The organism is Sulfuricaulis sp., from assembly GCF_040901545.1.
Lineage (GTDB): Bacteria > Pseudomonadota > Gammaproteobacteria > Acidiferrobacterales > Sulfurifustaceae > Sulfuricaulis.
In genome coordinates, this window is record NZ_JBBDYL010000045.1 from 56,006 (window position 1) to 113,676 (window position 57,671).

General features: G+C 59.1%; 54 protein-coding genes and 2 pseudogenes (2 of these 56 running past the window's edge). 35 read left to right on the forward strand and 21 right to left on the reverse strand.

Annotation, left to right across the window (positions count from 1 at the left end):
- Positions 1-184: the 5' end (the start) of a methylthioribulose 1-phosphate dehydratase gene (gene mtnB, locus WD823_RS08635; RefSeq protein WP_368429310.1), read on the reverse strand. 452 nt of this gene lie to the left of the window's left edge; the window shows 184 of its 636 coding nt (coding positions 1-184); the start codon lies at positions 182-184; its stop codon lies beyond the left edge, outside the window.
- Positions 185-287: 103 nt separating this feature from the next.
- Here mtnB and WD823_RS08640 point away from each other — a divergent pair, with 103 nt between their 5' ends.
- From WD823_RS08640 to WD823_RS08700, 13 genes are all read left to right on the forward strand, one after another.
- Positions 288-605, forward strand: a complete 318-nt coding sequence (locus tag WD823_RS08640) for a DUF6504 family protein (RefSeq protein WP_368429088.1) — start codon at positions 288-290, stop codon at positions 603-605.
- 194 nt (positions 606-799) lie between these two features.
- Positions 800-1,783, forward strand: coding sequence for an ABC transporter substrate-binding protein (locus tag WD823_RS08645; RefSeq protein ID WP_368429089.1), 984 nt, complete (start codon positions 800-802; stop codon positions 1,781-1,783).
- 127 nt (positions 1,784-1,910) lie between these two features.
- Positions 1,911-2,624, forward strand: coding sequence for an ABC transporter permease (locus WD823_RS08650; RefSeq protein WP_368429090.1), 714 nt, complete (start codon positions 1,911-1,913; stop codon positions 2,622-2,624).
- Positions 2,625-2,626: 2 nt separating this feature from the next.
- Complete coding sequence (locus WD823_RS08655; protein ID WP_368429091.1) at positions 2,627-3,388, forward strand: ABC transporter ATP-binding protein; 762 nt, start codon at positions 2,627-2,629, stop codon at positions 3,386-3,388.
- Positions 3,389-3,397: 9 nt separating this feature from the next.
- Positions 3,398-4,150, forward strand: a complete 753-nt coding sequence (locus tag WD823_RS08660) for an ABC transporter permease (RefSeq protein WP_368429092.1) — start codon at positions 3,398-3,400, stop codon at positions 4,148-4,150.
- 74 nt (positions 4,151-4,224) lie between these two features.
- The gene (locus WD823_RS08665; RefSeq protein ID WP_368429093.1) at positions 4,225-4,911 is read left to right on the forward strand and encodes a fumarylacetoacetate hydrolase family protein; all 687 of its coding nucleotides are present in this window, start codon (positions 4,225-4,227) and stop codon (positions 4,909-4,911) included.
- 200 nt (positions 4,912-5,111) lie between these two features.
- On the forward strand, positions 5,112-5,933 hold the full coding sequence (locus tag WD823_RS08670) for a formate/nitrite transporter family protein (protein ID WP_368429094.1): 822 nt from the start codon (positions 5,112-5,114) through the stop codon (positions 5,931-5,933).
- Between the two features lie 123 nt (positions 5,934-6,056).
- On the forward strand, positions 6,057-6,611 hold the full coding sequence (locus WD823_RS08675; protein WP_368429311.1) for a TMEM165/GDT1 family protein: 555 nt from the start codon (positions 6,057-6,059) through the stop codon (positions 6,609-6,611).
- A 214-nt stretch (positions 6,612-6,825) separates the two neighbouring features.
- Positions 6,826-7,542 (forward strand): haloacid dehalogenase type II, encoded by a 717-nt coding sequence (locus WD823_RS08680; protein WP_368429095.1) that lies wholly within the window; start codon positions 6,826-6,828, stop codon positions 7,540-7,542.
- 35 nt (positions 7,543-7,577) lie between these two features.
- Positions 7,578-7,871 (forward strand): hypothetical protein, encoded by a 294-nt coding sequence (locus tag WD823_RS08685; protein ID WP_368429096.1) that lies wholly within the window; start codon positions 7,578-7,580, stop codon positions 7,869-7,871.
- Positions 7,872-7,900: 29 nt separating this feature from the next.
- Positions 7,901-8,671, forward strand: a complete 771-nt coding sequence (locus WD823_RS08690; RefSeq protein ID WP_368429097.1) for a TerC family protein — start codon at positions 7,901-7,903, stop codon at positions 8,669-8,671.
- A gap of 248 nt (positions 8,672-8,919) precedes the next feature.
- Positions 8,920-9,303, forward strand: coding sequence for a tautomerase family protein (locus WD823_RS08695; protein WP_368429098.1), 384 nt, complete (start codon positions 8,920-8,922; stop codon positions 9,301-9,303).
- Positions 9,304-9,420: 117 nt separating this feature from the next.
- Complete coding sequence (locus WD823_RS08700) at positions 9,421-9,861, forward strand: phosphate-starvation-inducible protein PsiE (protein WP_368429099.1); 441 nt, start codon at positions 9,421-9,423, stop codon at positions 9,859-9,861.
- A gap of 56 nt (positions 9,862-9,917) precedes the next feature.
- Here WD823_RS08700 and WD823_RS08705 read toward each other — a convergent pair whose 3' ends face one another.
- Both WD823_RS08705 and rhlB read right to left on the reverse strand, forming a co-directional pair.
- The gene (locus WD823_RS08705; protein ID WP_368429100.1) at positions 9,918-10,457 is read right to left on the reverse strand and encodes an acireductone dioxygenase; all 540 of its coding nucleotides are present in this window, start codon (positions 10,455-10,457) and stop codon (positions 9,918-9,920) included.
- 35 nt (positions 10,458-10,492) lie between these two features.
- The gene (gene rhlB / locus WD823_RS08710; RefSeq protein WP_368429101.1) at positions 10,493-11,953 is read right to left on the reverse strand and encodes an ATP-dependent RNA helicase RhlB; all 1,461 of its coding nucleotides are present in this window, start codon (positions 11,951-11,953) and stop codon (positions 10,493-10,495) included.
- A 190-nt stretch (positions 11,954-12,143) separates the two neighbouring features.
- Here rhlB and trxA point away from each other — a divergent pair, with 190 nt between their 5' ends.
- The 10 genes and pseudogenes from trxA to WD823_RS08760 all read left to right on the forward strand — a co-directional run bounded on the left by trxA (position 12,144) and on the right by WD823_RS08760 (position 22,278).
- Complete coding sequence (trxA, locus tag WD823_RS08715; protein ID WP_368429102.1) at positions 12,144-12,470, forward strand: thioredoxin TrxA; 327 nt, start codon at positions 12,144-12,146, stop codon at positions 12,468-12,470.
- 194 nt (positions 12,471-12,664) lie between these two features.
- A complete protein-coding gene (gene rho / locus WD823_RS08720; RefSeq protein ID WP_368429312.1) occupies positions 12,665-13,921 on the forward strand; it encodes a transcription termination factor Rho in 1,257 nt (418 codons plus the stop codon).
- A 96-nt stretch (positions 13,922-14,017) separates the two neighbouring features.
- On the forward strand, positions 14,018-14,224 hold the full coding sequence (gene rpmE / locus WD823_RS08725; RefSeq protein ID WP_368429103.1) for a 50S ribosomal protein L31: 207 nt from the start codon (positions 14,018-14,020) through the stop codon (positions 14,222-14,224).
- A gap of 164 nt (positions 14,225-14,388) precedes the next feature.
- Positions 14,389-15,153: a thermonuclease family protein gene (locus tag WD823_RS08730; protein ID WP_368429104.1), complete on the forward strand. Its 765-nt coding sequence runs from the start codon at positions 14,389-14,391 to the stop codon at positions 15,151-15,153.
- Between the two features lie 4 nt (positions 15,154-15,157).
- Positions 15,158-16,633, forward strand: a complete 1,476-nt coding sequence (locus WD823_RS08735; RefSeq protein WP_368429105.1) for a M48 family metalloprotease — start codon at positions 15,158-15,160, stop codon at positions 16,631-16,633.
- A gap of 8 nt (positions 16,634-16,641) precedes the next feature.
- Positions 16,642-17,865, forward strand: a complete 1,224-nt coding sequence (locus WD823_RS08740) for a malic enzyme-like NAD(P)-binding protein (RefSeq protein WP_368429106.1) — start codon at positions 16,642-16,644, stop codon at positions 17,863-17,865.
- Positions 17,866-17,947: 82 nt separating this feature from the next.
- Positions 17,948-18,928: a malate dehydrogenase gene (locus tag WD823_RS08745; RefSeq protein WP_368429107.1), complete on the forward strand. Its 981-nt coding sequence runs from the start codon at positions 17,948-17,950 to the stop codon at positions 18,926-18,928.
- 73 nt (positions 18,929-19,001) lie between these two features.
- Complete coding sequence (gene prmB, locus WD823_RS08750; RefSeq protein WP_368429108.1) at positions 19,002-19,919, forward strand: 50S ribosomal protein L3 N(5)-glutamine methyltransferase; 918 nt, start codon at positions 19,002-19,004, stop codon at positions 19,917-19,919.
- Positions 19,920-19,968: 49 nt separating this feature from the next.
- Positions 19,969-21,289: pseudogene (locus tag WD823_RS08755) on the forward strand (cytochrome ubiquinol oxidase subunit I).
- Positions 21,286-22,278 (forward strand): cytochrome d ubiquinol oxidase subunit II, encoded by a 993-nt coding sequence (locus WD823_RS08760; RefSeq protein ID WP_368429109.1) that lies wholly within the window; start codon positions 21,286-21,288, stop codon positions 22,276-22,278. The pseudogene WD823_RS08755 and the gene WD823_RS08760 overlap by 4 nt, the downstream one beginning before the upstream one ends.
- Positions 22,279-22,425: 147 nt before the next feature.
- Here the strand turns inward: WD823_RS08760 and WD823_RS08765 are convergent, their stop codons facing one another.
- The 5 genes from WD823_RS08765 to WD823_RS08785 form a co-directional block, all read right to left on the reverse strand.
- Positions 22,426-24,126 carry a long-chain fatty acid--CoA ligase gene (locus WD823_RS08765; RefSeq protein ID WP_368429110.1) on the reverse strand — a complete coding sequence of 567 codons (1,701 nt, stop codon included), beginning with the start codon at positions 24,124-24,126 and terminating at the stop codon, positions 22,426-22,428.
- Positions 24,127-24,128: 2 nt separating this feature from the next.
- Positions 24,129-26,168: a 3-hydroxyacyl-CoA dehydrogenase NAD-binding domain-containing protein gene (locus tag WD823_RS08770; RefSeq protein WP_368429111.1), complete on the reverse strand. Its 2,040-nt coding sequence runs from the start codon at positions 26,166-26,168 to the stop codon at positions 24,129-24,131.
- A complete protein-coding gene (locus WD823_RS08775; protein WP_368429313.1) occupies positions 26,165-27,463 on the reverse strand; it encodes an acetyl-CoA C-acetyltransferase in 1,299 nt (432 codons plus the stop codon). Before WD823_RS08775 ends, WD823_RS08770 begins: the two co-directional genes overlap by 4 nt.
- 41 nt (positions 27,464-27,504) lie before the next feature.
- On the reverse strand, positions 27,505-29,931 hold the full coding sequence (locus WD823_RS08780) for an acyl-CoA dehydrogenase (protein ID WP_368429112.1): 2,427 nt from the start codon (positions 29,929-29,931) through the stop codon (positions 27,505-27,507).
- A gap of 126 nt (positions 29,932-30,057) precedes the next feature.
- A complete protein-coding gene (locus WD823_RS08785; protein WP_368429314.1) occupies positions 30,058-30,222 on the reverse strand; it encodes a rubredoxin in 165 nt (54 codons plus the stop codon).
- Between the two features lie 97 nt (positions 30,223-30,319).
- Between WD823_RS08785 and hemH the strand changes: the two genes are divergently transcribed.
- Both hemH and WD823_RS08795 read left to right on the forward strand, forming a co-directional pair.
- Complete coding sequence (hemH, locus tag WD823_RS08790; protein WP_368429113.1) at positions 30,320-31,288, forward strand: ferrochelatase; 969 nt, start codon at positions 30,320-30,322, stop codon at positions 31,286-31,288.
- Positions 31,285-32,106 (forward strand): hydroxymethylpyrimidine/phosphomethylpyrimidine kinase, encoded by an 822-nt coding sequence (locus tag WD823_RS08795; RefSeq protein ID WP_368429114.1) that lies wholly within the window; start codon positions 31,285-31,287, stop codon positions 32,104-32,106. Before hemH ends, WD823_RS08795 begins: the two co-directional genes overlap by 4 nt.
- Positions 32,107-32,176: 70 nt before the next feature.
- Here WD823_RS08795 and WD823_RS08800 read toward each other — a convergent pair whose 3' ends face one another.
- Both WD823_RS08800 and WD823_RS08805 read right to left on the reverse strand, forming a co-directional pair.
- A complete protein-coding gene (locus tag WD823_RS08800) occupies positions 32,177-32,863 on the reverse strand; it encodes a hypothetical protein (protein WP_368429115.1) in 687 nt (228 codons plus the stop codon).
- A 108-nt stretch (positions 32,864-32,971) separates the two neighbouring features.
- Entirely contained in the window at positions 32,972-33,175 is a 204-nt protein-coding gene (locus WD823_RS08805; protein WP_368429116.1) for a hypothetical protein, read from the reverse strand.
- Positions 33,176-33,291: 116 nt separating this feature from the next.
- On the opposite strand from WD823_RS08805, the gene thiE reads away from it, so the two are divergent.
- Positions 33,292-33,939 carry a thiamine phosphate synthase gene (thiE, locus tag WD823_RS08810; protein WP_368429117.1) on the forward strand — a complete coding sequence of 216 codons (648 nt, stop codon included), beginning with the start codon at positions 33,292-33,294 and terminating at the stop codon, positions 33,937-33,939.
- Positions 33,936-35,234 (forward strand): glutamate-1-semialdehyde 2,1-aminomutase, encoded by a 1,299-nt coding sequence (hemL, locus tag WD823_RS08815; protein ID WP_368429118.1) that lies wholly within the window; start codon positions 33,936-33,938, stop codon positions 35,232-35,234. Before thiE ends, hemL begins: the two co-directional genes overlap by 4 nt.
- A gap of 53 nt (positions 35,235-35,287) precedes the next feature.
- Here the strand turns inward: hemL and WD823_RS08820 are convergent, their stop codons facing one another.
- The 3 genes from WD823_RS08820 to polA all read right to left on the reverse strand — a co-directional run bounded on the left by WD823_RS08820 (position 35,288) and on the right by polA (position 39,570).
- On the reverse strand, positions 35,288-35,524 hold the full coding sequence (locus WD823_RS08820; protein WP_368429119.1) for a hypothetical protein: 237 nt from the start codon (positions 35,522-35,524) through the stop codon (positions 35,288-35,290).
- Positions 35,525-35,815: 291 nt separating this feature from the next.
- Entirely contained in the window at positions 35,816-36,430 is a 615-nt protein-coding gene (locus tag WD823_RS08825) for a cytochrome c (RefSeq protein WP_368429120.1), read from the reverse strand.
- A gap of 380 nt (positions 36,431-36,810) precedes the next feature.
- A complete protein-coding gene (gene polA / locus WD823_RS08830) occupies positions 36,811-39,570 on the reverse strand; it encodes a DNA polymerase I (protein WP_368429121.1) in 2,760 nt (919 codons plus the stop codon).
- A 187-nt stretch (positions 39,571-39,757) separates the two neighbouring features.
- On the opposite strand from polA, the gene WD823_RS08835 reads away from it, so the two are divergent.
- From WD823_RS08835 to WD823_RS08850, 4 genes are all read left to right on the forward strand, one after another.
- Positions 39,758-40,426 (forward strand): TIGR00730 family Rossman fold protein, encoded by a 669-nt coding sequence (locus WD823_RS08835; protein ID WP_368429315.1) that lies wholly within the window; start codon positions 39,758-39,760, stop codon positions 40,424-40,426.
- A 14-nt stretch (positions 40,427-40,440) separates the two neighbouring features.
- Positions 40,441-40,812 (forward strand): DUF2782 domain-containing protein, encoded by a 372-nt coding sequence (locus WD823_RS08840; protein ID WP_368429122.1) that lies wholly within the window; start codon positions 40,441-40,443, stop codon positions 40,810-40,812.
- Positions 40,813-40,957: 145 nt separating this feature from the next.
- Complete coding sequence (locus tag WD823_RS08845; RefSeq protein ID WP_368429123.1) at positions 40,958-41,743, forward strand: hypothetical protein; 786 nt, start codon at positions 40,958-40,960, stop codon at positions 41,741-41,743.
- Between the two features lie 53 nt (positions 41,744-41,796).
- A complete protein-coding gene (locus WD823_RS08850; protein ID WP_368429124.1) occupies positions 41,797-42,732 on the forward strand; it encodes an acetoin utilization protein AcuC in 936 nt (311 codons plus the stop codon).
- Positions 42,733-42,913: 181 nt separating this feature from the next.
- Here the strand turns inward: WD823_RS08850 and WD823_RS08855 are convergent, their stop codons facing one another.
- The 3 genes from WD823_RS08855 to WD823_RS08865 form a co-directional block, all read right to left on the reverse strand.
- Positions 42,914-43,666 (reverse strand): GGDEF domain-containing protein, encoded by a 753-nt coding sequence (locus WD823_RS08855; RefSeq protein WP_368429125.1) that lies wholly within the window; start codon positions 43,664-43,666, stop codon positions 42,914-42,916.
- 98 nt (positions 43,667-43,764) lie between these two features.
- A complete protein-coding gene (gene uvrD, locus WD823_RS08860) occupies positions 43,765-45,930 on the reverse strand; it encodes a DNA helicase II (RefSeq protein WP_368429126.1) in 2,166 nt (721 codons plus the stop codon).
- A 70-nt stretch (positions 45,931-46,000) separates the two neighbouring features.
- Positions 46,001-47,290 (reverse strand): cupin domain-containing protein, encoded by a 1,290-nt coding sequence (locus WD823_RS08865; protein ID WP_368429127.1) that lies wholly within the window; start codon positions 47,288-47,290, stop codon positions 46,001-46,003.
- A 221-nt stretch (positions 47,291-47,511) separates the two neighbouring features.
- On the opposite strand from WD823_RS08865, the gene WD823_RS08870 reads away from it, so the two are divergent.
- Entirely contained in the window at positions 47,512-49,260 is a 1,749-nt protein-coding gene (locus WD823_RS08870; protein ID WP_368429128.1) for an alpha/beta hydrolase, read from the forward strand.
- Positions 49,261-49,365: 105 nt separating this feature from the next.
- Here WD823_RS08870 and WD823_RS08875 read toward each other — a convergent pair whose 3' ends face one another.
- Positions 49,366-50,199: a hypothetical protein gene (locus tag WD823_RS08875; protein ID WP_368429129.1), complete on the reverse strand. Its 834-nt coding sequence runs from the start codon at positions 50,197-50,199 to the stop codon at positions 49,366-49,368.
- 320 nt (positions 50,200-50,519) lie between these two features.
- Here WD823_RS08875 and WD823_RS08880 point away from each other — a divergent pair, with 320 nt between their 5' ends.
- Positions 50,520-50,684: a hypothetical protein gene (locus WD823_RS08880; RefSeq protein ID WP_368429130.1), complete on the forward strand. Its 165-nt coding sequence runs from the start codon at positions 50,520-50,522 to the stop codon at positions 50,682-50,684.
- Positions 50,685-50,730: 46 nt separating this feature from the next.
- On the opposite strand, the gene WD823_RS08885 is transcribed toward WD823_RS08880, so the two are convergent.
- Both WD823_RS08885 and WD823_RS08890 read right to left on the reverse strand, forming a co-directional pair.
- The gene (locus tag WD823_RS08885) at positions 50,731-51,315 is read right to left on the reverse strand and encodes a tetratricopeptide repeat protein (RefSeq protein WP_368429131.1); all 585 of its coding nucleotides are present in this window, start codon (positions 51,313-51,315) and stop codon (positions 50,731-50,733) included.
- Positions 51,312-52,028 carry an RHS repeat domain-containing protein gene (locus WD823_RS08890; RefSeq protein ID WP_368429132.1) on the reverse strand — a complete coding sequence of 239 codons (717 nt, stop codon included), beginning with the start codon at positions 52,026-52,028 and terminating at the stop codon, positions 51,312-51,314. Before WD823_RS08890 ends, WD823_RS08885 begins: the two co-directional genes overlap by 4 nt.
- A gap of 242 nt (positions 52,029-52,270) precedes the next feature.
- On the opposite strand from WD823_RS08890, the gene WD823_RS08895 reads away from it, so the two are divergent.
- Together WD823_RS08895 and WD823_RS08900 are read left to right on the forward strand one after the other, a co-directional pair.
- Entirely contained in the window at positions 52,271-52,714 is a 444-nt protein-coding gene (locus WD823_RS08895; RefSeq protein ID WP_368429316.1) for an IS1595 family transposase, read from the forward strand.
- Between the two features lie 212 nt (positions 52,715-52,926).
- Positions 52,927-54,082, forward strand: a pseudogene (locus tag WD823_RS08900) (IS3 family transposase).
- Positions 54,083-54,181: 99 nt separating this feature from the next.
- On the opposite strand, the gene WD823_RS08905 reads toward WD823_RS08900, so the two are convergent.
- Positions 54,182-57,511: a hypothetical protein gene (locus WD823_RS08905; protein ID WP_368429133.1), complete on the reverse strand. Its 3,330-nt coding sequence runs from the start codon at positions 57,509-57,511 to the stop codon at positions 54,182-54,184.
- Positions 57,508-57,671 carry the end of a hypothetical protein gene (locus tag WD823_RS08910; RefSeq protein WP_368429134.1) on the reverse strand. 493 nt of this gene lie beyond the right edge of the window, so 164 of the gene's 657 nt are visible here — the last part of the coding sequence; its start codon lies beyond the right edge, outside the window; it ends in the stop codon at positions 57,508-57,510. Before WD823_RS08910 ends, WD823_RS08905 begins: the two co-directional genes overlap by 4 nt.

A 57,671-nucleotide genomic window follows, 5' to 3' on the forward strand; every position in this document is an offset into this window, starting at 1 on the left:
GCAGAAAATCATTTTCATCCAGCCGGCCCTTGGGCTTGCCGCTGGCCGTGATCCAGAAATGCGCGTCATCATCGCGCGCCGAGAGATTGCCCGCCGTGCCCGCCATCCAGCCACGCGCATGGAAGTCATGCGCGATTTCCACCAGTGCCGCACGGGGCGGAAGGTCATCGAGCGTTTGGGCCATTTTCAATCGGCGGCTTGCGCTGCCACGGGATCGAGCGCCATGATGGGCATGTTAAGAGGCGTCATTTTCAATGTCCACTTCTTGTCAGCCACCGGTAGCGAACATGACCGAGCGATTTGTCAGCGAAGCCATCAAGCCCGTGATTGCCACATTTGATACCTCGCGGATGGCGGCCGGGGAACCGGGCCTGCCGCGTGAGTTCATGTGGCGTGGCCGAACTATCAGAGTGGCTAGCGTTATGCGTCGCTGGCGTGAAACCGGAAAGTGCCGCCATGGCAGTCCCGAGTTATACGTTCGCAAGCACTGGTACGAAGTCGCCACATCGGACCGGGAAACCATGAAAATCTATTTCGAGCGCCAACCGAGCGCCGGAAAACGGCGTGAACGTTGGTGGCTGTTCAGCATTCGTGAATCAGAATAAGAAAAATTGGCTTGGATAATTTATATAACGGTGTGCTTACATCCGGAGTTTTTCGATGAGCAACACCGACAATACCTTAAATGGTCCGGGAGCATCGGGGTTTTCCGGAGGCATTACCGATAGCATGGCGTAATTCGGCGCTCCCTGTTAGGCTAGTTTCACAAAAATCCGATTACCCACATCAGGAGGAGACAATGCTTACCCTGGCCAGATTCGCCCTGGCGGTGACGCTTTCGCTGCTGCTTGGCTTATTCGTCGGCGTTGCGCCGGTACCCGCCGCAACCAAAATCAAGTATGCGTTAGGCGACGTGATTTCCATCGATGAGTTGCCGCTGCTTGTGGCGGTCGAGCGCGCGAAGCAGCGCGGCGTCGAGGTCGAGGTCACGGCGTTCAAGAACGAGGAGATCGCGACCCAAGCCGTGATCAACGGCCAGGCCGACATCGGCCAGGGCACGCCGTACGCCGCCGTTCAGAAAGTAAACATCCCGATCCGGTTTTTCTATCAGCTGAGCTCACTGCAATTTTTCCCGATTGTGAACCAGGAGAGCTACAAGAACTGGAAAGACCTTGACGATCAGGACATCGCGGTCCACGCCCGTGGCTCGGGAACCGAGGCAATCATGATGCTGATGGCCAAAGAATACGGAATCAAGTACAAGAGCGTGAGCTATGTCCCCGGTTCCAACGTGCGCGCGCTGGCGCTGCTGAAGGGAACGATCAAGGCCTCGATCCTGGACGCAAGCAACAAAAACCTGGTGATGAAGGAAGCACCCGGAAAGTTCATCGTGCTGCCGCTGGGACCAGTGAAGGCCAGCGACGAGGCGTTGTTCGCCACCAAGGAGTTTCTCGACAAGAATCAGGCCGCCGTCGCGGTGTTCCTGGAAGAGCTGATCAAGGTTAACCGCGCCATCAACGCCGACCCAAAAGCGATGCTGGACCAACGCAAAAAACTCGGATTGCTTAAGGATATTCCGGCCAAGCTGGAAGATGAAATACTTCCTTATTTCCAGGAAGGAGTTAAGAACGACATCTTCCCCAACGACGGCGGTGGCGCGCGCGCGGCCAAGAACGACCTGGAGTTTTTCAGCCTGTCCGGCGCTCTCAAGGGTGAGAACCTCAAGGTGGAGGATTTCTGGACGTTCGCGCCGCTCAAGGCCGCGCTCGACAAGGTCAAGTGATCGCTAGTGATCGTGGGATGCCCGGTGTCCCGCTTCCGTGAGCCGTCCCGACGTCGCGAAATCTGAAACGTAAGTGATGCGCCAACCGCCCGTTGCCGGTCACATCGTTTGGCAGCTGATCTCCTTTGTGTTCTTTTTCGGCCTGTGGGAGCTTGTGGGGCGCTGGCCGATCAGCGCGGCGTTCCCGCCGTTCAGTCAGACGTTGCTGGCGCTGTGGCAGATGATCGCGGACGGAAGCCTTGGTAACGCCTATCTTTCCACCTTGCAGCCGCTTGTCATCGGCATCGTGCTGTGCGGAATGGCCGGAATCGGATTCGGCATCGGCATGGGGCTGTCGCGCACGATCGAGTGGTTCTCGCTGCCGATTTTCATCATCCTCCAGGCCGCGCCGATGGCGGCGATCATCCCGCTGATCACCTACCTCTACGGGATCGGGCTGACTTCCAAGGTGCTGGCGGTGATTCTATTGGCCGCGCCCGTGATTGTGATGAACTCCTATAAAGGAATCCGCAACACGCATCCGTCGCTGATCCAGATGTCGCGCTCGTTTCTCGGTACCCGGCGACAGCAGGTGATGAAAATCATTCTTCCGCACGCCGCGGCGCTCATTTTCACCGGCCTGCGATTGGGGCTGGCGATGGGATTCATCGGCGTGGTGATCGCGGAGCTTTTGATCACCCCGACCGGCATCGGCGATCTGATTACCTATCACAGTTCGGTCGCCGACTACCCGAAGATGTTCGCTTCGATTGCCTCGATCATCGCGTTCGCGGCGGTCACGATCCATGCGCTCGAGCGCGTGGAGCGCCGCCTGTTCCCGCCCGAGATTCGCGGTGCGTAACGATGCCGGATGACGCCATTGTCGAGGTCGAGGGGATCGGCAAGACCTATCCCGGCGGCGTCGAGGCCCTCAGGAACGTGAACCTGGCGTTCCCGCGCGGGAAACTCAGCACGCTGCTCGGCCCGAGCGGCTGCGGGAAAACGACGCTGCTCAAGATCATCGCCGGTTTGATACCGCACAACGCCGGCGAGGTGCGGGTCAACGGGGAAAAAATCCAAGGTCCGGGGCCGGAGCGCGCCTTCGTGTTCCAGGACTTCGCGCTGATGCCGTGGGCGACGGTGCTGCGAAACGTCGCCTTCGGCCTGGAATTGCGCGGTGTTCCCCGGGCGCAGCGCGAAACAACCGCGCGCCGGTATATCGCCGAAATGGGCCTGAGCGGATTCGAGGCGAGCCATCCGAACCAGCTCTCCGGCGGCATGCGGCAGCGCGTCGGGCTGGCCCGCGCGCTCGCGGTGGACGCCGACATCATATTGATGGACGAGCCGTTTTCCTCGGTTGACGAGCAAACGCGGCGCAAGTTTCAGGAAGACCTGCTCGATTTGTTGCGGCACCGGCGGAAGACCGTGATCTTCGTCACCCACAGTATCGAGGAAGCGGCATATCTTTCCGATCAAATTGCGCTGCTGTCGCCACGCCCCGGCACGGTGTCCAAGATTATCCGGCCGAACGTGGATCACGGCCGCAGCGCCGATGAGATTCGGCGCGATCGGAATTACCTCGACACGGTGGACGAAATCTGGCAAATCCTGAAGCAATATGTGTGAGGAAGTGACATGACGTTATTCGGCAAGAAGATTCCGATTGTTTTTTCGCTCCTGATCTGGTTTATCGTCTGGGAGGCGATCGGCCAGGCAAAATTTTCGAGCATCATTCCGCCGTTCAGCGGCGTGATTCAGGCCGCGGTCACGATCCTGCCAACCGAGAAGTTCCACACCGCAGCCATGATTTCGCTGCGCTCGTTCGGCATCGGCATGGCTTTGGCCATCCTCATCGGTATCCCGCTCGGCATCCTGATGGCGCGGGTGCAGGGCTTGGGCCGGATCCTCGGGATGTGGGTCAATATTTTCGTGAGCGCGCCGATCTCCGCGCTCGTGCCGTTGCTGATGGCGGTGGTAGGGATCGGCGAAACCACGGTGGTCGTCACGGTGTTTTTGTTCGCCGTGTTCGTGATCATTCTCGATACGCAGGTCGGCGTGGTGCACGCGGACCGGTCGCTCGTGGACATGGCGCGCGCTTTCGGAGCTAAGCGCCATCAGATTTATACCAAGGTCCTGATTCTGAGCGCCTTGCCGGAAATGCTCGCGGGCTTGCGCCTGGGCGCGATCCGCGGGGTGAAAGGGGTGGTGATCGGCCAGTTGCTCGTCGCCATCATCGGCGTGGGGGAACTTTTCGAGCTGTATTCCCAGCACTTTCTCATGGAGGAATTCTGGGCGCTGGTGGTCACGGTGTTCCTGTTTGCCTTCGCGGTCTCCGAGGCAATCGCCGCCCTCGAGCGCCGCGTCGAATATTACGCCAGCGCCCGTTAGCGGAAGTTTGGTACGCTCATCGGGTTGGTGAATGGATAGCGGTCATCATTTTTTGAAATACTCGGAGAAACTTTATGACATTTGTCATTCACGTACCGGCGATTCCCGCTCTCGACGTCAAGGGAACGGAGGCGAAATTTCCCGTGCATCGCATCTACTGCATCGGGCGCAACTACGCCGAGCACGCCCGCGAGATGGGCCACGATCCCGATCGCGAGCCGCCGTTCTTCTTTCAGAAACCGGCCGATGCGCTGCTGCCGAACGGCGGCGACTTCCCCTATCCCGCGAAGACGAGCGACCTGCATTTCGAGCTCGAACTCGTCGTGGCGCTCGGCCAGGGCGGCGTAAACATCGAGGCCGCCAAGGCGCTCGATTACATCTACGGCTATGCCGTCGGCATCGACATGACGCGGCGCGATTTGCAGGCCGAGGCGAAGAAACTCGGGCGACCCTGGGAGGTCGGCAAGGCTTTCGAAAAGTCCGCGCCGTGCTCGGCGATTGTGCCCGCGAGCCTAATCGGGCATCCGTCGAAGGGCGCCATTTGGCTGACGGTCAACGGCAAGACCCGCCAGCGCGGGGACCTGTCGCAACTGATCTGGAGCATTCCGGAATCCATATCGCACCTCTCAAGTTTCTTCACGCTCGCCCCCGGTGACCTGTTGTTCACCGGCACGCCCGCCGGCGTCGGCGCCACCCAGCGCGGCGATCGGCTCAAAGGCGGCGTGGACGGCGTGGGCGAGATTGAGATTCGGGTGGTGTGAGCACGCGCGCGGCGAGGAGCCAAACGCTTGTTCGAGCCGACACACGCGTTCTGCTACCTCTCGTGAATTTCGATAAGCCGCGTCTACTTCAACACACGCGGGGTGTGGTTGAACACGTGACGCATTGAGCTAAAGCGCGATGAAAAAACATCGAAAATTCGTCCGTTAACGACCTTAATGCCTTTGAGGGGGAAACCTTTATGACACAAGAACACTTGTTTAGCGATGCCTACCAACCCATCCAGATTGCGCGGCGGGTGGAAAGCATGGGCGTGGCGAAGGCACGAGCGGATACCTTAACCATGCTCGTGTTGGCAGTGCTCGCCGGGGCGTTCATCTCGCTTGGCGCGCTCTTTTTCACCGTAGTAGTGACCGATGCCAGTCTTGGCTTCGGTGTTACCCGTTTGCTCGGTGGCCTGAGTTTTTGTCTCGGTCTGGTTCTTGTCGTGATCGGCGGAGCCGAACTTTTTACTGGCAACAACCTGTTGGCGATGGCTTGGGCAAGTAATCTGATCGGTACCCGCGATGTGCTGAGGAACTGGTTTCTCGCCTACCTTGGCAATGTCATCGGCTGCCTGGGAACAGTTCTCATTGTCGTGTGGGCCGATACGGCCAACGTGGGCGGCGGCGCAGTGGGGGAAACCGCGCTTCAGATCGCCCGCGCCAAGTCGGATCTCACCTTAAGCGAGGCTTTCGCGCGCGGCATCCTGTGTAACGCACTCGTGTGCCTGGCGGTTTGGCTCGCGATGGGTGGGCGCAGCGTAGCGGACAAAATATTGGGCATTATTTTTCCCATCAGTGCCTTCGTGACAATCGGCTTCGAGCACTCGATCGCGAACTGGTTCTTTCTGCCATACGGGCTTGCATTGGATGGGCAAGGCGTTGTGTCGATTATCGGTGCCGGCAGAAACCTCGCCGCAGTGAGCGCGGGTAACATCGTCGGCGGAACGCTCTTGGTCGCCGGCGTGTATTGGCTCGCCTACCTGCGAGGCGGACACGGGGAGAAAGTCCGGCGATCTTGATTGGCGATGGCGTTAGACACCGATGTACCATCAATCAATAACGTGCAGCCGACAGCGATTCATGTCGCGGTTGAGAACGGGCGTTAGAGGCGGAAGAGGCGGAAAATTCTCCTGGAAGCGCTAATCCTTTCAACCTCGGTTGTCGCACTCGCCGAGATGGGCGATAAGACCCAGCTTTTGTCATTTGTGCTGGCGGCAAAACTTAAGCGTAGGGTCCCGATCATTCTGGGCATTCTCTTCGCGACGCTCGCCAATCATTTTCTCGCCGGTTACCTGGGTGCGTGGGTCGCAGGGCTGGTATCCCCCGGGGTACTCAAGTGGATCGTTGCCCTCGCGTTCTTCGCCTTCGGCGCGTGGGCGCTCAAGCAAGACAAGCTGGAGGAAAACCGGAATCTTCGGGGCGCCGGTGTGTTCCTGACGACTCTCATCGCCTTCTTTCTGGTGGAGATGGGCGATAAGACGCAACTGGCCACGGTTGCGCTGGCGGCCCGCTACGATTCACTCGTCGCGGTGGTCCTGGGAACGACCCTGGGGATGATGATTGCGAACGTTCCCGCTGTCTGGATCGGCGCGGCGCTGGCCCATCGGGTCAATATGCGGGTGATGCGCTGGGTGGCGGCGGGGCTGTTCGTGCTCCTTGGCATTATTGCATTGCTGGCGTGGAATCCACGCACGTAACCTCGTTCCATCCAACCCATGGGTCTGACATCGGGCGCGTCACGCGAACATGGCTGCCGCCGATGCACAATTTTCGATATGCTGCACCTGTTACAAATCACATCGGGCGTGAATAAACTCACACTTGCGAGGCGCGCCGCTGGTCATTCCCGGCGCAAAAACCGCTCCGGCGAAATGGGCGAATCCTGTTATCCCGACGCGTGAATGGACGCAGATGAATACTAAACGAGATCTTCGGGCGATTCTGTTCGATTTATTCGGTACGGTGCTGGATTGGCGGGGTTCGATCATTGACGAGCTGGCCAAGTTCGGGAAAAAGCACCGGTACGAAGCAAACTGGAGCGAATTCGCTGACCGCTGGCGCGCGGGGTTCCGGACATTCCAATCCCGCATCGCTAAGGGAGAAACAAGCTGGATGACCATGGATGAAATTCATCGTTCGGTACTGGATCGGTTGCTCAAAGAGCTTGCCGTACCTGGTCTCAAAGATGAAGAAATCTCAAATCTGAACTCCGCCTGGCACAGACTGCGGCCGTGGCCGGACGCGGTCGAAGGCATCGTCCGCCTGAAACGCCAATACATGGTATCCCCCCTGTCGAATGGCAATTTGTCGATGTTGATCGCAGCCTCGAAGCATGCCGGGCTGCCCTGGGATTGCGTGTTGTCGTCCGCCATGTTCGCAAGTTACAAACCCGATCCGAAAGTGTACCGGGGCGCCGCCAGCCTGCTGGGATTGGCCACGCGGGAGGTAATGCTGGTCGCCGCGCATGCCTACGATACCGATGGCGCGCGCGCCATCGGTTTCAAGACGTCGTACGTTTTTCGCCCGGAAGAATTCGGGCCCGGGCGCGGGGAGGATCCGGGCGATACGTCCCGGTTTGATTTCGTCGCCGCGGACTTTCTGGAATTGGCAGCCGCGCTGGGGGCTTGAACAAATGGCGCCGGCGCGATTTGTTTTTTAATACTGTGAAAGCCCACAAGCAGATTTTCTGGTTCACGCTGATCGGCGTTGCCGCCATCATCGGCCCGGGTGCCATTTACCTTTACCTGCTGGGCAACGCCCCGCTCTCCTTCGCGAGCATGGATTTCGATGGCAACGGTATTGTGACGTTCGGAGAACTTGCCTACGCCGGCGCGTATGAAACACGACGGATGCCCGTGGGAGAAAAGTCATGCACGGAGATTTACTCTTTGAAAGACGGCCGGCGATTGAAATCGGATTGCGGCCCATGCGATACCGTCCTGGAATCTCTTCCATAAAATTCTGACTTGAAAAAAAGGAGTTGCTGATGCTTGACTGGATAGCGAGCCCCGAAGCATGGATTGCACTCGGGACATTAACCGCGCTGGAAATTGTCCTGGGCATCGATAACATTATTTTCATCTCGATCCTGGTAGGACGCCTGCCCGAACATCAACGCAACATCGCGAGACGACTGGGTCTCGGCCTCGCGATGATTGCCCGACTTGTATTGCTGTTCTCGATTACCTGGGTCATGGGCTTAACCGATGCCTGGTTCGCCGTTTTCAACCAAGCGATTTCTGGGCGTGATGTCATCCTGATCGGAGGGGGCATGTTTCTTCTGGCTAAAGCGACGCATGAAATACACAACAGCCTTGAAGGAATCGAGGATGACGCCAGAGCCATCCTTCCCATGAGCCTCGGGATGGTGCTGGTGCAAATCGCGATACTGGATATAGTTTTTTCACTGGATTCGGTCATTACGGCTGTCGGTTTGGTCAAGCAAGTGTCGATCATGGCCATCGCGATTATCCTGGCAGTGGTTGTCATGCTGATGGCGGCAAAACCGATCGGGGATTTCGTCGACCAGCACCCTACCATCAAGATGCTGGCGCTTTCGTTTTTGATACTGGTCGGACTCACCTTGATCGTTGAGGGTTTCGATGTTCACATTCCGCGGGGATATATCTATTTCGCCATGGCTTTTTCGGTAATGGTGGAGATGTTGAATATACGTATGCGCAAAAAAAGGACACAACCGGTCACGCTGCACAAACCGCTACGTGAGTTTGTCGAAGACATGGATAAATCGGAATAAGCGCAGCGGTACGGCGGCGGATTAAAATGCGACATATAACCGGACATCGAGCAGCGCCGGAGCGCGAGGTGTTTGGGAAACAGGCGCTGAAATTCCTGCGGTTTTCACGTTGTTTTTCCTGGCCCCGGTGTTCCCGCGACTCGCCTATTTCGCCGGGAAAATCCCGTCAAATTCCTGAACACGTGCAAAAATGGATCTCACGGCAGGGGTTGTGAATAATGCGAGGCTGGCATCAAGGAGAATAAAACATGCCCCTCGTTCGTATTGCCCTGCTGCAAGGAAAATCCCCCGAATACCGGAAGCAGATCGGCGATGTGGTGCACCGGGCCATGGTGGAAAAAATCAATTGCCCGCCGCAGGATCGCTTTCAACTGATCACGGAACATGCCCGGGATAATTTTCTATACGCTCCTGTCTACCTCGGTATCCCCCATTCCGACAATCTCGTTATCATTCAGATCACACTGAATGAGGGGCGAACGACGGAATTGAAAAAAGCCCTTTACCAGGCCATTGTCGAGGGATTACAAAAGGAGATCGGCCTCGACAAGCAGGATGTCTTTATAGGCCTAATCGAGGTCAAAAAGGAGAATTGGTCTTTCGGCAATGGGTTGGCGCAGTATGCCGGCTGATAACCGACGTGAGGAGCCCGGACCTGCGTCACTGCCGTCAACGGCGGCCGGATGCCTAACAAGGCGTGTGGGTGTCCGGAGTACAATCGCTAGAGTAACCATGGAGGAACGATATCGATGACCGTAAAAACTGATTTGGTTAAAAAATTCGGCGATGTCCTGGTGGATACCTTTCATTACCTCGCGCTGTTTGTTATCGGCGCCACCATCGTCTGGTCGGCCGTGCAGAGGTACTTGGACATCATGGCTACCGGTCACGCGCCTCTGGAAGATATCCTGCTGCTCTTCATCTACCTCGAACTGGGTGCCATGGTCGGCATTTATTTCAAGACGCACCGTTTGCCGGTGCAGTTCCTGATTTACATCGCCATCACCGCGCTGTCACGGCATCTGGTCATCGACGTTCAGAAGGTCTCCGACGCGTTTCATCTTTACGTGCTCTTGAGCGTCACCGGCGCCATCGTTATCCTGAGCTTCGCCATACTGGTCCTGACGTTTACCGCGCGAAAATACGGCCGCCCGGAGGACGTCATCGGGATGACGAAATACAAGAATTAATACCGGGGCGGCGTGCCGGTGCATCGACCCTGGCAGTACCGGCCGGATCTCAACCTTTACGCGAATACCATTTCGCGTTCCGTATACACCGGCGCCCAGCCGGCGGCGTCGATGAAGTAACGCACCGCCTTGATTCGCTTTGAGTCCTTCATCTCGAACCAATGCTCGGAATTCGCGGGAACATTGATGTAATCACCGGCCGCGACTTCGAGCATGAATTGCTCGCCGTCCGGCTCGACAAAACCGAAGAATCCGCGTCCAGCGAGGATGTAACGCACCTCGTCGTCGGTGTGATAATGAATTTTGTCGAATTTTCCGAGCATATCGGGCAGACCCGGGATGTCCTCGTGGATCACCACCATGTCGCGGGTGACATAACCCTTTTCCCGCTTGAGTTCCTCGAACCGATTCTGCACCAGGCCAAGCAGTTCCTCTTTTTCCGCGTCGTTCAGACCCTGCTTGGCAAGCAGCTCCCCGGCGCGGCTTCCCGTCGGTGCGGGCCAGTGACGCAACGTGATGCCCAGCGATGACAGGCGACGCTGAATGGCTGGCAGGTCTGTCAGCTCCTTGCCGTTTGGAAAAATGATCCGGGCCATGATCGTTTCCTCCTTCAGGTAGTGTTAAGTGGGTTTCATCCGATGACCGGTTTCTCGCTTCCGGGCCGGCGTACCGACGGTTTGACCAGGCGTTTTGCACCGGCCACCGGTTCGACAGGCGCCGGCGCCGAAGGTGCCGGACGGGTTCCGGAATGGCGCGGCGGGCGCGATTCCGATTCGGGTCGGCGCGTCTCGCGACCGCCGCGTTGTTCATGTTCCGCGTGCCGGCGCTTGGGATACGCCCCGGGGCGTCGTTCCGGGCGCCGGCCGCGACCCCGCTCCATGCCAGGTCGCGCGCGATGTTCACGCTTAACGGGCGGATCGAGCTTGGGCAACATCTCCGGCGAGATCGACACGGCCGGTATTTTATGGCCGAGATAGTCCTCGATTTCCGGCAGCGAGAACACAAAACGCTCGCAAGCGAAGCTCACGGCGTCGCCGCTCGCGCCCGCGCGCGCGGTCCGCCCGATCCGGTGGACATAGTCCTCGGCATTCTGCGGCAAATCGAAATTGAAAACATGTGATACGTCCGGGATATGCAGCCCGCGCGCGGCTACATCGGTCGCGACCAGCACCGGCAACCGGCCTTCCATGAAATCGTGCAGGATGCGCAACCGCTGCGTCTGGGGCACGTCACCCGATAGAACCTCCGCGTTTAACCCGTTTCCCTTGAGCCACGCTGCGATGTTTTCCGCGGCATCCTTGGTATTGGCAAACACGAGGCTGCGGGTCGGGTCCCTGCCTCGCAGCAAGTGGACGAGCAGCGGTATTTTTTCTTCGACCGCGGTGTGATACAGCGCCTGCGTCACCTTGTCGACGGTACGCTTGTCCGGCTCAATGCGCACGAACTGGGGGTTGTTCATGTGCTCATAGGCGAGTTCGGTGACGCGATAGGAAAGTGTCGCCGAAAACAGCATGCTCAGTCGTTTGTCCGGTGGTGGCATGCGCCGCAGGAGGAAGCGGATGTCCTTGATGAAGCCGAGATCGAACATGCGGTCGGCTTCATCCAACACCATCACTTGCACGGCATGCAGATCGAAGACATGCTGCTTGAAATAATCGATGATACGGCCGGGCGTGCCGATCAGCACGTCCACGCCTTCCTCCAGCATCTTGCGCTGCGAGTCGTAGCCGGTGCCGCCGAACACGAGGCCGAGCCGGAATCCGGTGTGCTTGCCCAGGACCTCGGCGTCCTTGTGAATCTGCACGGCAAGTTCACGCGTCGGTGCCAGCATGATGGCGCGCGGCTGGTTGGCCCGGCGGTCTCCAACAGGTGTGCGCAACAAATGGTTAAAGGCCGCGAGCAGGAACGCCGCGGTCTTGCCGGTGCCGGTCTGCGCCTGCCCGGCAACATCCTGTCCCGTCAGCGCCAGCGGCAGTGCTTCGGCCTGGATGGGGGTGCAAAATTCGAAACCGGTTTCACGCACGCCCAGGGCCAATGCCTCGGGCAGATCCAGGCCGGTAAAAGATATATCTGTAAGGTGGTGTTCACTCATAAATATCTGGAATGTCAAGCATAACATCTTGCTTTTCCATCAGCACTTGTTGGCCGTCACGCAGGCTAACTTGCAATCCGAGGGGGTTTCTGCTCAAACTAATAACTATAACCCTGTTAATTTGTCCGCCCGCGGCCAGCCGGTCCGGCCAAACCATTCTCCACAATTATAAATCGGAGGCTTGAATCAAATGAGTCATGGCATTGTCAACATCAGCGATGATAGCTTTGAGACGGAAGTACTCAGAGCTGATGGGCCGGTGCTGGTGGACTATTGGGCGGAGTGGTGCGGTCCGTGCAAGATCATCGCACCGGTGTTGCAGGAAATCGCCGAGGAGTTCAAAGGTAAGCTCAAGGTCGCCAAGCTTAATATTGACGAAAACCCGCAAACCCCGCCCAAGTACGGCATCCGCGGCATCCCGACCCTGATGCTGTTCAAGAACGGGAATGTCGAGGCCACCAAGGTGGGGGCGGTATCCAAGTCGCAACTCACCGCATTTATCAATGGCAATCTATGACAATATTCCGGGGCTCCCGGTGGACTGGACGGGGGCCGAGACAGATGCTAAGGTTGAATGGCGCAAGTGAAAAAATCCAAAGACGTTCCTGCTTTATAAACTAACTTCCTGTTCATTCTTACCCCGGATTTCAACGGCGGGTCGTATGCACTCCCGATGTGTCCGGAAGTGATAACCACATGAATGCTGGACTTATGAACCTCTCTGAACTCAAGCGCAAGCCCGCCACGGAGCTTGCGGAAATGGCCGCGGCCCTCGAGGTCGAAGGCGGCGGACGATTACGTAAACAAGACCTGATCTTCGCGATCCTCAAGGCGCAAGCCAAAAAAGGCGAGGACATCATCGGCGAAGGTGTCGTTGAAATCCTGCAGGACGGTTTCGGATTTCTGCGATCGGCGGATGCCTCCTACCTCGCCGGGCCGGACGACATTTATGTCTCGCCCTCGCAGATACGCCGCTTCAATTTGCGAACCGGGGACACCGTCAAAGGCAACATCCGCCCCCCGAAGGAATCCGAACGTTACTTTGCCCTCCTTAAAGTCGACGAAATAAATTTCCAGAATCCAGACGAATCCAAGAACAAGGTACTGTTCGAAAACCTGACGCCGCTGCATCCGACGGACCGGTTCCGGCTCGAGCGCGACAATGCCTCGACCGAAAATCTGACCGCGCGCGTGATCGACCTGATCGCACCCATCGGCAGGGGACAGCGCGGTCTGCTGGTTTCGCCGCCCAAGGCCGGCAAAACCGTGATGCTGCAAAATATCGCGCACGCCATCACTGCCAATCATCCCGATGTGTTCCTGATCGTGCTGCTCATCGACGAGCGGCCGGAAGAAGTCACTGAAATGCAGCGCTCGGTGCGCGGCGAGGTGATTTCATCCACCTTCGACGAGCCGGCGTCGCGTCACGTCCAGGTCGCCGAGATGGTGATTGAGAAGGCCAAGCGACTGGTCGAGCACAAAAAGGACGTTGTCATATTGCTCGACTCCATCACGCGCCTGGCGCGCGCCTACAACACGGTGGTTCCGGCTTCTGGAAAAGTTTTAACGGGCGGCGTCGATGCCAATGCCTTGCAACGGCCGAAAAGATTTTTCGGCGCCGCGCGCAACATCGAGGAAGGCGGCAGCCTCACGATCATCGCCACGGCGCTTATCGACACCGGCTCGAAGATGGACGACGTGATCTACGAAGAGTTCAAGGGCACCGGCAATATGGAAATCCATCTGGACCGGCGCCTCGCCGAGAAACGCAGCTATCCCTCGATCAACATCAACCGTTCCGGCACCCGCCGCGAGGAGTTGTTGCTGGTCCCGGAGGAACTGCAAAAGATCTGGATTCTCCGGAAGCTCTTGCACCAGATGGACGAGCTTGAGGCCTCGGAATTTCTGCTGGAAAAACTGCGCGCCACCAAGAACAACGGGGAATTCTTCGATTCCATGAAGCGTTAAACGGGTGCTTGCTCAAGCCCCCGGGATTGCTTTAGACTACGCGCCCTCCGGAAATCCGGCGTTCACGAATCGCCGAAAATCTTCGAGATCAATCGCATGAAAGACGGAATCCATCCCGCCTACCAGGTAACCAAGGTCACCTGTAGTTGCGGCAACAGCTTCGACACCCGCTCCACCCTGGGACACGATCTGCACGTGGAAGTGTGCTCCGTTTGCCATCCGTTCTATACCGGTAAACAGAAACTGGTCGACACCGGCGGGCGCGTGGAAAAATTCCGCCAAAAGTACGGCATGAAAAAATAACCGGGAGCGGCTGCCACCACTCTCCAAAAGGCGCTTATGCACGGCACCTTTTCGTCATTCCAGTTCGCCAATCGAGTCTTGTTTTTCCTGCTCAGGCTTTCCAGGCCGATGCCGCCATCCAATCCGTACTGAGTTCAACTCCTTATCACCACCGGTGGAAACGCGTGCAGACTGAGCCATCATCACATCGCCGGCGGCATTATGTTTTCACGTTCTTTTCTTGGGCCTTGTTCACGGCGGTGGCCTGCGCGGCTGCCGCGACCGAAGTGGTCCGATACGTCATTGACGGAGATACCGTTGTTTTGTCCAACGGAAAACATGTCCGCCTGATCGGTATCAACGCCCCGGAACGGGGGAGAGACGGGGTGCCGAGCCAGCCGTTCGCGGCGAAGGCGCGCGCCAGACTCGCCGCGCTGGTAGAGGGTCGACGCGTGAAACTTGCATTTGAGCGGGAACGCGAGGACCGTCACGGCCGCTGGCTCGCGCATCTGGAACTGCCGGACGGAGTACGGGTGGAACAAGTCCTGCTGCGCGAGGGTCTGGTCTGGGCGGTGGCCGTTTCGCCGAACCTGGAAAAACTTTCGGAAAATCTCGAAGCGGAAAAAGCGGCACGTGCCGCACGCCGCGGTGTCTGGGGAGTCCCCGCCTACGCACCCACCCCCGCGGCCCGTCTCAACAGTAAAAGTACGGGCTTTCGATTCATCGAGGGCACCGTGCATCGGCGGACACAGCGGCACAATGTAATTTATTTCGAGCTCAACCCGAAGGTGAGCCTGCTCGTATCCGGGGAGGACTGGAAAAACAACTTTCCGGGCAACCCGTCAGACCTGGTGGGTCGCAAAATCATCGCGCGCGGTTGGCTCACGGAATCCAAGGGGCGGCTGCACATGCGTGTATCGCATCCGGCCATGCTAACATGGGGGGAGTAAGAATATGCTTCAGCTTTCCCTGCGCCATAGCCTGATCCTCCTGTTGATAACCGTCTTCACGGCCAGTCAGATCAACGGTTGCGCCACCAATCCGGTGAGCGGTTCACCGGAAGTGGTGTTCATGACCGAAGCGAAGGAAATCGAGCTCGGCCGGACCAACGACGTCAAAGTTCGGCATCAATACGGTGTCTACGACAATCCCGAACTGCAGGCCTATGTTCAGCGCATGGGTAAAAAACTGGCGGCGCAAAGTCACCGGCCCGGTCTTGCCTATCAATTTACCGTACTCGACAGCCCGGAGGTAAACGCGTTTGCGCTCCCGGGCGGCTACATCTACATCACCCGGGGGATTCTCGCCTACATCAATTCCGAGGCGGAACTCGCCGCGGTGCTGGGGCACGAGATCGGGCACGTAACCGCGCGCCACTCCGTGCGGCAGTACACGGCCGCCATGGCGACCGGCACGGTGGGTGCGATCATCGGTGCCGTGACCGGCGTTCGCGGCACGCAGGATTTGTTCAACGTGCTCGGCAACGCGTTCCTCTCCGGTTATGGCCGCGACCACGAACTCGAATCCGACCGTCTCGGTGCGGAATACCTCGCGCGCGCGGGTTATGACCCGCAAGCCATTATTCAGGTGATCGGTATTCTCAAGAATCAGGAGGAATTCGAGAAGCAGCGCGCCGCGGCTGAAAAACGGGCGCCGCGCATCTATCACGGTGTGTTTGCGAGCCATCCCAGTGCAGACCAGCGCCTGCAGAAAGTCGTCGCGGAGGCGGACAAATTCAAAACCGGAGCGATCCCCACGATTGCACGCGATGAATATCTGAATCGGGTCGATGACCTGGTGTATGGCGACAACGCCAAGGAGGGCGTGCGCTATGGAAACAGTTTTTATCACCGGGACATTAATTTTGCGCTGGACTTTCCCGCGGGCTGGCAGCTCGAGAACACCCCGCAAGCCATCCGCGCGGGCAGTCCCGACAAAACGGCCATTCTCATCGTGCAGGCGGAGGAATCAACGAAAGAACTCCCGCCGAACGATTTTCTTAATTTGCGGATGAACTTCATCGCACTGGATCAGGCCGGCCCGGTCGAAGGTGTTTCTATGCCGTCCTACACCGGGATCGCGTCGGCCTCGCCGGCATTCGGCAGACGCCGGACCCGCGTGGCCACACTATACTTCAACAACAGGCGTTTCCTTTTCCAAGGCGCAACCAAAGACGCGGGTGCTTTTGCGGCGACGGATCCGCTGTTTCTGTCCGCGGTCCGCAGCCTGCGTCCGCTGACCGACAAGGAAAAAAAATCGGCGGAAGGAATGCGTATGCAGGTCGTGCGCGCGCGCCCGGGCGATACCTTCGCCAGTTTGGCAAAAAAATCACCGCTAACGAATTACAGTGAATCGTTGCTGCGCCTGATCAACGACAAGTATCCGGACGGTGAACTCCAACCGGGCGAATTCATCAAGATTATCCAATAGACAACCACATGAAAAAAGATTTGACACAGGCCGCGTTTGATTACCATGCGAAACCGGTCCCGGGAAAAATTTCCGTGGTGCCGACGAAACCCTGCGAGACACAATCCGACCTTTCGCTGGCTTACACCCCCGGCGTGGCCGAGCCGGTGCGGGCGATCAAGCAGGACCCCGAGGCGGCATATCTGTACACCAACAAGGGAAACCTGGTCGCCGTGATCAGCAACGGCACCGCGGTGCTGGGATTGGGCAATACCGGCGCACTCGCCAGCAAACCGGTCATGGAAGGCAAGGCCGTGCTGTTCAAGCGCCTGGCGAATATCGACGTGTTTGACATCGAAATCGAGGCGGCCACGAAAGAGATATTCATCGAAACCGTGGCGGCCATCTCGCCCACTTTCGGCGCCATCAATCTCGAGGACATCGCCGCCCCGGACTGCTTTCACATCGAGGAGGTCCTGCGCACACGTCTGAATATACCCGTGTTGCACGACGATCAGCACGGTACCGCGGTAATCATCTGTGCGGCCCTGCTGAATGCCTTTGAACTGCAGAACAAAAAGCTCGCCGACGTACGTATCGTGATCCTCGGCGCCGGGGCCGCCGCCCAGGCCACGCTGCCGCTGTTGTCATTGATGGGCATCACCGTAGAAAACATACTCATGGTTGACAGCAAAGGCGTGATCCACACGGGGCGCAATGACCTGGGTACCTACAAACAACGCTTCGCGCGCGTCACTTCCGCGCGCACGCTCACAGAGGCCATGCGCGAGGCTGACGCCTTCATCGGATTGTCGGGGCCCCAGCTCGTCACCCCGGACATGATCGCGTCCATGGCGCCGCGCCCGGTGATCTTCGCGCTGGCGAATCCCGTGCCCGAGATTTATCCCGAGATCGTGCACGCGGTGCGCCGGGATTTGATCATGGCCACCGGACGCTCGGATTTTCCCAACCAAGTGAATAATGCGCTCGGATTTCCTTACCTTTTTCGTGGGGCACTCGATGCGCGCGCGTCCGGTTTCACCCAGGCCATGCTGGTCAGCGCAATCCGGGCCCTGTCGCAACTCGCCCATGAGCCGGTGCCGGCCGAGGTCTTGCGCGCCTTTGGCGAAAATCACTTGGAATTCGGTAGCGGATATATCATTCCCAAACTCCTTGACCCACGGTTGCTGGAGACGGTTCCGCCCGCCGTGGTCCGCGCCGCCATCGAATCGGGCGTGGCGCGCGCTTCCTAAGCATACGCCTGCATTCGTCGTGAACTTCAATCGGGTATACTCCCGAGCTTCCCGATATTTAAAGTTCTCCGAGAGGCCTGTCATGAAAAAAGCCATCAACATCGCCATCACCGGCGCCGCCGGACAAATCGGTTATGCACTCGCGTTTCGCGTGGCCTCCGGCCAGATGCTGGGTGCGGATCAGCCCGTAAACCTGCAGCTGCTTGAGATACCGCAGTCCGTTCCGGCGTTGCAGGGCGTGGTGATGGAGCTCAACGATTGCGCCTTTGCCACGCTCAACCGGGTCGTCGCCACGGACGATCCCAAGGTCGCGTTTCGCGATTGCCAGGTCGCGTTGGTGGGCGGCGCGCGGCCGCGCGGCCCCGGCATGGAACGCAAGGACCTGTTGCTCGCCAACGCGCAGATATTTTCTGCCCAGGGCCGTGCCCTGAATGAAGTGGCGGAGCGTGGCATTAAAGTCCTGGTGGTCGGGAATCCGGCCAATACCAATGCGCTCATCGCAAGCCGCAATGCCCCGGGCCTGCCACGCAAAAATTTCACCGCCATGACCCGGCTCGATCACAACCGTGCGCGCGGGCAACTCGCCGGGAAAACCGGAAAATCCGTAACCGCGATCCGGCGCATGATCATCTGGGGCAATCATTCGGCCACGCAGTATCCGGACATCAACCACTGCCAGGTCGATGGCCAGCCCGCCAAGTCGCTCGTCGATCAGCAGTGGCTCGAGGAGAAATTCATTCCGACAGTGCAGCAACGCGGCGCGGCCGTCATCAAGGCGCGCGGCGCTTCCTCGGCCGCCTCGGCGGCGTCGGCCGTCATCGACCATGTGCACGACTGGTTTGCCGGCACCCCCGAGGGCGACTGGGTCAGCATGGCGGTACCCGCGGACGGCAGTTACGGCATCAAGGAAGGCGTGATGTATTCCTATCCCGTCACCTGCCGGAACGGGGAATATCAGATTGTCCAGGGGCTTTCGATCGATGACTTCAGCCGCCAGCGCATGGATATCACCGACAAGGAGCTGCGCGAGGAGCGCGCTGGCGTAAAAGATCTTCTTGGTTAGCGATACACCGTAATCCGGAGTCGCTCCGGTCCGGTGTGGTCATCGCAACGGATCCGGATGCGACAAATATTTTATGGCCGATGCGTCTAAACCCCGTACCGTACGGGAAGTCATACGCCGGGTCGCACAGCGACTCAACCGTGCGTACATTCATTTCGGCCACGGTACCGATAACCCTCGGGACGAAGCCGCATGGCTGGTCGGCAGCGCGCTCAAGCTGTTACCGCAAGAGTTGGAATCCCACCTCAAGGACGAACTGTGCCCGGACCAGCAGGCGGCCGTCAATACGCTCACGGAATTGCGCATTTCCACGCGCAAGCCGTTGGCTTACCTGCTGCAGGAAGCGTGGTTTGCCGGTCTTAAATTTTACGTCGACGAGCGTGTGATCGTGCCGCGATCGCTCACGGGCGAATATATCACGGCGCGATTTCATCCCTGGATCGAGCCCTCTTGGGTGCATCGCATCCTCGATTTGTGTACCGGGAGCGGCTGCATGGCGATTGCACTGGCGTACGCCTTTCCCGACGCCCGCGTGGAGGCCGCCGACATTTCGGGCGATGCCCTGGATGTTGCGCGCCTGAACGTGGAAAACCACGGCATGCGAGACCGCGTGCAACTGATCCAGTCGGATCTGTTCGACGGTCTGCCGGGGTCGCGTTACGATCTGATCGTCACCAACCCTCCCTATGTCGCGCATGCCGAAATGCAGTCCCTCCCTGGTGAATACCGCCATGAACCGGCCTTGGCACTTGACGCCGGCCCCGAAGGTTTGGATGCCGTAAGGCGCATCCTGTCCGAGGCCCCGGCCCATTTGAATCCCGCCGGGGTACTGGTTGCCGAGGTCGGTAACAGCGCCGAGACACTGCGGATGAAATTTCCTTCGATCCCGTTTACCTGGCTGACCTCGGAAACCGGCGATGAGAGCGTGTTTTTGCTGGCGCGTGGGGAACCGGCCACGTGGCGCGCGTCACTTGTCGCAGGCAACGAATAATTCCGGTTAAAATGTCCGGCCTTGGGAAGAACGGCAAGCCGGGAGGGCCATGGACGCGCTCGACGCCATCGATATCGCCCGCATTCAATTCGGGCTGAACATCGGCTTTCATATTCTGTTCCCCACCATCACCATCGCGCTCGGGTGGATACTGGTCTGGTTTCGCGTGCAATACGCCCGCACCGGCGAACCGGAATGGCTCGCGACCTACAAACTCTGGACCAAGATTTTTGCGCTCTCGTTTGCCATGGGCGTGGTGTCGGGCATCGTAATGTCGTTCCAGTTCGGCACCAACTGGCCCGGTTACATGAACACGGTTGGGAATATCGCCGGGCCGCTGCTCGCATATGAAGTATTGACCGCGTTTTTTCTCGAGGCCACGTTTCTCGGCGTGATGCTGTTCGGCATGAATCGTGTTCCGGGATGGATGCACCTCACCGCCACGGTGCTGGTCGCGGTCGGAACGACGATATCGGCATTCTGGATCCTGGCGCTCAATTCGTGGATGCAAACGCCGACGGGGCACGTCATGGCCGATGGCCAACTGATTGCCGGTGACTGGTGGGCGGTGATTTTCAATCCCTCGTTCCCCTATCGATTCACGCACATGCTGCTGGCCTCCGGACTCACCGCCGCGTTCCTGGTTGCCGGCCTGGCGGCTGCTCAAGGTGTCCGAGGACCTGGCGGCGGAGCGGACCCTGCGCACGGGCATACTGGTCGCGGCGGTGCTGGCACCGTTGCAGATCCTGGCCGGAGATCTGCACGGCCTGAACACGCTTACTCACCAACCGGCCAAGATCGCCGCGATGGAAGCGCTGTGGAAAACGGAGCGCGGCGCGCCGCTCGTGCTCTTCGCCATCCCGAATCCTCAGAGCAGAACAAACGATTACGCCGTGCAAATCCCCCAGGGTGCGAGCCTGGTACTCAAACATGAAATGAATGCCGAGTTGAAAGGCATCGATTTTTTTGCACCGGACACTCCCCCCGTGGCACCGGTGTTCTTTGCCTTCCGTGTCATGGTCGGCATGGGCGTATTGATGTGGCTGCTGGCGTGGTTCGGCGCCTGGCGACTGCGTATCGGTTCAACACCGCCCTGGGTGTTATGGATTTTCGCGGGCGCCACCTTTTCCGGCTGGATCGCCACGCTGGCCGGTTGGCTCGTCACCGAAATCGGGCGCCAGCCCTGGCTCGTCACCGGTGTGCTGCGCACGGCCGAGGCGGCGGGCGAGGTTTCGGAGGCGCAACTCGGGGCCAGCCTCACGGGTTACCTGATCACTTACGGCATCATGCTCATCGCCTACATCGTCGTACTGACGCATCTGGCTGGCGCGGGAACCGACAAACAGACCGCGCAAGGAGTTCTGCCTTGAACATCGATCTTCCGCTGATATTCGCATTGCTGATGGGATTGGCTACGCTGGCCTACGTCGTGCTCGACGGTTACGACCTCGGTGTTGGCATGCTCATGCCCGCGGCCGACGAGGGAGAACAGGAATTAATGGTCGCCTCGATCGGCCCGTTCTGGGATGCGAACGAAACCTGGCTCGTCCTCGGCGTGGGGATACTGCTGGTCGCCTTCCCGCACGCGCACGGGATCATCCTCGGTGCGCTCTATTTGCCCGTGGTTGCGATGCTGATCGGGCTCATGTTCCGCGGCGTGGCGTTTGAATTCCGCGTCAAGGCACAGGGATGGCACCGCGAACTATGGAACTGGCTGTTCTGGTTCGGATCGTTCCTGGCTTCGTTCGCGCAGGGCGTGATGCTCGCGCGTTACATCACCGGATTCGAATCCGGTTTCGGCTATTTCCTGTTTTCCGTGATCGTCGGCGCCGGACTGTGCGGCGGTTACGTGCTGATGGGCGCGACCTGGCTGGTCTTGAAGACGGAAGGTGCGTTGCAGAAAAAATCCATTGCGTGGGCCGAGTGGGGATTGCTCTGGGTCGCGCTCGGGGTCATGATGGTGAGCCTCGCGACACCGATCGTCAGCGAAACCGTGCGCCTGAAATGGTTCGACTTTCCGCGCACGCTGGCGCTCATGTTGCTGCCGGGCATGTGTCTGGCAATCGGCATCACCGTCTGGATTTCATTGCGCCGGCTTGCGCGCGGCGCCACCCGCGTCGAGTGGCTGCCGTTTGCCGGAAGCGTGGCGATTTTCACCATCGCCTTCATCGGGCTTGCCTACAGCCTGTTCCCCTACGTGGTTATTGACCGGCTCACCATCTGGGAGGCGGCGTCACACCCGTCGGCGCTCAAGGTGATCCTGGTGGGCGTACTGGTGGTCGTGCCCCTGATCATCGCCTACAGCGCGTTTTCCTATCGCGTGTTTTGGGGGAAGGCGCGGACCGGCATGTACGATTAGCGTCGTCGTTTGAAAAGCTAATCTTTTCTAGAACCTATCTCAAAATACCCTGTTTCGGTTCACGTAGGGTGCGTCCCACGCACCCATGGCTGCATTTAAACCGTGGATCGGTGCGCAGGGCGCACCCTACCATTTTTGAGATAGGTTCTAGTCGCTGGGCCGACAGATGTTGCTTACGGCATACATCGCCGCGATTTCCGTTTCATAACGAATTTCGATTTCCCGGCGTTTGGGTTTAAGGGTGGGTGTCAGCAACCCATTTTCAACGGTCCAGGGTTCCGTGACATTGGCGACATGGTGTATGCGCGCATAGCCTGGAAAATCATGTAATTGGGCGTTGGCACGCATGCATAATTCCGCCTTGTCGGTGATTTTGCTTACCGCCAGCAAGCCGAGTTTCGCGCGCCCCTCCCCGAGCAACAGCACCTGCTCGAACGCCGTATCACGCAGAATGGCGTTCTCCGCGTCGGCCGGCGGAACCTTTTCGCCGTTGGACAACACGATGACGTCTTTTACCCGACCGGTGATGGTCACGCGTCCCCCATGGACGGTCGCCAGATCGCCGGTGTGCAGCCAACCGTCACGGTCGAGGATTTCAGACGTGGCCGCCGGATTATTCCAGTAACCCTGCATGAGATTGGGACCGCGGGCCAGCAATTCGCCGGTCTCGTCGCAACGCAATTCGACCCCTTCCAGTGCCCGTCCCACCGTGGCCGGATCGTTATCGCCGGCACGGTTGGCGGCCAGCACGGGGGAAGTTTCCGTCAGGCCGTAACCTTGAATGATCGGCAATCCCAGCCCGAGAAAAACGCGCGCGAGATGCGGGGCGAAGGCGGCACCGCCCACGATAACGAGACGGATCCGGCCACCGAAGCTCCGTCTTAGTTTGCGCGCCACCAGAAAATCGAGCAGCGGCCAGATCCAGCGGTCGCGCGCGGAGGCTTCGCCCCGAAAGCGCCGCCAGCCGACATCCACGGCGGACTCGAACAGGCGTCGCTTGAACGAACCTTCAGCCATGGATTCCTGCATTTTCGAATAGATACGCTCGAATATGCGGGGCACGCTGATAAGAACCATCGGCTGCTGTTCGCGAATGTCGTCCGCGAGCCCGCTGATCGAGCGCGCGTACACCGTTTGTGCCCCGGCCCAGATGGCGGAGTAGTAACCGCAGGTGCGTTCGAACATGTGCGACAGCGGAAGAAACGACAGCAACCTATCGTGGGTATGTATTGGGATCGCATGCATGGACGCGATCACATTACTGAGAATATTTTGCTGCGAGAGCATAACGCCCTTGGGTCGGCCCGTGGTGCCGGAGGTATAGACGATGGTGGCGAGAACGCCTGATTTTGACGTAGCGCGCGTCAGCTCCGATTGGACTTCGGCAGGAAGCCACCGCGCCAACGAAACCAGTTTCGCTTCCGAATCGGATTCGCCGTGCAGGCAAACCACACGTTCGACGGTTTTCACCCGTGCCCGCAGTTCCGGCCACCGGCTGGCGTCCTCCAAGAACAGCAGACGCGCGCCGGAATCGTTCAGACACCAGGCCATGTTGTCGGGGCGGTCGTCGAAATACAACGGCACGGTGACGAGCCCGAGGATCAGCGCCGCCTGGTCGAACAGCACCCACTCCACGCTATTTCGCAGGCACAGCGCCACGCGGTCTCCCGGTTTGAGATGTTCCCGCGCCAGCGCCATTTGCCAGCGCGCGACTCCACGCCCGATATCCGCCCAGGTCGTCTCCACCCATTGGCGGCCGTCATACTGAAGATAAGCGGGTGCCGCAGGCGTCGCCTGCAGCCGGAACCAGAGGAGATCGGAGAGATTGCAAAAATCCTGATCCAACATGATTAATTCGGCGGCTGCGGGCGCCGTGCCAACAGGTCCGGCTGCGACCAGCCCGGATCGGGCGCAAAACGGGCGCCGTACTCTTGCGCCAGGCGCGCAAGGCTGTGGCTGATCCCGGTTTCACCCAGGCTTTCTATGTACCTGACCGGCCCACCCAGAAACGGCGCAAAGCCGGTACCGTAAACCATCCCCGCATCCACGGCATCGGCATCGGTGACCACCCCTTCACGCAAACAAGCCATGGCCTCGTTCAGCAAACGCAGGATGAGCCGCTCGGTGACGGGAACCTCCGACGCCGGTGCCTTGTCGGGGCCTGATTGCTGCCGCCGGCCGCGTGAATCGTAAGCATAAAATCCGCGCCCCGACTTGCGCCCAAGATGGCCCTCGGCCACGAGCCGACGCAAATTTTCCGGCACATCCATGTGCAGCGGTTCCGACAGCTCCTGCGCCACCGACAGACAGATATCGAGCCCGACCGTGTCCGCGAGCGCGATCGGTCCCATGGGCATGCCGAATTCCGTGGCCGCGCGATCGATCGTGACGATATTCACGCCTTCTTCCACCAGTTTAACGGCCTCGATCAGGTACGGCATGAGAATGCGGTTGACAAGAAACCCCGGGCTGCTCTTGACATCGAGCGGCAAGCGCTCGATGGCGCCGGTAAAGGCGCGGGCGCGTTCCAGCGCCGGTTCGGCCGTCTGCGCGCCGCGCACGATCTCCACGAGCTGCATCTTCGCCACGGGGTTGAAAAAGTGCAGCCCCACCAGGCGTGAAGGATCCTTCAGCGCCTGACCGATGACTTCCAGCGGGATGCTCGAGGTATTGGTCGCCAGCAAGGTTTGCGGCCGGACTTTTTGTTCCACCCCGTGAAAGAGTTCGCGCTTGGGTTCGATTTTTTCCACGATCGCCTCGATCACGAGATCGGCGCGTGCCAGGCCCTGACCGTCCAGATCCGGAATGAACCGGTCCATCGCCTCCTGTACCGCGCGCGGATCCCGGAGTTTGGATTTGAAAAAGGCATGGGCCTTTTTCACCGCGCGCGCGAGTATCTCGGCGTTCTGGTCCTGCAGGCTGACACGAAAACCCTGGCGCGCCGCCCAGATGGCGATATCCGCGCCCATGACACCGGCGCCGATCACGTGCACGTGCTCGATACCGTGCGGCCGCGCCTTGCCGCGGCGCTTGAGCTCCTCGCCCAGCAGAAACACGTGGACCAGATTGCGGCTGGTGCGCGAGACCAGCAATTCGCCCAGCGATTGCGCTTCCTGTTCTTCCGTGGCGCGGTTGCGCCACAGCTCGAGAATTCTCCACGGTGCCGGATATTGGTCCGGATGCGCCTTGCGGCGCACGCGCGGGGTCAGCAGCCGCACAATTAATGGCCGCAGCGGCTTCCAGCCCGGCAGCCGGTGATACCACGGTGCCCGGTGGCGGGGTGCATGCCGTTTCAGCAGCGACTCGGCGGCGTGCTGCAAATGCCGCTCGGGCGCGATTTCATCGATGAGTCCCAAGCGGCGGGCGTCGCGCGCGGACACCGTGCGGCCGGTGAGCATCAGATCGAGCGCGGGCAGTTCGCCCACCAACGGTGGCAGGCGCACCGTCCCGGCGAAACCGGGATGGATGCCCAAACGAACCTCGGGAAGCCCCAGGCGCGTCACGCTATCCTCGCGCGCAATGCGATAGGTGCAGGCCAGGGCAAGCTCCAGGCCGCCGCCGAGGCAAAACCCGTGGATTACGGCGACCGAGGGAAAGGGCAGTCCGGCAATCAGCGAGAAGACATGTTGGCCCAGTTGCGCCAGTTCGGCGGCCCGCGCGGTGTCATTGATGGCCACAAATTCGCGCACATCGGCGCCGGCGATGAATCCATTGGTCTTGCCGGAGCGGATGATGACGCCCTGGAGCGGCTTGGTGTCGATTTCACTCAATATATGACCGAGTTCATTCAGCACTTCCTGCGACAGGACGTTGGCCGACTGGCCCGCGACATCGAGCGTGAGCATCGCCAAATCAGAGAAATAATCGAGACGCCAGTGTTGGTGGGTCATGCATTCGCTCCCGCGGCGCGCAACAACATCGCGCCGCCCTGGCCGCCGCCGATGCACAAGGTCGCCACTCCCTGGCCGCCGCCCTGGCGATTCAGCGCACGCAGCAGATGCAGCACCAGACGTGCCCCGCTCGCGCCCACGGGATGGCCGTTGGCGATCGCGCCGCCTTCCGGATTGAGCCGTTCCGGTTCCATCGCGCCGAGCGGCGCGTCCAGCTTGAGTTCTTCGCGCGCATAGTGCGCGCTGTCCCAGGCCGCCTGACAGGCCAGCACCTGCGCGGCAAAGGCTTCATTGAGTTCCAGCTGCTGCAGGTCTTTCATTTTCAGTTGCCGGCGCGTGAGCAGTCGCGCGCAGGCATGGACCGGTCCCAGTCCCATCTGGGAAGGATCCACCCCGGCCCATTCGTGGTCCACCCATTCGCCGATCACGGGTAGTGCATGCCGCTGCACGGCCTCATCGCTCGCCAGTAACAGCACGGCCGCACCGTCCGTGATTTGTGAGCTGTTGCCGGAGGTTACCAAACCGTACTTTCTGTCGAACACCGGATTGAGCTTTGCCAGTTGCTCCAGGTCGGTGTCGCGGCGCAAACCGGTGTCCTCGGAATAATAACGCTCGTTGGTTTCATAAAGCGTTTCCACTTCGGACTGCATATTCCCGGCATCGAAGGCCGCCGCCAGGCGCCGGTGACTCTGCAACGCATAGACGTCCTGGCTCTCGCGCGAGATGCCAAACCGGTGCGCCAGCACTTCGGCGGTCTGTCCCATCGAAAGCTTCACCAGCGGGTCGGTCAGACCGAGCAGCAGGGAGTAAACCGGTTTCAGGTTCGAGGGACGGAAACCGGCCAGCGTCCGCAGGCGATCGAGCGGATTCCGGGAGCGCAGCATCTTTCCCAGCCAGCCAACCATCGCCGTGTTCCACTGGATCGGCGCGCGGCTCATGGCTTCGGTTCCGCCGGCCAGCACCAGGTGGGCGCGCCCGAGCGTAATTTGTTCCGCCGCCGAGGCCACGGCCTGCAAACCCGAGGCGCAATTGCGTTGCACCGTGTACGCCGGCACGTGTTTGCCGCAACCCAGACGCAACGCCACCAGCCGGGCAATATTGGTCTCGTCCGCGGCGGGAATGACGCAACCCACGATCACCTCGTCGAGCGCCGAAGCCGGAAACGGCTGGCGCATGAGAAGTCGTTTGCCGCAGGCGACCGCGAGATCGGAAGCCGAGAAGGGCCCGGGTTCCGTGCGCGCCTTGAGAAATGGCGTGCGGGCGCCATCCACAATAAAAACTTTTTTCTCTGTCATCATTTGTTCTCCGCTTGTGGTATCGGCCGGAGCCGACACATTCAAATTTGGCCCGAAGGAAAATCGTCCACGGCGATGACGGCGCGCCGGGCCGCATACGCCGCACGCACCAGTTCCGCCTCGGGCATACTCAGAGCCTTCTGATCCAGCGCGGTATTGACCTGGGCTTCATGATCGCCGTGCAAGATCGGTTGGTCATCAACCAGTTTGACCAGCCGGCGTTCCAGTGTTTCGGCCGCAATGACCTTGCCCAAGGCATCTTCCAGCCTACCGATGGCATCGGTTGTCGTCCGGGAAACATACATGCCTCGAGTCAGGCGGTCGCGGGCCGCGGACGGTTCCATCAGCAATTTGGCGCAGGCCGCGTCGACGGAATCGCCCGGTACGTGATACAGCCGGCCGGCGGGGAACACGATGCCGCCCGCGAGCCAGGATAAAAAGCGGCCGGGAAAATTCTTGAGTATCACCACCAGTGTCTTCTCGGCCTCGTGCAGACAATAGTCGCAAGCGAAGCGTGCGACCGGCATATCCTCCACCGGACGCCCGTCGTCTTCAAATCGTTTGACCACCGCCGAGGCAAGATACATGTAACTCAGCACATCGGCGAAGCGGCCGGAAATTTTTTCCCGGCGCTTGAGCGCGCCGCCGAGCTTCAGCATCGCGACATCGGATAACAGGGCAAATGCGGTAGCAAGGCGCGTGAGCCGCCGGACGTAATGTCGGGCAAAACGGCCTGCCGGCGGGCGCACTCCGCGCGCGCCGCTGACGCCGTACCAGAAGGCACGCGCGGCATTGCTGAGCGTAAAACGGATATGACCGAATAGGGCTACATCAAAAAGTTTCACGGCGCACGTCTCGTCCTTTTCGGCGACGGCTCTCATCTCCTGCAACACGTACGGATGACAGCGGATCGCCCCCTGGCCGTAGATGATGAGCGCGCGCGTGAGCAGATTGGCGCCCTCGACCGTGATGCTGATGGGCAGCGCCTGGTAAACGCGCCCCATGAAATTGCGCGGCCCGAGACAGATGCCGGAGCCGCCCTGGATGTCCATGGCGTCGTTGACGACGCGACGCATGTGTTCGGTGAGCTGGTATTTGACGATGGCCGAAGCCACCGAGGGTTTTTCACCCAGATCCACGGCCCGCGCGGTGAGCGTGCGCGCCGCGTCCATCATATAGGTATAACCGGCGATGCGCGCCAGCGCTTCTTCCACGGCCTCGAATTTGCCGATGGGCAGCCGGAATTGCTGGCGGATGCGCGCATAGGCGCCGGTGGCGCGACAGGCAAGCTTGCCCGCGCCGCAGGACAGCGCCGGAAGCGAAATCGAGCGTCCGGCGGCGAGCGATTCCATCAGCATGCGCCAGCCCTGGCCGACGCGCTCACGGCCGCCGATCACCCAGTCGAGCGGAATAAAAACATCTTCACCCCAGTTGGGTCCGTTCTGGAACGGAATGTTGAGCGGATTGTGGCGCGTGCCGATCTTGACCCCGGGGGTGTTCGCGGGAATGAGCGCCAGCGTGATGCCGCGGTCCACATCCTCGCCCAGCAGATGCTCCGGATCGAACAGCCGGAAGGCGAGGCCCAACACCGTGGCCACGGGCCCGAGGGTAATGTAACGCTTCTCCCAGTTCAGTCGGATGCCGAGCACATCTTTTTTCCCCTGGAATTCGCCGCGGCACATTTCTCCGCGATCGGGTATGGCGCTCGCGTCGCTCCCGGCTTCGGGATTCGTGAGCGCGAAACACGGAACCTCCTCGCCGCGCGCAAGCCGCGGGAGATAGTGACGCTTTTGTTCGTCGGTGCCGTAGTGCAGCAACAGTTCCGCCGGGCCGAGCGAATTGGGCACCATCACGGTAACCGCCGCGGTGATCGAGCGGCTCGCGATTTTCATGACCACGGCGGAATGGGCCTGGGCGGAAAATTCCAGGCCGCCGTATTGCTTCGGGATGATCATGCCGAAGAAACCGTGCTCCTTGATGAAGCGCCAGGTCTCCGGCGACAGATCGCGTTGTTCGTGGGTGATGCCCCAGTCATCGAGCATGGCGCACAATTTCTCGACCGGTCCGTCGAGGAAGGCCTGCTCCTCGGACGAGAGTGTCGGGGCCGGCAAACCGAACAGTTTTTTCCAGCGCGGATGGCCGCTGAACAGTTCCCCCTCCCACCACACGGTGCCGGCTTCGAGCGCCTCGCGTTCGGTATCGGACATCACCGGCATGATTCTGCGGAACACACGCAAAAGGGGGGCGCTGAACAGCGCCCGACGCCAGGGTGCCACCGCCAGCGGCAGGACGATGACCGCAACCAGGATCCAGGCGGTGAGCCACAAGGGTGTGGCAGGAGAAACGAGATAATCCCACCCGGCAATGCCCGCCACGAGCGCGGTGGCCCAGACAAGACCCGGCACGCGCAGGGCGGCCAGTATCCAGACCGTGAGCACGGCCAACAGGATCCATACGACGGTAATCAAGTATCCCTGCCTTTGTTATCCGTTTGCTGAAATTGAGGATTACCGGCACGCGGATTGTAACCCACGCCTCCGGTCTTGGCTGCACACCGCTAACGGTCAAAACCGGGCAGTCGACAAACCCGCCATTCAAATCTCGATCATTTCAAAATCAGACTTGGAAGCGCCGCAATCGGGGCACTTCCAGTTTTCCGGCACGTCCTCCCAGGACGTGCCCGGCGGAATTCCGTCTTCCGGACGGCCCTTTTCCTCTTCGTACACGAAACCGCAAATAACACACATGTAGGACTTCATTCCGTCCCTCAAGTTCAGCAGAAAATATACGGGATGCACCAATGATCGCATTTTCACGTTCATGGTGAAACCACCGGGGCGGGAGTAAAATTCTTCGATGTTCGAGCAAACGGCGGTGGTGCTGTGCAATCTCGGCGGACCGGATTCACTCGATGCGGTACGCCCGTTTCTGTTTAACCTGTTTTCCGATCCGGATATCTTTCGTTTTCCGCTCGGATCTCTCACCCAGCGTCCCCTGGCCGCGCTGATTGCCTGGCGGCGGGCGCCTGAGGCCGCCCACGGCTACGCCGCCATCGGGGGCAAATCGCCGATCCTCGAATATACGCGCGCGCAAGCGGAAGCGTTGCAGCGGGCCATCGGCGGCGAGTTCGACGTGCACGTGTGCATGCGTTATTGGCATCCGCTCACCGACGAAGTGGTGAGCAAACTCAAGCAAAGAAATTATCCCCGGGTGATTCTGGTGCCGCTGTATCCGCAGTACTCGCGCACCACCAGCGGAAGTTCCTATAACGAATTCATGCGCCAGTGCCGCCGGCAAGATTACCAACCATCCGTCACGTTGATCCGGCAGTGGTACGAACAGCCCGATTATCAAAATGCCATTGTCGAAACCGTGCGTGCCGAAGCAAATAAATTACCTGATCCCGATCCGGCGCATTTTGAATTGCTGTTTTCCGCGCACGGGTTGCCGAAAAAAATCGTGGCCGAGGGCGACCCGTACGAACAGCAAGTCCGCGCCACGTATGACGCGGTGTGCGCGCGGCTCGGCTGGCTGCACACCACTTTGTGCTATCAAAGCCGGGTTGGCCCGCTCGAGTGGCTGCGGCCTTACACGGATGATGTCGTTCGGGAAAAGGCCGCCGCCGGGGTAAAACAGATGCTGGTGTATCCGATCGCGTTTGTGTCGGATCATGTTGAAACGCTCTTTGAGCTGGGCATCACCTACGCCGAACTGGCGCGGTCGCGGGGCATCGAACACTACCGGGTGGTGCCGGCGTTGAACAACCATCCCCGATTTATCGAAGCGCTGAGATCACTCGTGCTCGATGCCGCGCAACGGCCATGAAACCGTCCCCGCCGCCGACCGTTCTGGTATTTGCCGGCAGCGACCCCACCGGAGGCGCCGGCGCAACCGCCGATGCCCTGACGCTCGCAAGCCTCGGTTGTCATCCCGCGATCGTGGTCACCGTGGTTACCGCTCAGGACACCATCGGCATCAAGCAATTCAATTACGTGGAAACCGAGCTCGTGATCGCGCAGGCGCGCGCCGTGCTGGAAGACATGCCCGTCGCGGCCTTCAAAGTGGGCATGCTGGGCAGCAGTGCCATCGCCACCGTGGTCGCCGGCGTCGTCGAGGATTATCCGGATATCCCCCTCATCGTCGACCCGATCCTGCGCTCGGGACGCGGCGATGTCCTGGCCGACGACATGCTTGCGGGTGCATTGCGCAGCCTGATCATTCCACAGGCCACTTTGATCACGCCCAACAGCCTGGAGGCGCGCGCGCTCGCGCCCGGTGGCGACACGCTCGATGCCTGCGCGCAGGAATTGCTGTCGCTTGGAAGCGATTACGTGCTCATCACCGGCACGCATGAAAATTCGCCGCAAGTCATTCACCGGCTATATCACAGCATGCGCCTCCTTGAGACTTATGTTTTCGAGCGCCTGCCCGGGAGTTATCACGGCTCGGGCTGCACGCTGGCCTCGGCCTGCGCCGCCTCGCTCGCCCACGGGCTCGACCCCGTCAATGCAGTCTCCGAATCGCTGCAGTACACGTGGGGAACGCTCAAGCATGGATTCCGCCCGGGCATGGGCCAGCAGCTGCCGAACCGGCTGTACTGGGCGCGGGAGACGGATGAGCCGGAAAGCGGTGGGGATACCTGACGGGGCACGAAATCGTAAAAAGGTTGCGACCCTTTATTTCTTTTTCATGCATGATTTGTGCAACATGCCATCACGATTTCAAAATACCTCTTGCGGTACACACTTCGTCTAGCTTGGGAAGCCACTCGTTTGCAGCGCCGACATAGGCCTCGACTGCCCCTTGAGCTATCTCGATACTCGGGCCGAGAAAATTAGTGTTGCATATCTTTATGCCGGACAGTCGTGTAATGCTTGCCGGGAGCGTTGATGCGTGTTCATAGGAATTAACAAGGCCTGCCGCATGCACTATGCAGTTTCGCACGTGGATCAAGTCCGATATGTCGGAGATTCCACGATCAAAGCCGCACGAACCCATTACGTTGAGTGTTGCCAAGATATGCATCTCTTTGTTCGTACTCTTGGGACACTCAGGTAGTGGCAAAACCATTCTCTTTCGAAGCGTAAGGGCGCACCACTGTATCGTCGTAACGAATGCGACGAGACCAGCGTATCTAATTCGTTGAGACAGGCTCACATCGAACCGATATTCCGCTCCCTCGATTAGCTGGGCACGGTATTGCGGCTCAAGATATTTGTCCTTTTCCTCAAACTCAACCTGTTCGGCTTCCCGTTCCACTTTTCTGATTTCACGGCGTCGTTGCCACGATAGGTTGTTCTCGGAGAACTCCAGGAAATCCAGAACATCTGCAAGCATTGTCTGGAGGTCCCATTGATAGAACGTTTTGTTGAGAAAGTGATCAGGGTCAAATGTTGACATCGGTTTCGTGATATCCAACGTGGCGCCTGTTGGGTGGCGCGCTATTCCCATTTGCACGTGAAAAGGATACCTTCCCCAATGGCACGAACCTGGTTCAAGCGTCCTTTTTTATTCTTTTTTTTGCTTAGCTTTACGCTCTGCTTCGATTGCACTTTGGCTTCGGGGGCCAAGCAGATATTGCTTCCATGTTTCGTCGCTTTGTCTCGGTGGGCCAAAGATTGGCATGCTACTTCGAACGTCTTTGCTGGTCAGTTTTTCATAGATGAAGACACCGACAAAGACAACAGCAATAAGGATGAGGAATTCAATCAAGTCTTGTCTCCTCGACGTGGCATTGTCATTAGTGCCCTTGGGGATGCTACCCTTATTTTTTCCCTATTTGCCGCATAAGCTGGCATATTACGCCGCATGATTTGAGTGGTCAAAAAATGGTCAATAAATCACGCATCGCTGGATTCTATGCCATCGCCGATACCGATTGTCTGAACAAAACCCGACTTCTCCCGGCCGTGGGCGAGGCGATCGCGGGCGGGGCACGCATCATTCAGTATCGGGATAAATCGCATGACGTGCCCGCGCGCTTCGCGCAAGCAAAAATAATCGTCGCGCTATGCCGGCAACATGGCGTGTTGTTCATCGTCAACGATGACGTGGAACTGGCGAAGCAGGCGCTGGCCGATGGCGTGCATCTTGGACGAATGGATGCCTCGCTCATCCGCGCCCGCGCGCAACTGGGCCCCAAGGCGCTCATCGGCGTCTCCTGCTACAACGAACTGACACGGGCGCTGCAGGCGCAAACCGAGGGCGCGGATTATATAGCCTTCGGCAGCTTTTTTCCGTCGCTTACCAAGCCAGGGGCGGTGCGCGCGGATACGGAATTGCTGCGCGCAGCGAAACAAAAACTCCATATTCCCATCGTTGCCATCGGCGGCATTACGCCCGAGAATGGGGCGTCGCTGATCGCCGCCGGGGCGGATGCGTTGGCGGCGATCGAAGGCGTGTTCGCCCAGGCCGATGTGCTGGTGGCTGCGCGCCGTTACGCGGTACTGTTCGCCGACAAGGCTGAATCACCATGAATTCGAAATACACGACCTCGCGTTCGGCGGCGCTGTATGAGCAGGCGCGGCGCCACATTCCCGGGGGCGTGAATTCACCGGTGCGCGCTTTCAAGGGCGTGGGCGGCGATCCGGTTTTTCTTGTCCGCGGAAGCGGCGCCTACGTTTTGGACGAGGACGGCAATCAATATATTGATTACGTCGGGTCATGGGGCCCGATGATTCTGGGACATACCCATCCCAAGGTGCTGGCGGCGGTGAAGGTAACCCTCGAACACGGGCTCGGGTTTGGCGCGCCGACGCGTATCGAAGTGGAGATGGCGAACCTCATTTGCGGGCTTATTCCGTCGATCGAAAAGGTGCGCATGGTCAGTTCCGGCACCGAGGCCGCCATGAGCGCGATCCGGCTCGCGCGCGGATTCACCGGGCGCGACAAGATCGTCAAATTCGAGGGCTGCTATCACGGCCACGCGGATTCGCTCCTGGTCAAGGCCGGTTCCGGCGCGCTGACCCTCGGCGTGCCCACCTCGCCGGGCGTGCCCGCCGGGCTGGCGGAACTCACCCTGACGCTCGAATATAACAACCTCGGCCAGGTGCGCGAGATTTTCAGCCGACTCGGGAAGGAAATTGCCGGTGTGATCGTCGAACCGGTGGCGGGCAACATGAACTGCGTGCCGCCGGTGGCGGGATTTCTCGAGGGCCTGCGTGAACTGTGCACGCAGCACGGGGCGGTGTTGATTTTCGACGAGGTGATGACGGGTTTTCGCGTCGCGCTCGGCGGGGCACAGGCGCATTACCGGATCAAACCTGACCTCACCACGCTCGGCAAGGTGATCGGCGGCGGCCTGCCCGTCGGCGCTTTTGGCGGACGCGCGGATATCATGGATCGCCTCGCTCCCGACGGTCCGGTGTATCAGGCCGGGACGCTGTCGGGCAACCCCGTTTCCCTGGCGGCGGGGCTGGCGACTCTCAAGGAAATCGCGCGTCCCGGGTTTTTCAATGACTTGACGGCCAAGACATCAAAACTTGCCCAGGGGCTCGCGGTACGAGCGAAGCTCGCCGGCATTCCGCTCACCACCCAGAACGTCGGCGGTATGTTCGGGATTTTCTTCACGCAAGAAGCAGCGGTGACGCGCTTGGCGCAGGTCATGGCCTGCGATGTCGCGCGTTTCAAGAAGTTCTTCCATGGAATGCTGCGCGAAGGGGTTTATCTGGCGCCGTCCGCGTTCGAGGCGGGATTCGTCTCAGCCGCTCATCTGGACCAGGACATCGAAAAAACGCTGGACAAGGCCGAGCGCGTTTTCGCGACATTATAAAAAATACGGGCCGGTAAACCGGCCCGTCGGTGCACCCCGCACAACTATCCTTGTCAGCTGACTAATATATTCTCTGAAGCAAAGCGAACGGTGGCCACTTGCGGACGGATCGCCTCGTCGCTCAGGGCGATGTCCAGCCCCAGGATAGCGATGAGGTTATCGTGATCCCGGACCCCGGGAAGTTCCTCGCGCAGGTAGCCGTAATGCGTTTCATTCATGTACACGACGTTCGGCCGCGCGCCGTGCGACTGCTCGTAGGTTTTCACCAAATTTACGATATGACTCAACATGGTCCGCTCCTTTTCGCCCCGTATCGGGCTTTTTGGAATCCCGCCGGTGTCCCGCCGCGATTCCGTGTTTCTCACTGTCATTGATGAGCAATACTCATGCCATGGCCGAAGTTGATATAACTTATTGAATACCTTCACGTTCTATTATCATTAGGGTGGACGGAGAGTGTCACATCGATAGAAAATGTCCCGGCGCCAGCCGTCACGTGCCGTGGCGCGGCAAACCGCATGCTACCCGGGGATTATTACCGTGGAGTTACTGAAAAGCGCGCAGGCACGGGTGAACCGGAGTCAGTGCAGACCGGACATGTACTCCGCCACCGCCTTGATTTCCTGCTCCGACATGCGGAAGGCAATCCGCGTCATGGTTTCGCCGTCATTCGTGCGGGTGCCGGCCTTGAAGGCCAGCATTTGCTGCACCGAATAGGTCGCGCTCTGACCGGAAACTTTCGGAAAGCGCGGTGGTATCCCGTGGCCCGAGGGTCCGTGGCAGCTCATGCAGGCTGAGACACCCGTTTTGGCATTGCCACCGCGATATAATTTCTCGCCCTGCTTCACCAACTCGGCATTCCTTGCCGCACTCGGTTTTCTGGGAAGGCTCGCGTAATAGGCGGCGATATTGATCATGTCCGTGGTGCTCAGCGTGGCCGCCAGCGCCGACATGGTGGGTTCCTTGCGCGCGCCGGATTTGAAATCGGACAATTGCTTGACGATGTACTCGGGAACGTGTCCTGCTAGTTTGGGCCACGAAGGATCCGCGCCACCGTTGCCATCCGCTCCGTGGCAGCCCGCGCAGGCCGCCGCCTTGGCCTGACCGGCTGCAACATTACCGCCCGTGGCCTGCGCTGACGCAGCCAGCACCAGCCACAGACCCGACACCACGGTCATCGACATCAGGCGTTTCATAAATCCTCCCATTAACCAGACGATTCCCCGCGCATTTCGCTCTGTTCGCCGTCGCCGGCGGAAATCGGGGCGGCCTTATATACCAAGAGGCTGCTTGCGGGTCAATTTTACGAGTCGATTGGTACTAAAACCGCAACTACGAAATGCCACGCATAAAAAAAGCCCCGGAAACAAGGGGAGAGTGTCCGGGGCCCAACATGTCCCGGATGATGTGCATCCGGGACGTGCCTCGCTCAGGGAGGAGGAGCGAGGCAGGACGACAGTTTCATCGTCCGCGGGAATTATAGACTGATAGAGATTGAAATAGTTCATTTCATTATTTCCTTATATTGTAGAAAATTGTTTCATCAATCTTCCCGCAACTTTTATGGGTGAATGCATCAATGTGCTTCATCCCAGTTATCGCCCACGCCCACGTCCACCACAAGCGGTACGGATAATGACGCTACTTCGCTCATGGCCTGGCGGATATGTTCGCGTGCGGCGTCCACAACATTCTGCTTTACCTCGAATACCAACTCGTCATGCACCTGCATGATCATTCGAACATCCACACCGGATTCCCGGATCCAGCGATCGACCGCCAGCATTGCCAACTTGATGAGGTCGGCCGCTGTGCCCTGCATGGGCGCGTTGATCGCAGCCCGCTCGGCCGCCTGGCGCCGGTTCAGGTTGGCGGCGTTGATTTCGGCCGTGTGCAGCCGTCGTCCAAAAAGCGTTTCCACGTATCCCTGCCGGCGCGCGGTTTCGCGCGTCCGTTCCATGAATTCACGCACCCCGGGGTAACGTGCGAAGTAGCGCTCGACATATTCCTGGGCTGCCACGCGCTCGATGCGCAACTGTTTCGCCAGCCCGAAGGCCGACATGCCGTAAATCAGGCCGAAATTAATTGCCTTGGCGGCACGACGCATGTCATCGGTCACGGAATCGGGTTCCGTGCCAAACACCTCGGCGGCGGTCGCGCGATGCACGTCCATATTCTCGGCAAATGCGTGAATCAGCCCTGTGTCACCCGAGAGATGCGCCATGATGCGCAGCTCGATCTGCGAGTAATCCGCCGACAGGATTTGGCAGCCCGGAGCAGCCACGAACGCCTGCCGGATGCGCCGGCCCTCGGCGGTGCGCACCGGAATGTTCTGCAGATTCGGGTCGGTGGAGGAAAGCCTTCCGGTCGCGGCCACGGCCTGGTGATACGACGTGTGCACGCGCCCGGTGTCGGAATTGATCATTTCCGGGAGTTTGTCGGTGTAGGTCGATTTGAGCTTCGCCAGACTGCGGTGGTCGAGAATAAGCTGCGGCAGCGGATAATCCAGCGCCAGTTCCTGCAACACTTCCTCCGCCGTGGAAGGCTGGCCCGTGGGGGTTTTTTTCAGCACCGGCAATTGATGCTTGTCGTAAAGCACTTCCTGGATCTGCTTCGGCGAACCCATGTTGAACGGCTGACCGGCGAGCCGGTAGGCCTCGTGTTCCAGATCAAGCAATCGCTGTGCGAGCTCCTGGCTTTGCAGCTTCAGCATCGTGACGTCGATTCGCACGCCGTGGCGTTCCATTCTCGCGAGCACCGGCACCAGCGGCATTTCAATCTCATTGAAAAGCTTCGCCAGCGGCGGCACGGCGTTCAGGCGTGGCCACAAGTGCTCATGCAGACGCAGCGTGATGTCCGCGTCTTCGGCGGCATAGGCGGTCGCCTGCTCCAGCGCGACTTCACTGAAGTTGATCTGGTGCTTGCCCTTCCCGGTGACGTCTTCGTATTTCAGCGTTTTGTAGCCGATATACTTCAGCGCGAGCGAGTCCATGTCGTGGCGCGAGGCGGTCGAATCCAGCACGTAAGACTCGAGCATGGTGTCGTAGCGGATGCCAGCCAGCGTGATGCCGTAATTGGCCAGCACACTCATGTCATACTTGAGGTTCTGGCCGACCTTGGCGCGGGCGGCGTCTTCAAGTAAAGGTTTCAGTTTCGCGAGCACGGTTTCCCGCGCAAGCTGCGCCGGTGCCCCCGGATAATTGTGCGCCAGCGGCACGTAGGCCCCTTCGCCGGCGCGGTCGGTAAACGATACCCCCACGATTTCGGCCCGAACCGCATCGAGGCTGGTGGTCTCGGTATCGAAGGCGAAGAGCCTGGCCGAGCGCAGCCGGTTCAGCCAGGTTTCGAGCAGCGCCAGACCGGTTATCATCTGATACGCCGTTTTAATCATCGATGTTCCCACCGGAGCGACCGCAGCGGGATTCACCCCGCCCAGCTCCGCCAGCCAGGTCTTGAACTCCAGACGCGAAAACAGTTCGCGTAACCGCGCGTGGTCCGGCGCCGTACGCTTTAAACCTGTGGGGGCGAGCGGCAATTCCACGTCCGACTTGATGGTGGCGAGTTGGCGCGCGAGCGGCAGATTCCCCAGCGCTGCGCGCAAGCGTTCGCCCGCCTTGCCGGCCACGTCGCCAGCGTGCGCCACCAGCGCATCGAGCGAGCCGTATTCCTGCAGCCATTTGGCGGCGGTCTTGGGGCCGACTCCGGGAACACCGGGGATGTTGTCCGAGGTATCGCCCACGAGCGCCAGGTAATCCACGATCTGTTCCGGCGTGACACCGAACTTCGCCACCACGCCATCGTGGTCGTAGATGGCGTCCTTCATCGTATCCACCAACCGGACGTGCCGGTCCACGAGTTGCGCCAGATCCTTGTCGCCGGTGGCAATCACCGTGTCGCGCCCTTCCGCGGCGGCGGCGCGCGCGAGCGTGCCGATGACGTCATCGGCTTCGACCCCCGGTATTTGTATGAGCGGCAAACCGAGCGCCCGGATGATGTCATGGATCGGCTCGATCTGGGTCGAAAGCTCATCCGGCATCGGTGGCCGGTGCGCCTTGTACTCGGGATAAATGTCGTCGCGGAAAGTCTTGCCCTTGGCGTCAAATACAACCGCCATGTAATCGGGATCGTAGTCCGCGAGCAGCCGGCGCAGCATATTGACCACACCATATACCGCACCGGTCGGTTCGCCGTGCGAGTTCGCCAGCGCGGGCATGGCGTGAAACGCGCGGTACAGATAAGATGAGCCGTCCACGAGGACCAGTGGTCCGCGCTCTTGCTTCTCTCCCGCCGCCTTTGCCGGGGTGTTTTTCTTCCGATGTGCGGTTTTCGGGCTCATGCGGCGGGTGTGCCGCCCGGAATCCGGACGTTTGCGTCCCTGGCTCCGTAACCGGCGCATCCTTGCGCCACTTCTGTGCTAATAATCATATATGATTGACAGCAATCCCATTGACAGAAACGCACCGTCGGCAAAACCCAACGGACCGGACTCCCATTCCCGGATCGAAATTGCCTCATCGGGTACGATGTCGCGGGAGTCATGGAAAATTTTCCAGATCATGGCCGAGTTTGTCGCCGGATTCGAGCATCTTTCACAGATCCAGCCTTCGGTCAGCATCTTCGGCTCGTCGCGCACCAAGCCGGGTCATCCTTATTATGCCCTGACCGAGGAGATTGCGCGCAAACTTTCCGACGCCGGTTTTTCTGTGGTCAGCGGCGGTGGCCCGGGCCTGATGGAAGCGGCCAACAAGGGTGCTTACGCCGGTAAATCTCCAAGTGTCGGCCTGAACATCCACCTGCCTCACGAGCAGCACGCCAATCCGTACCAGAATATCGCACTGACATTCCAGCATTTTTTCGCGCGCAAAGTGATGTTCGTCAAATACGCCAAGGCCTACGTCTGCATGCCCGGTGGTTTCGGAACACTCGATGAGCTGGTCGAGGCGCTCACGTTGATCCAGACCGGCAAAAGTACCCGCATGCCCATTATTCTGGTGCACGCGCCGTTCTGGGCCGGCCTCGTCGACTGGTTCAAGAAAATCCTGGTAGCGGAAGGGGCGATTGACAACAGCGATCTCGATCTGTTCAGCGTGGTGAACAGCGCCGATGAAGTACTGGAGGTGATCTTCCGGTATTATGAAGAATCGGGGTTCGCCCCTTCGGAGGCGGAACGGGAGATCAAGCTCAATCTCTGATCCACGAACCTGTCATGCGTCCCTACTTTATTTTTTTTCTTGTCCTGCTGATAGCGCCGGCGACGCTGGCGGAGAATTCGACCCGTGGCACCGGTAACAGAACGACAGCGGATGCACCGCCGCCTCCGCCACCTGAAACATACGATCCCCCGAGTGTGCCCGATCTCCCGGGCGCGGAATATCCCGAGCCGGAAGTAACCATCACCACCAAGGGTACCGAGATACATGAGGAGTATCGAGTCAACGGGAGGCTTTACATGATTAAGGTGATACCGGCCAAAGGCAAGCCGTACTACCTCATTGATCATGAGGGCAGCGGGCAATTTCGCCGCAGCGATTTCGAGCCCCGGATCGCTATTCCCATGTGGGTGATCAAGCGCTTCTGATGCCATCATCCGAGAAAAAAAGACGTCGGAAAAAAAGAATAAGATATTCATATTTAACGCCGCGCACGGAGATTAAGGCGTGAACGAGAATCCGCTTCCAGCCTCCCCCCCCGGACAAAACACATCGGACCAAATCAGGCTGGGATTGAGCTGGATAGCCGAAGGCTGGCAACTGGTTCGGAATCAACAATCCATATGGTTGCGCATGAGCGCGGTTTATCTGGCGTTCGCCTTACTGCTGAAACTGATTCCGTTCATGGGTGACCTGCTGCTGATCCTCATCACACCGGTGCTGCTGGCCGGGGTCATCTGGGGTGCCGCGCAGGGCAATTACACCCCGGCGGAATTAGCGCCGACCGGTGGGCGTTTCTTGGTACCGGTGCTGTTCCAAATTTTCATCGCCCAGCCGGCGCAGGAACTCATGCGTATCTTCAACGAGGAAGAAAAGGTATTTGGCGCCGTGCTGCTTGGCATTATCTCCCTGGGACTGGTGATGCTGGTCCGGATCGTAGGTTACCTGCTCATCGGCGGTTCGATGTTGACGGGATTGTCGGCGACCCAGTTTGGAGTACCGCAGATCACCACGTTGGTCGGCATGTTGGTGGTAATTCTGGTGTACGTGGCGCTGGCAATGGGTCTGCTTTTCAGCGTACCACTCACGGTACTGGGCAACCGGCAGCCGCTGGCCGCGATTTCAGAAAGTTTTTCCACCTTCCGCCACAATGCCGTTCCGCTATTCACGCTGTCGCTGCCGTTCGTGATTCTCTACTTCGTCATCTGGGCCAGCTTCATCAAACATACTTCACTGGGTATTGTGCTGGTGATATCCGCGGGTTTACTCGCGTTGCCGCTGTTTGTCGCATCGGTTTATTGCAGTTTTTTGTCGCTGTTCCCGCTGAATCACCCGCATCAATCGGACACAGGTTCCTAGCATTTTACGCTGGCCTAAAACGCGCCATCCCGGTTTATAATCGGACCATGCGCATGAAGGTCTATCAGGGTGAGGCGCTGGCTTCCTACGGGTTTGGACACGGGCATCCTTTCGGCCCGGACCGGCTTGCGGCCTTTTGGAAAGAAATCGTCAAGCAAGGTCTCGATCGGGAGGTGGATACCGGGGTGCCGACCTCATCGCCGCGAGAAGACATCGCGCTGTTTCACACTGAGAAGTACATCGCGCGCGTCCACCAGCAATCCGAAAGCGGCGAGGGCTACCTCGATTTTGGCGACACCCCGGCGTTTCCGGGCGTCTACGAAGCGGCCTCGGTCGTGGTCGGATCGGTGCTTGACGGAATAAACGGTATGATGGATGGCCGGTGCCCGCGCGTGTTCGTGCCGATCGGCGGCTTGCATCATGCCCGCCGTGACGGCGCCGCGGGTTTTTGCGTCTTTAACGACATCGGCGTGCTGATCGAGGCGCTGCGACGGCGGCACGGTATTCGGCGCGTGGCGTACGTGGACATCGACGCGCACCACGGCGACGGCGTCTTTTACGCCTTCGAGGACGATCCCGACCTGATCTTCGCCGACATGCACGAGGACGGACGCTATCTCTATCCCGGTACCGGCAGTGCGCACGAAACCGGAAAAGGCAAAGCCAAGGGGACTAAGCTGAATATTCCGCTCGCACCCGGCGCCGACGATGCGGCGTTTCATCGCGAGTGGCCCCGGGTCGAGGAATTCGTCCGCGCCGGACGGCCGGAATTCATTATTCTCCAGGCCGGTGCCGACAGCATCGCCGGCGACCCGATCACGCATTTGCATTTAACGCCCGCGGCCCATGCGCATGCCGCCGCGCGCCTGTGTGCCCTCGCCGATGAATTCTGCAATGGCCGGATGATCGGCCTCGGCGGCGGTGGTTACAACCGCGCGAACCTGGCGGCGGCGTGGTCGGGTGTCGTGCGGGCCATGGCGTCGTCTTAGCAACAGCCCTCATTTTCAGAAAATGTAATCGTGATCGTCCGTGTCCTGCTAACTCTTGCAGGACGATAGTCTCGTGCACATCAAGCCAAGCGCGGTCAACTCAGCGCTGCGGAATACGGTTATTTATTGGCGGCACGGCGAGGGAAAAAATCGCTGCGGATCGCGCTGGTACAGCGAGGTACTACTGCATCTTGCGCGCGACCACCAGGTTGCGGCCGCCCTGCTTGGCGTCGTACAAGGCCTTGTCGGCGAGCGAGACCAGTTTTTCAAGATCATCGCCCGGCTTGAATTGGGTCATGCCGATGCTGATTGTCAGATGAATCTTCTTGGAGCCGAGGTCAAATTCCCATTTACCCACCGACGCGCGGATGCGCTCCGCAATTTTGCGACCTTGCGCAAGCTTCGTGTGCGGCATAATGATCAGAAATTCCTCGCCCCCGTAACGACCTACCTTGTCCGGCATGCGCAGGACTTCTGTGAAAATGGCGGTGACCTCGCGCAGCACGCGGTCGCCGGCTTTGTGTCCGTGGGTATCGTTGATTTCCTTGAAGTGATCGATATCCGCCATGGCGACGATCAGCGGCGTGCGGTAGCGCTCGGCTTGCGCCATGGCATCCAGCAGCCCGACCGTGATGCCACGGCGGTTCATGAGATGCGTGAGCGGATCGGTGATCGCCACGCGGCTCATTTCCTGGGCTTCGATCTCGGCTTCGAGACGCTTGTCGTATTCGCGGCGGATGGGAGTCAGCACCACCCAGTAAATCGGCGGCGCGATCACTATGGCCAGCAGCAAGGCATCGAAAAGAATGGTTGCGGGAGACGCCAGATCAAAACCGAGAGCGGCCAGGCCCCGCATGATGAGAAACTCAGCGGCAAAAGTGATCGCTACAATGGCCACCATGGCCTTCGCAGCCTTGCCTGCTTCGCCCCTCATCTCCATCGAGCTATGACCCCGTCGATCTTCGGTAAGGCCTGTTATAAGCGGTTCTTCTTTCCCCTAACTATAGACCATGGGGGCCGGTTGCAAGCGGGTCACAGCGGCTGCAAATTGGCATAACCGATGACCAGCCATTTTGTCCCCACGGCCTCGAAGTTAACCTGCACCCGGGCATGCGGTCCGTGACCCTCGTAGCGCAACACGATTCCGTCGCCGAACGTTCCGTGACGCACCCGGGTGCCAAGACGCATGGCCTCGGCCGGGGGTTCCTGGGCCGGAAGGCCGGTCGCCAACACGGCGGGGGTGTAATCCGGACGCGCCGGATTGGCTCGAATCTCCTGTATCAGATTTTCGGGAATTTCGCCCAGAAAACGTGAGGGACTGGTGTAGTGCTCCTTGCCGTGCAGCCGCCGCAGCTCGGCCTGGGTCAGCACCAGCTGCTGGCGCGCCCGGGTCATGCCGACGTAACACAGCCGCCGCTCCTCCTCGAGCCGGGTGGGATCGTCGAGCGAGTGCTGGTGCGGAAACAAGCCCTCTTCCAGCCCGGTCAGGAACACCAACGGGAATTCCAGCCCCTTGGCCGAGTGCAGGCTCATGAGCTGCACGCAGTCCTCCCATTCCTCGGCCTGGCCCTCGCCGGCCTCCAGCACCGCGTGGGCCAAAAACGAGGACAGGGGATCGAGGCCTTCGGCCTCGTCGTGCTCATACCCACGGGCGGCGTTGATGAGTTCCTCCAGGTTTTCCACGCGCGATTCGGCCTTTTCGCCTTTCTCCTTCTTGAAATGCTCGATCAGGCCGCTGCCGGCGAGCAGGTGCTCGACAGCCTCGCTGAGGGCAAGCCCGGCGGTGTCAGCGGTCATCCGGTCGATCAATTGCAGGAAGCCGTGCAGCGCCGCGCGCGCGCGCGCCGGCAACACCGTGTCGGGAAGCAGTTTTTGCGCTGCCTGCCACATCGAGATTTTTTCCCCGCGGGCCCGTTCGCGCACGGCGTCAACCGTTTTGGCACCGATCCCGCGCGTCGGCAGGTTCACGACCCGCTCGAACGAGGGATCGTCGTGGCGGCTCGCGATCAGGCGCAGGTAGGCGAGTGCGTCCTTGATCTCGGCACGCTCGAAAAACCGCAGCCCCCCGTATACCCGGTAAGGGATGCCCTCGTTGATCAGGCGTTCTTCGAACAGGCGCGACTGGGCGTTGGAGCGGTACAGCACCGCGCACTCGGCGCGTGCCTGCCCGCGCGCCACCCAGTCCTGGATGCGGCCGATCACGAAACGCGCCTCGTCGAAATCGGTATAGCCGGTATAGAGCTGGATCGGTTCGCCGTCGTCACCCGCGGTCCACAGGTTCTTGCCGAGACGGCCGGCGTTGTGACCGATGACCGCATTCGCGGCCTTGAGGATGGTGCCGGTCGAGCGGTAATTCTGCTCCAGGCGGATGACACGCGTACCGGGAAAATCACTGTCGAATTTCAAAATATTTTCCACTCTCGCGCCGCGCCAGCCGTAAATGGACTGATCGTCGTCACCGACCACGAACAGGTTGCGTTCGGGCCCGACAAACTGCCGCAGCCAGGCGTATTGGATGCGATTGGTATCCTGGAATTCGTCCACCAGCACATGGCGGAAGCGAGCCTGATAGTGATCGCGCATGGCCGGGTTGTCGCGCAGCATTTCATAGGCGCGCAGCAGCAACTCGGCGAAATCCACCAGTCCGGAACGCTGACAGGTTTCCTCGTAGGCGACGTACACGCGCCGCAGCTCGCGCTGGGTCGGGTCATTGGCTTCGCCAATGTCTTTCGGGCGGCGACCCTCTTCCTTGTGGCCGTTGATGAACCACATGGCCTGCTTGGGCGGCCAGTAGGCCTCATCCATATTGAGGCTTTTCAGCACTCGCTTGATTAGCCGAAGTTGGTCCTCACTATCAATAATCTGAAACGTTTGCGGTAGATTTGCCTCACGCCAGTGCAAACGCAGCAGACGGTGCGACAGTCCGTGGAAGGTTCCGATCCACATGCCCCCGACCGGCGAATGGAGCATGGACTCGATGCGCCCACGCATCTCGTGGGCCGCCTTGTTGGTGAAAGTCACCGCGAGGATGGAATGCGGCGACACGCCTTCGACCCCGACGAGCCAGGCCACGCGGTGCGTCAGCACCCGTGTCTTACCGCTGCCGGCACCGGCCAGGACCAGCAGCGGCCCCGGCGGGGCGCCCACGGCCTCGCGCTGCACGTCATTGAGATCGGCTAACAGGGGGGACACATCCATGGCGGGATTTTATCAGAGCGGCGGCGACGCGCGGTGAAAGCAAACTGCGCGCCGGCCAATCGCAGTTGCGTTAATTACCGGCGTGAGTTGTTCTGGCTTTTGGTGCGTCCGGTCTTTCCGCCGGCGCCAGTGGCGCGAACCAAAGGAGCCGGATGTACTGCGCCTGAGTCAGGCCAAGCAGTAATTTTTTCAGTTCCTCGAACGGAAATTTAGGAAACGCGGCGTGTAACTCGCCGCCGGTAAAGACCCCGCTGCGACCGTCGATCCACTGGAAAATAGCCAGGGCTTCGGGCGATATTTCCATGCGCGCGGAGTACTGGCTGTTTGGGGTGAACGGATCGAGGCGGATACGGATCTCCCGGGTGCCCCTCGGTGACGGGTTGTCGCTGACCTCGAGCAGTGTATTGGGTGTCTTTTGAAATCGGCTTACCGCGGTAATGCGCCGCAATCTGTCGGTCATGGGATGCATGGCTTGGATCAGGTCATCCGGCGACAGTGATGCCAGCTGTCCCGGCAACCGGGAAAGCAATTGCGCGGCCCGGCGGCGCGCAGCCTCCTGCATCGAACCGTCGGCGCGCGCCCCGTACAGAGGCAGGCGCCAATCGCTGTCCTGCAGCAGCAGCCAGTTCAGTTGATCCAGCAGGATATCCGCCGCTGGAGGCGGGTTGATCATGATGCTGAGCGAGAGCGAGGGTGTGCCGGCCTCGGTGTAATGCCAGGTGCCGCGCGGGAGGAACAATACCGTGCCGGGCTGCATCTCGGCGGTTTCGAACGTCACGTCTTTGTTATCCGGAAAACCGTTTGGTGTCTGCGGAAACAGCTCGTCAAACGGCCGGCCGCCGGGCACGTATTGCGTGCCATAGGGATTCGGGATCTCGCGCATGGGCGCATAATGAAACCGTTTGGTGCCGTGCAGCTGGATCGATATCAGGTCCTGCGCGTCATAATGACACCCAAGCCCATCCGTCTTCGGCGAGGCAAACGCGCTAAGACACAGCGCGCCCTCGTTCAAACCCAGTTCGATCTCGAGCGCCTGCAGCAATTCCCGGGTACCGGGAACATAAGGAACGATATCCTCGAACTGCAGCGTGAGGTCCATTCCATAGAGGATCGCGGGTTCGATGCGATCGATCTGCACCATGCGCTCGCTCTTGCGCCCGTGGGTAAAGCGCAGACTGCCACGGTAACACCGCGCCAGCGCTTCCATGCTGGCCAGTTCTTTCGCACGCAGGGGCGGGGGCAGCCGGGCCGCATCGCCGTGCACCACGAAGGCCCGCTGCGGCCAGTAGCGGGCCAGAAACTCATCGGCGCCGCCGGGCGTAAATAATCCCTTGAGAATCGGATTGACTGTACTTGGCATATTCGCCTCCAAAATTCGTCCCTGGGCAGGGAGTATAAAATTATTTGACCGTAGCGGGATACCCCGGTTGGCCGAGCGGTGCCGTGGCGACGTGTGTCATGAGATCTCGGTTCAATTGTGCCGCGCCATGGGGTATTGTCCACCCGGAAAAGGGTCGTAAAAAAACGTGCGGATTGGGTCAGGAATAACCCGGCCTCGCCATTCCGTTCCCGGGAGATGACTTGCCAGTCAGACTGTTGACACCAAGGTTCCGTCTTCGCGCCATCCGCGCGATTACGCTATTCGCGCTATTGTGCGTCGCCATCGACGTCACCGCCGCGTCGCGCGTGGTGCGCGATCTACCCTATGTGTTTTCGGTTACAGATCCTGCGGCGCGTAATTACCAGTCGCTTGATCTTGTGATTCCACCGACCGCGCGGCCGCCGCTCGTGGTCTTTGTTCACGGCGGGTTTTGGACCGAACCGGGCAGACAGTGGGAGGTCGGCCCGCGGATTGCCCAGGCATTGGTGGATGACGGTGCGGCGGTCGCGCTGGTGCGGTATCGGCTTGCTCCCAAAGTCCGTCATCCGGCCCACGCACGGGACGTGGCCGCGGCGCTCGCATTCCTGAAACGATCCGCCAGTCTTTACGGATACGATCCCGAACGGATTTATGTGCTCGGACATTCCTCCGGAGCCACGATTGCGGCCCAGCTCGCGCTCAATCCGGTTCACTTCAAGGGTTACGGGCTCACTGCGGCGGATGTGGCCGGCTTCATTTTGCTGAGCGGAATCTACGACCTGGGTCCGCAAGGACCGCTTAACCCCAAGCAAAGAAATTTATTGGCACCGATCTTCGGAGCCGACGAGTCCGCGTTCCGGGTTGCTTCGCCGGTCGCTCACGTGCGCCCCGGGTCGCCGCTGTTAGTGCTCTCGGCGGAGAACGATTTGCCGGGTTTTTCCGTGGACGCGCGCCGGTTTGCCCGCGCCCTGCGGGCCGCTGGGCACAAGGCCGTGGATGAAATCGTCATTCCCAAACAGAACCACCTGACGTTGGCGGATTTCACCCAGCGCCGGAATCTGGCGGTCGAGGTCATCGAGGATTTTCTGAAGCTCAAACCCATGCCGCCGGCGATGGCCGAGGTAGTGGCGGCGCGCCGCTTCTGGCAGGAACCGCCATTTTCCACGGAGCCGTTCTGGAACGCCGGGGTAGCGGTACGCACGTTTCCGGTCGACACCCGACTGCGCTCCGCCATCCAGGGTGTGTATGGCGACAATTCCTATGACCCGCGCTCCTACCCGATGAAGCAGTATCACGCGCTCGATCTGCTGGCGTATCTCGACAGCCGGCCGCGGGAAAAAGTCGGGGCGGGGGAATACTTGATCGTTACCAACGTGCGCGGCGAGCAGTTGTACTGGAAGCGATCGGTCATCGCACCCTATCGCCCGGTGCTCGTCATCGGCGTTGACGACGAACGCGACCTGTTTCGGTTGACCACGTTCTATAAAAATCACCTGGAATATTCCTGGAAGCCGGAACGGCCGCCGCTCATGGTGCGCTCGCTCGGAGGTTTTATCCATTTTCTCAAGCAACCGCCGGAGTCGCTCCGCCCGCCCACCCAGGCCATGTACGCGCTGACACCGGACAGTTTCCGGCTCGCGGCCATCGATCCGCTGGCGGACGTGGGCGAATTGCCCTGGGACGTGCGTGAGGTCATGGAATACCGCAATGCCTGCTTTTCATGTCATGCGTTCCGCGGCATCGGTGCCCGCGCCGGCCATGTCACGGCTGCGAGAGGTGAAATTCATGGCGGATTTGGCTTGCCGCTGGAGAGTTATCCACCCGAAGTATGGCGTCGCTTTATCTTCGATCACGAAACCTCGGCGCGGATAATCAACGTGCGGCCAAACGCGGTAAAAGGACCGGTCGCGGAGAAACTCTACGATTTGGTGGTGGAGGAACGCAGAAAACTTCCGGGATCCGGAAAATAAATCCGCGCCAGAAAAAAATCGGCCGTCTGGCAAGGCTTGTTATTCAAATATTACTGATGGGAATACGAATATCGCCGCGTGATGGTCGCGCGCACGGCGCGCGTTTCAAACCACCTCGGTTTCGAATTCGACCGTTTTGGCCACCGATTCGGAGCCACCGGTGCGGTGGTCCGATTTTGACGCGGCCGGATCAGGGGTAAAAGGCGCCAGGCCCAGCGTCCCGGTCCCGAGAATCAGGCGGACAAGCTCGCAATTATCCCGGATGTGCATGATTTCAGCGGGCAAAACCAGGTTGTTGTGCGAGGCCAGATGGCGGATGGAGTTGAGGTAATCCAGCTTCTGCAGCAGGACCATGCGGATTTGATTGTCCGCCACAAATTCCTCGTTGGCGTCAATGATCCGCTTCAGATCGCTCAGGTGGGCGAATTCCAGATCGCCGCGAAGGGGATCGATCACATAGCTGTGATGGCGCAATTTTTCATGTTCGATACGGTCCCGGACATGAGTCGGCAAATGGGAAACAAAATTAGCACCGTATTTATCCTGCAACTTCTGGTGGAGGAAAAAACGCAGGCGGTTTTCCGCGTCGTAGATCTGGGCGTAAACATCGAGCATCGCCGGGAGTTCCGACCGGATGCGCTCGTCGATGGTGAAACTGAACGAGACGGCGGTTTGCTTGGAACCGATCGCAAAATATTCACGTTCCGTAACCTTGAAAACCTTGCCCGTCAATCGTCCCGCCCCCAGATGATGAAAATACTCAAACGCCTCTCGGATCGGCCAGTTAACGGAGTCCGAGAGAATCCGACCGCCGGGGACTTTGCCGAATGTTTCCAGGTCCACGGTGTCGGAGGAGAAGACCTCGCAATGCAGCTTGACTTGCTGTTGAATTTTCGTGATCAGCGTTTCTGACAGAGGAAGCTTGCGTACAGCTGCCATGGATTAATTCTCCTGATCCCGGGCTGGTTACTACGCAACCACAACGGCACGAGGCTGCCGACTTCTCTTTCAGCTGCGCAACTTACATCCTCCGTGTGGATTTGTACAGCATGAATTCGCGAATGGCCCTCGCAGACCGGTGTCGAGGTCCGCGGGACTAAACACAAACCCAGATGGAAAATACTTTCGCCCCCATACGGCGAGGGTGGTTTTTTATTGCCTCTTGTGCTTCCTGCTCCACCCGTTGTTGATCCTCCGAACCAGGCGTAGCATAGACCCGTCCCTTAGCATCCCCCTTTACCAGGTACGAGGAGGCTCACATGTGCTATGAATTCGAACGGCTTTATTGGCAGAAGCGCGCCGAGGAGTTTCGCCAGGAGATCGAGCAGGCCGAGGAAAAGAAAAAACAGGCCGGAAACGTAGCCCCGGCCAAGCCAGCGGCGCCGGAATCCAACATTACGCTACCGGAGCCGGTTCCCGCCTGAAAATCAAAACGATTCCCACTGACAACAGTGCCGAGAATAAAGGTGATTAATCAAACGTTTTCTCGCTGTAAGAATCTTTAACAACAGTGCGAATACCGGTGAATATGCTTGCTAACCACTTTATGCACCCCAGAGGCACCATGCGCCACCCCTTGCAGCCCTTTACAAGCATGAGGGCTATATCCCTTCGAGCAAAAATGTGTCCTCTCTTTGCGGCCTCTTCGTACAACTCAAAAGCCTTATCTCGATTTTTTTCAAATCCTATACCTGCACGATACATGTTTCCCAACTGATAGTACGCCGCGGAGTAGCCTAGCGTAGCGGCATTTTGATAGCTGTGTATTGCCGATGAATATTTTCCTAAGCGGTGATCTATAACCCCTAATGAGTACAGTGCATCCGCATTGCCAGAATTGGCAGCCCGACCGAGCCATCTTTTTGCAGCCTCGAGATCTTGCGTTACGCCTCGCACTCCTTTCGCATAAAGCCGGCCCACAAATATCTGGCACTCGATGTTTCCCGCTTCGGCAAGAGGCAAATACAGTTTGAGGGCCTCCTGCAATTTACCTTTTTCATACAACCGCTTCGCCTCAGTAAGCTTTGCAATTTCATTCTGATTCGAGTTCATCATGGGCAACCTGAACGATCTTGTTCTGGCTCGGTTGACAGTGGCGGAAAGATCATACGCGGATCTTGACTGCCGGGCGATTTGGGTGGTTCTGATATCCCCTTGCTAGGCGGTAGAGTCGGTTTTGGCCGCTCGATAGTTTTTTCAATTGCCGGTGGCCGAGACAACGGATCTTTTGGTGGCTTAGGTGCTCTACCACCGAAAAATAGTCTGGCGACAAGGATTAGAACTCTACCGATTTGTGTAACAACTGGCCCAAGAATGACTTCACCAGTTGGATCAATTAAATTCACCGGATCACCAAGCACATAGCCATACAGATTCACATCTCCACCAGAGAATCTGATTGGATCCTTCGCCGTCCAGCGCCCCGCCTCCGGGTCATAATCCCTCACCCCGAACCTGACGAGTTTCGTATCCCGGTCGTAAAGCCCGCCCGCGAACCCGAAGGGCTGGAAGCCGGGGTTCGTGTCGGTGAGGACATTGCCCCATTCATCGTAGTCGATTCTCTGGGCAATGGTGCCATCCGCGGTGTTGACGATGAGCCGCGGGGAGCCCAGGTGATCGCTGATGAGGCGGTAGATGTCACCACCCTTGATTATATAATCCGGCACATTCAGTCGGCTGCCGTAAACGAAACGGGCCACCACGTTGCCGGCGCCGTCGAGTCCGGCGACGGGGTTCAGCTGGTTTTTGTATAACCATGCCTGGTTCAAGATACCGTTTACTTTCTTGCCTATGCGGCGGTTTCTGCCATCGATGACATACTCAATCGCCGTACCACCCGGTAAGGCAACGGAACGCAGATTTCCGACTACGTCATAAACAAAATTGGTCGTCTGGCCGTTGAATGTCTTGCTTTTCAGTTCGCCGTTGTCGGTGTAGGCATAGCTGGTGCTGCCGTACGACAGTAGCCGATCCTGATCATCGTAGCTCGCGATGACGTTGCCGGTAGCACCTGTCTTGCCGACGCGGTCGCGGGGCCGCCGGGAAAAGCGTGGTTTTCGGGCTGCTGGAGCGGGACGGACGGGTCTACACCAAGGTCGTGGAATCGGTTTCGGCGGAGGAGTTGATGCGTCACATCAAAACCAAAACGCGCAAGGGCTCGGTGTACTACACCGACGCCTTCCGGGGCTACCAGTCGCTCAAGCGTTACGGGAAGCATCACACCGTCAGCCACAGCCGTACCCTGGTGGACAAGCGCACCCGGAACCATATCAACGGCATCGAAGGCTTCTGGAGCTATGCCAAGCATATCCGGTATAACTACCGGGGCGTGTCCAAGTATCATTTTCCGATGCACCTGAAGGAGATCGAGTATCGCTTCAACCATCGGAGAGAGAATCTGTTCAAACGTTTCATCCAGGTCTATTTTGGTTACGTTTCGCCCCAATTACCTTAATTAATTTCCTTCGACTTTCGACTTTTTTATAGCACCGAGAGATTCCATTATTTTTTGGTAGGCATCCACGATTCGCGCAAACTGGACTTCAAGTGGGGGTTCTGTAGCTTCTGGGCCGATTATATATCTGAAGATAACATCTGAGCTTCCCCCCGAATTTCACCTTCCAACGGTAAGCGGCTAGCATACATAATCGCAACCGGAGGAAAAAGATGTTCAAGATACCGAAGCAGGAATACACGGCTGAGTTCAAAGCGCTGTCCGTGAAGCGGGTCCAAGGCGGCGAAGGGATTGCCAAGGTGGCGCGGGAACTGGGGCTCGTCGAGCAGACCCTGCGCAACTGGGTTAAGGCCGCGAAGGCGGGCAAACTTAATCCGCCCGGGACCAAGCCGGTCACGCCGGAGCAGATGGAACTGTCGCGGGTGAGGGCCGAGCTGGCGCGGCTCAAGATGGAGAACGAGATCCTAAAAAAAGCGACGGCGTACTTCGCCAAGGATGTGCTGTGAAGTACGCCTGGATCGACACGGCGCGACGGGGCTATCCGCTGCCCGTGCTGTGCAACACGCTGGCCGTGAGTATCAGCGGCTACCGGGCCTGGAAGCGGGGCGGACAGTCTCGTCGCCACCGTCTGACGGATGCGCAACTGCTGGAATTGATCCGGGCCATCACGTTCAGTTCAAGGGCGCCTACGGCAGCCCGAGAATGGTCGACGAGCTGCGTGGCCGTGGGTTCCCGGCGAGCAAGACACGGGTGGAGCGGCTGATGCGCGAGAACGGTATCCGGGCGCGCCACAAGCGTCGCTACAAGGCCACCACGGATTCCAAACACGGTCTGCCGGTGGCGGACAATCTTCTCAACCGCCACTTCTCGCCGGAGGCACCCAATCAAGTCTGGACCGCCGACCTGACCTACATCTGGACCGACGAAGGCTGGCTGTACCTGGCGGTGGTGCTCGACCTGTTCAACCGCGAGATCGTCGGCTGGTCGATTAAATCCAGAATGACGGCGGACATCGTAGTCGAAGCGCTGACCATGGCCTGGTTCCGCCGTAAGCCGGCGCCCGGACTCCTTCATCACTCGGACCGGGGCAGCCAGTACGCGAGCGGTGTGTTTCAGGAAAAGCTCGCCGAGTACGGCATGGTCTGCTCGATGAGCCGCAAGGGCAACTGCTGGGACAACGCCGTTGTGGAATCGTTCTTCAGTAGTCTTAAGAAAGAGCGAATCAAGAAACAAATCTACCGAACCCGTGCGCTCGCGCACCGTGATATCGCTGATTACATCGAGGCGTTCTATAATCCGACACGCCGCCACAGTCACCTAAACGGCGTCAGTCCCGATGTCTTCGAAGGTGCGTCGGTAGATGTTTGAGGTGTCCGTTGGAAGGTGGGAAGTCCGGTGTCGGGTAAATACCAAACTTATACATCCCTAGCTCATCGATCATGTGCATTCAACTCAGTTGCATTTAACTCAGCGTAAAACGCTAATTGGATAATAAAAGGCATTAGGCGGAGCATTTTTTATTACGTCCTCCAATTTTCCGTCGGTAAGCAAATTCGTGGGGGCCAATGTCTCATAACCATAATCCGCCGCCGAAGGATGCGAAATGGCGTAATTACCCCGACTATCGACCATGCCCGACCCAGGACTCTGTAGGAACCAGCCGAAATTGGATAAGCCATACCTGCGTGTGATAAAAGGACTGGGGACTGAGCCGCAATTCAATTCTCTCTCTATTCGATAAGGAGAAGTGCTTGACGTATAAGGTGGCCATGCATGGCTGTACAAGGAAATCTTCGATGACATCAAATCCGATACAATCTCATTGCCTTCATCAGCATTTTCTGCATAGTTTATGACGCCACCGGCGATATCTTCCCGGCTATGGACATTAACGAAATAGTATGAATAGAGGTTATAACGCAAATCCACGAGATAACTGATTTCCTTCTGGTGCGTCGCACGATCGATGCTACGCTTGTAATAATTATTCGATGGCTCGGGGCCGGTACCCCACGACACATTATCTGTTCGCCCGTCCGAGAACGTGGCGATAACCTTTCCGTCCTTCCATAACAAATCTTCTTTGTAAGGCGTTCCGCTCAGCTGTGTCGTGCCCGTCACCACGTCTTTCGAGTGGCCTTCATCCGGCTCATGGTTGTGCGCCACTTTCACCGTCGTGGTTTTGGTGCTGTTACCGGTGACGCGAATCTTGGCGAGAACTTCGTTCCCGTCGTCATAATCCACGGCAATAATGTATTCGCCACTGCTGCTGGCGGTCGATTGGCCGGTACCCGCGCCATATTGATCGTAGTTTGTGCCGCAGGTGTAGATGCCCTCATAACCTCCGAGGTTGCCATGATTCTGGGGAGGCAAGACCAGCGCAATATCGTCGGTAATATTTATTTCAAGGCGCATTTCTTTCTGCAAGAAATCGTTGCTCGTTGTTTCCCACCAGCGGCGCATGGTCTGCGCCTTTTTGCCATCCCCACTGAAAAACCAGGGTATGTCGGCATGATGCGTGGTCCGCGACGCGCCTTGATTCAGCGAACTGGCGTCGAAGTGGCCAATCTTTTCCCAACCGTTCGGCGCGTTCACGGGATCGTAAGGCGAATCTGATCCGTTCCGGTAGGGACGTCGATAAACGACATCCTCAGCTCCCATCATACAAATGGCCACCAACCAATCCTTTCCAGCGAGATCCTTGGTTATGGCGGCGCCCAGCACATCTCCCGGGGCGTTCGCGAGGACCTTTCCGTTCTCGAAAATCGCGCGACTGAAATCACTGCGAGAAAGCCATTGGCAGCGATTAAACGGGGCGGATCGGCATGTTTCATAATCCGGAAAATAACGCATCTTGGGGCCGACCCAGGAAAGCACCTTGGTGGGTTTTGTTGTTCCCGTGGGATCGGCGGGATCGGCTTCATATCTCCCTTTCCAATCGATATTACCCGCCACCAATCCGGAATCCGGAGCCAACTTCCATCCCGTGGAAGTTCTGAAAATCATCCGCGGGCCGCTAATTCCATCGGCGGGAACATAGTTGTTAGGCGTTACCAGAAAACCGGATACAGGCCGAAAGGTCGTTGCCACCACGGCATCGTCTTCATTACCCAGTCGGCCGCGATACACCAAGCGATATTGGAGGTCTTGGTAGATTCGGGGCCTGGCCGGATCAACAAAGGGAACCTCCATCGTAAAGGAATAGACGTTCCGGGAAGTCTCGCCCGGGGCGATGTTGTCGTCGTTGGCGCTGTTATTAGGATCGGTCACCAGCGGGATCGGATTCGACGTGACATGGCGGGTCACGTTCTGCTCGTCCTTGTATTCATAGGTGACGGTCAACGTGCTCGGGTCCCCCGAGCGGGTTTGGGCATGGAGCGACTCGTCTCGCCATTCGGGTTGGAGGTCGGGATCCAGGGTGTTCCGGAGTTTGAGCGCAATGCCGTGGTCGGCGAAATGGGCGTCTTCGGCTTCGATTCGTCCCCGAAAGAAGTAGTCGATGAGGCCGGCGCTGTAGGCCACGGCGCGGGGGATTAAGAGGTTGGCCTGGGCGTCGTAGTTGAAGCGGTTGAGGCTATAGGATGGCGGGGTGTTAACGAGCCAGAAATCGAACAGGCCTTCGGTGGTCATGCGGATGTTGTCCGGGCCGCCGCGTAAGAAATGGATTCGCTCGCGCGGGAGGTGCGGGAGCAGTCCTTGCGCCGACTCCGGGGTATAGGCGGCCGCATTGTTATCCGGCAGGCGATAGGCGTTTGCGCCTAAGTTCGTGCCGGCGGTGAAAAAGCCGCGGTTGCTGTAGTCGGCAAGGCCAAGACCGGGGGTTTGGTCGCTGCCGGGGCTTGTGCTCCAGTAGTCGCTGTAGCGGGTGAAGCGAGGGAGCGAATAGCCGTCGGGGGAAGCAGTGGTTGACCCGAGGTAGTCGAGCGGGGCCGGGGTGATCGTTTGACCGTCGACGGTGTGGCTTTGGGCGCCGGTGGCGCGGGCTTCGATGTACTTTTCGTAGACGCTGGTGTGGCCGGTCAGAGTCTGTGGGAACTTGCCGGCATGTTGGTCGTTGCGCGTGTGCTGCGGTTGCCCCATGTCCTGAATGAGATGCACCACATCGCCCAGGGCGCGGAAGGTGGTGGCCCAGTATTTGTCGCGGCCGGCCTTGGTCTGCGCGTGGCTGTCTTCGCTGCCATTTTGCTTCCGACCGGTCAAGGCGCGGTACATCGCTTCGCGGACATCGAAGATCGTAAAGTGATTGCGCCGGCCCGCTTCGGGGGCATGGGGCTGGGTGAAGGCATTGGCGTTGGTCGTGCCCAGGCCCCAGGCGGGAGCGGTGTGGATGTCGGAGTCGAGCAAGCCAATTCCCGTCACCGTTAACGGGCGGTTGTTGGCAGGATCAAAGAAGTGATGCAGGGGGCGGCGGAGTGTCGCGTTGGCGGGGTCGCGATCGTCTTGGGGGTTGTCTTCGCCGTAGGCGTCGTCTTCGCGGATGGCGCCGCGGAGGAGCCAGCCGGCGATGGAGAGGGGTTGGGCACCGAGTCTTTTGATTATCGTGTCTTCGAACGAATTTGATTCACGTGTTTTAACGTCGGCCCCCGATACGTCGTAGTAAATAGAGCCAAAGGGTTCTTCTGGCTTCGTCTGTAAATTGATGCCCAATTGCTTGAGGAATTCACCGTCCATCAGTATGGAGCGCTTATGAGCTTCATTGGTGATAGCTCCATGCGTAGCAAGTTCGTATGCAACTGCCGTGTTTGAAAAAACACCAAACAGCAGACCGAACGAAAGCGCCCAAACTTGTTTATTCATGGCAGGTGGTCTCGTAGGAATTCTTTAATTAACTTCTGTTCTTCGCCAGTGCTCCTGCTATCGTCTTCCGCGATCCATGCCGATGCAGTGAGTTCGCGCATAATCTGTAGCAGTCGCTTTTCTTCGTCCGTAGCCGCTAAGGGTTTACTCTCCTCATAGG

What these genes read in the sequence shown, in the direction of transcription:
- WD823_RS08640 (WP_368429088.1), top strand. Translation starts at nt 288, where the DNA reads ATGACCGAGCGATTTGTCAGCGAAGCCATCAAGCCCGTGATTGCCACA.
- WD823_RS08645 (WP_368429089.1), top strand. Translation starts at nt 800, where the DNA reads ATGCTTACCCTGGCCAGATTCGCCCTGGCGGTGACGCTTTCGCTGCTG.
- WD823_RS08655 (WP_368429091.1), top strand. Translation starts at nt 2,627, where the DNA reads ATGCCGGATGACGCCATTGTCGAGGTCGAGGGGATCGGCAAGACCTAT.
- WD823_RS08660 (WP_368429092.1), top strand. Translation starts at nt 3,398, where the DNA reads ATGACGTTATTCGGCAAGAAGATTCCGATTGTTTTTTCGCTCCTGATC.
- WD823_RS08665 (WP_368429093.1), top strand. Translation starts at nt 4,225, where the DNA reads ATGACATTTGTCATTCACGTACCGGCGATTCCCGCTCTCGACGTCAAG.
- WD823_RS08670 (WP_368429094.1), top strand. Translation starts at nt 5,112, where the DNA reads ATGACACAAGAACACTTGTTTAGCGATGCCTACCAACCCATCCAGATT.
- WD823_RS08680 (WP_368429095.1), top strand. Translation starts at nt 6,826, where the DNA reads ATGAATACTAAACGAGATCTTCGGGCGATTCTGTTCGATTTATTCGGT.
- WD823_RS08690 (WP_368429097.1), top strand. Translation starts at nt 7,901, where the DNA reads ATGCTTGACTGGATAGCGAGCCCCGAAGCATGGATTGCACTCGGGACA.
- WD823_RS08695 (WP_368429098.1), top strand. Translation starts at nt 8,920, where the DNA reads ATGCCCCTCGTTCGTATTGCCCTGCTGCAAGGAAAATCCCCCGAATAC.
- WD823_RS08700 (WP_368429099.1), top strand. Translation starts at nt 9,421, where the DNA reads ATGACCGTAAAAACTGATTTGGTTAAAAAATTCGGCGATGTCCTGGTG.
- WD823_RS08705 (WP_368429100.1), bottom strand. Translation starts at nt 10,457, where the DNA reads ATGGCCCGGATCATTTTTCCAAACGGCAAGGAGCTGACAGACCTGCCA.
- rhlB (WP_368429101.1), bottom strand. Translation starts at nt 11,953, where the DNA reads ATGAGTGAACACCACCTTACAGATATATCTTTTACCGGCCTGGATCTG.
- trxA (WP_368429102.1), top strand. Translation starts at nt 12,144, where the DNA reads ATGAGTCATGGCATTGTCAACATCAGCGATGATAGCTTTGAGACGGAA.
- rho (WP_368429312.1), top strand. Translation starts at nt 12,665, where the DNA reads ATGAACCTCTCTGAACTCAAGCGCAAGCCCGCCACGGAGCTTGCGGAA.
- rpmE (WP_368429103.1), top strand. Translation starts at nt 14,018, where the DNA reads ATGAAAGACGGAATCCATCCCGCCTACCAGGTAACCAAGGTCACCTGT.
- WD823_RS08735 (WP_368429105.1), top strand. Translation starts at nt 15,158, where the DNA reads ATGCTTCAGCTTTCCCTGCGCCATAGCCTGATCCTCCTGTTGATAACC.
- WD823_RS08740 (WP_368429106.1), top strand. Translation starts at nt 16,642, where the DNA reads ATGAAAAAAGATTTGACACAGGCCGCGTTTGATTACCATGCGAAACCG.
- WD823_RS08745 (WP_368429107.1), top strand. Translation starts at nt 17,948, where the DNA reads ATGAAAAAAGCCATCAACATCGCCATCACCGGCGCCGCCGGACAAATC.
- prmB (WP_368429108.1), top strand. Translation starts at nt 19,002, where the DNA reads ATGGCCGATGCGTCTAAACCCCGTACCGTACGGGAAGTCATACGCCGG.
- WD823_RS08765 (WP_368429110.1), bottom strand. Translation starts at nt 24,126, where the DNA reads ATGTTGGATCAGGATTTTTGCAATCTCTCCGATCTCCTCTGGTTCCGG.
- WD823_RS08770 (WP_368429111.1), bottom strand. Translation starts at nt 26,168, where the DNA reads ATGACCCACCAACACTGGCGTCTCGATTATTTCTCTGATTTGGCGATG.
- WD823_RS08775 (WP_368429313.1), bottom strand. Translation starts at nt 27,463, where the DNA reads ATGACAGAGAAAAAAGTTTTTATTGTGGATGGCGCCCGCACGCCATTT.
- WD823_RS08785 (WP_368429314.1), bottom strand. Translation starts at nt 30,222, where the DNA reads ATGAAGTCCTACATGTGTGTTATTTGCGGTTTCGTGTACGAAGAGGAA.
- hemH (WP_368429113.1), top strand. Translation starts at nt 30,320, where the DNA reads ATGTTCGAGCAAACGGCGGTGGTGCTGTGCAATCTCGGCGGACCGGAT.
- WD823_RS08795 (WP_368429114.1), top strand. Translation starts at nt 31,285, where the DNA reads ATGAAACCGTCCCCGCCGCCGACCGTTCTGGTATTTGCCGGCAGCGAC.
- WD823_RS08800 (WP_368429115.1), bottom strand. Translation starts at nt 32,863, where the DNA reads ATGTCAACATTTGACCCTGATCACTTTCTCAACAAAACGTTCTATCAA.
- thiE (WP_368429117.1), top strand. Translation starts at nt 33,292, where the DNA reads ATGGTCAATAAATCACGCATCGCTGGATTCTATGCCATCGCCGATACC.
- hemL (WP_368429118.1), top strand. Translation starts at nt 33,936, where the DNA reads ATGAATTCGAAATACACGACCTCGCGTTCGGCGGCGCTGTATGAGCAG.
- WD823_RS08820 (WP_368429119.1), bottom strand. Translation starts at nt 35,524, where the DNA reads ATGTTGAGTCATATCGTAAATTTGGTGAAAACCTACGAGCAGTCGCAC.
- WD823_RS08825 (WP_368429120.1), bottom strand. Translation starts at nt 36,430, where the DNA reads ATGAAACGCCTGATGTCGATGACCGTGGTGTCGGGTCTGTGGCTGGTG.
- polA (WP_368429121.1), bottom strand. Translation starts at nt 39,570, where the DNA reads ATGAGCCCGAAAACCGCACATCGGAAGAAAAACACCCCGGCAAAGGCG.
- WD823_RS08835 (WP_368429315.1), top strand. Translation starts at nt 39,758, where the DNA reads ATGTCGCGGGAGTCATGGAAAATTTTCCAGATCATGGCCGAGTTTGTC.
- WD823_RS08840 (WP_368429122.1), top strand. Translation starts at nt 40,441, where the DNA reads ATGCGTCCCTACTTTATTTTTTTTCTTGTCCTGCTGATAGCGCCGGCG.
- WD823_RS08850 (WP_368429124.1), top strand. Translation starts at nt 41,797, where the DNA reads ATGAAGGTCTATCAGGGTGAGGCGCTGGCTTCCTACGGGTTTGGACAC.
- WD823_RS08855 (WP_368429125.1), bottom strand. Translation starts at nt 43,666, where the DNA reads ATGAGGGGCGAAGCAGGCAAGGCTGCGAAGGCCATGGTGGCCATTGTA.
- uvrD (WP_368429126.1), bottom strand. Translation starts at nt 45,930, where the DNA reads ATGGATGTGTCCCCCCTGTTAGCCGATCTCAATGACGTGCAGCGCGAG.
- WD823_RS08865 (WP_368429127.1), bottom strand. Translation starts at nt 47,290, where the DNA reads ATGCCAAGTACAGTCAATCCGATTCTCAAGGGATTATTTACGCCCGGC.
- WD823_RS08875 (WP_368429129.1), bottom strand. Translation starts at nt 50,199, where the DNA reads ATGGCAGCTGTACGCAAGCTTCCTCTGTCAGAAACGCTGATCACGAAA.
- WD823_RS08880 (WP_368429130.1), top strand. Translation starts at nt 50,520, where the DNA reads ATGTGCTATGAATTCGAACGGCTTTATTGGCAGAAGCGCGCCGAGGAG.
- WD823_RS08885 (WP_368429131.1), bottom strand. Translation starts at nt 51,315, where the DNA reads ATGATGAACTCGAATCAGAATGAAATTGCAAAGCTTACTGAGGCGAAG.
- WD823_RS08905 (WP_368429133.1), bottom strand. Translation starts at nt 57,511, where the DNA reads ATGAATAAACAAGTTTGGGCGCTTTCGTTCGGTCTGCTGTTTGGTGTT.